This window comes from Streptomyces sp. NPDC024555 (assembly GCF_055559335.1).
This window is the reverse complement of sequence record NZ_JBVHKV010000006.1, coordinates 1-56,495: the sequence shown is the minus strand read 5'-3', so window position 1 is coordinate 56,495 and position 56,495 is coordinate 1. Positions and strand designations below refer to the sequence as shown.

The window sequence follows — 56,495 nt, the reverse complement described above, 5'->3', positions numbered from 1 at the left end:
GGTCAGCACCGCCTCCGCCCCCGCCCGGCACCCCGCCGCCGCGGCCTGAGCGGGTGTGGCGCCCGCGAGCCGGGCCGCGAGGAAGGCGCCGGTGAACGCGTCCCCGGCCCCCGTCGAGTCCACCGCCGCCACCGGATTCCCCGGGACGCGGCCGGTCACGGTCCCCGCCGTGGCCAGCAGCGCACCGCCCTCGCCCAGCGTGACGACGACGTCCCCGACGAGCAGGCTCAACACGGCTGCGGCGTCCGCGGGTTCCGGCAGCCCGGTCAGCATCCGGGCCTCGTCCGCGTTGGGCAGCAGCAGGCCCGTGCCCTCGATCAGCGACAGGAACCGGTCGACACCCAGGCGCGCCAGGAAGCCGGTGGACGCCGGGTCGACGCTCACCGGAACGTTCCGCCGCCGGGCCTCCCGCAGCGCCAGCAGCGCCGTGGCCCGGCTCGACGGTGCGAAGAAGAGATAGCCGGACAGATGGAGACGGGCGACGCCGTCGAGCAGCGACGGCGACCAGTCCTCGGGGGAGAGGCGGAGCGAGGCGCCGCTGTCGGTGAGGAAGGTGCGTTCGGCGGACGCGTCGACCAGGGCGATGACGGTGCCCGTCGGCGCCTCCTCGTCCACCGTCAGCAGCTCCCGCACCCCGGCCCGCGTGAGCAGCCCCCGGTGCCAGTCCGCCGAATCGGCCCCGGCGCGGGCCAGCAGCCGTACGTCCCGGCAGCCCGAACGCGCCGCCCAGCAGGCGACGTTCGCCCCCGCGCCGCCCGCCCGGGTCCGGATCCCGGCCGCCGTGTCCGTCCCCCGCGCCAGCGCGGAGCCGTGCCGCGCCACCACATCCGTCACCACGTCCCCGACGACGAGCAGACCGCCGGACCCGCTGGTCACCGGGCGGCCGCACGGGCCGCCGCGATCCGCGCGGCCAGCGCCGCATTGCCGCGCACCGCCGCGAGATTGGCCTCCAGCGAGGCCCCGCCCGTCGCCCGCACCAGATGGCCCAGCAGATAGGGGGTGACGGCCTGCCCCGTGATGCCGCGCTCCCGGCACGCCTCCAGCGCCTCGGCCAGCACCCGGTCGTGCAGGGCGGGATCCAGCTGCTCCGACTCCGGTACGGGGTGCGCGACGATCAGCGCCGCCGCCGGGCCGTCCAGCGCGTCCTGGGCCGCCATGACCTCGGCGACCTCCTCGGGGGAGCGGACCGTCCAGTCGACCGGTTCGCCGGAACTGCTCAGATGGAAGCCGGGGAACCGGTCCGTGCCGTAGCCGAGCACCCCGACCCCCAGCGTCTCCAGACGCTGGAGCGTGGCGGGCACGTCCAGGATCGACTTGACCCCCGCGCAGACCACCGTGATCCGGGTGCGCGCCAGCAGCCGCAGATCGGCGGACTCGTCCTGGGTCTGCGTCCAGCCCCGGTGCACCCCGCCGAGCCCGCCCGTGGCGAAGACGCGCAGCCCCGCACGCGCCGCGAGGAAGGCGGTCGCGGAGACGGTCGTCGCCCCGCTCGCCCCGGTGGCCAGCGCCGGGGCGAGATCCCGGTGGCCGAGTTTGCGCAGCCCCTCGTCCTCGGCGACGCGCTCCAACTGGGCCTTGTCCAGGCCGATCCTGGCCCGGCCGTCCAGCACGGCGATCGTCGCGGGAACGGCGCCGTGCGCGCGCACGACGGCCTCCAGTTCCTCGGCGACCCGCAGATTGCGGGGGCGGGGCAGACCGTGCGAGATGATCGTCGACTCCAACGCGACGACCGGCCGGTCCGTGGCGAGGGCGGCCCGCACCTCCGCGGAGAGGACCGGGGCGTACGGGGAGGCGTCGAAGGACTCGGTTTGTGACATGTCCACATCCCTGTCGCGTACGGGGTGCGCTCAAACGTCCACGGGCGCGCGACGGGTTCGCCGGGCGCTCCGTCCCCGCACCGGGGCGCGCCCCTCCGTCGGAAGGCGGACCCGGGGGTAAGCCCTTGGAATCGATCGCTAAAGTGACCGGCCATGACCACAAATGATCACGCCCCTGCGTCGTATTCCGTCCACATCCCCGACGCCGTGCTCGAACCGGAGCCCCTCGATCCGTCCCAGATCGTCGAGGGCACCCCCGAGGTCACCGGCAAGGTGCTGTGGGAGTCGGCCGACGGCAAGCAGTTGCGCGGGATCTGGCAGATCACGCCGGGCGTCGTCACGGACACCGAGGCCGACGAACTGTTCGTGGTCGTCAGCGGACGCGCCACCGTGGCGGTCGAGGGCGGCGCCACGCTGGAGATCGGACCCGGCGACGCCTGTGTGCTGCGCGAGGGCGACCGGACGACGTGGACCGTCCACGAGACGCTGCGCAAGGCGTACCACATCAGCCTCTGACGGAAGGGCGCTCGGGCCGCCCGTGCCGTCAGGCGGGCCTGAGCGTCCGGCGCAGGACCAGCGCCGCCATCGGCAGCAGCAGACAGGCGCCCGCCAGGTTGAGCCATCCGTAGCTCGCCCGGGAGACGATCACCCCGGCGACCGCCCCGCCGACGCCCGCCGCCGCGTTCATCGTGAGGTCCGACAGGCCCTGGACGGCGGCGCGGGCGGGCTGCGGCACGGAATCGGTGAGCAGCGCCGAACCCGCGACGAGCCCCGCGGACCAGCCGAGCCCCAGGACGAACAGCCCGGCCGCGGTCCGGCCGTGCGCGGCGCCCGCCGTCCCGGCCAGCAGCGCGGCCAGCGAGAGCAGCCCCACCGCGAGGCCGATCACGGCCAGTCGCCCGAAACGGTCCGACAGCCATCCCATCACCGGCGAGAACGCGTACATCCCGGCGATGTGGCCGCTGATCACCAGGCCGATCAGCTGGAGGTCCGCACCGTGGTGCCCGAGGTCGACCGGGGTCATCACCATGATCGACACCATCGCGGTGTGCGAGACGGCCACGGTCACCAGGGCGAGCCGGGCCATCGGCGAGGCCCGGACGGCCGCCATCCCGGCCCGCAGCGAACGGTCCTGGGCCGAGGCGCTCTCCCGCGGGGCCAGGGCACGGGCCGTGAGCAGCGGATCGGGGCGCAGCAGCACCGCGATCACCACCGCGGCCAGCAGGAAGGTCCCGGCCGCCCAGACGAACGGGCCGGCCGTCTCCGGGATCGCGCCGCCGCGGAAGACCCGGCCCGCCGGGGCCGCGATGTTCGGCCCGAGCACCGAGCCGATCGTCGTGGCCCAGACGACCGTCGAGATCGCCCGGCCGCGCCGCTCCGGCTCCGCCAGATCGGCCGCCGCGAACCGGGCCTGGAGGTTGGCCGAGGAACCCGCGCCGAACGCGGCCATGCCGGCGAGCAGCAGCGGGAAGTTCTCCACCACGGTCGCCAGCACCACGAGCCCCGCGCCGAGCGCACCGATCAGATACGCCAGAACGAGACCGGGGCGCCGGCCCCGCGCGGTCATCAGCGCGGCCAGGGGCAGCGACAGCAGCGCCGTCCCGGCCACCGACGCCGTGGGCGCCAGCCCCGACAGCGCCTCGGAACCGCTGACCTCCGTGGCGAGCACGGGGGCCAGGGCGATGCCGATGGGCACGCCGAGGCCGCCGAGTATCTGCCCGGCGATGAGCACGGCGGTCGTCCTGCGCCGCAGTCCGGGCAGGTCGGCCGCCGCGTCCGGAGGCACGGGGCGGGTCCCGTCGGAGTTGTCGAGGGTGTGGGTCACCGAGGCAGTGTGCCAGCTCGCACGCGCGTACGAGAACGCCCCCTGTCCGCCCCCGACCTGCGCGTCCGGGTCCCGGCGGCCGGTCCGGGGCTCAGAACAGCGGCTGCGGCAGCACGCCCTCCAGCGCCAGCAGCCGCCGCTTGGTCTCCAGCCCGCCGCCGAAGCCCCCGAGGCCCCCGTCGCTCTCCACCACCCGGTGGCACGGCACGACCACCGGCAGCGGGTTCGACCCCATGGCCGCGCCGACCGCCTGCGCGGCCCCGGGCTGCCCCACCCGCTCGGCGAGCTCCCCGTACCCCGCGACGGCGCCGTACGGCACGCCCGTCGCCAGCTCGCGCAGCACCTGGCGGTTGAAGCCGCCGGTGAGCGACCAGTCCAGGTCGAGCGAGAACTCCCGCAGCGTGCCCGCGAAGTACGCCGCGAGCTGGCGTATCGGCTCGGCCAGCCGGGCCGAGCCGGGCGCCTCCACGGGCTCGGCACCGAGCCGGGACCGCAGCCGCTCCAGCATCCGGTCCCGCACCGCGGGACGGGCGTGGAAGACCACGGCCACCAGCCCGGCCTCGGTCGCGGCCAGCATCAGCGGGCCGATGTCGCTGTCGACGACGGCCCACTCGACAACCCCGTTGCTGTTCATGGTCCCCACCGTACGGCCGCCCACTGACAACGCCCGGCGGCCGGGACCCCGGCCCGGGACTCAGCCGGTGGTCGTCGCCTCGCGCACCACGTCGGGGGCGTTGGTGATGATGCCGTCCACGCCGAACCCGCTCACCCGGAGCGCGGCACGCGCGTCGTTGACCGTCCACGCGTCGACCTGGAGCGGGGCGCCGTGCGGCCCCTTCAGCGCGTGCACCGCCGCCACGTACTCGGCGGTCAGCGAGGTGTGCGAGGGGTTGATCCGGTCCGTGAACCGCGCGTAGGCGGGCAGCTCGCCCCGGGCCGGGGCCCCCAGCACCCCGGTGACGACGTCGGGGCGCCGGGCGTGCACCGTACGGACGCTGTCCGCGTCGAAGCTCTGGACCACCAGCCGGTCACGGACGTGCGGACCGTCCAGCCAGCCCTCCTGCCCCAGGACCGCCAGGGTGGCCTCCTCGATGCCCGGGTAGCGCTCCGGGCTCTTGATCTCCAGCAGCAGGTTCTGCCCGTTCTCCGTGAGGCGCCGCAGGTACTGCCGCAGCGTGGGCACCCGGGCCCCGGCGAACCGCGCGCCGAACCAGCTCCCCGCGTCCAGCCGGGCGATCTCCGCCGCCGTGAAGTCCCCGACCGCCCAGGGGGAGCGGTCCGGGAAGACCTCCTCGGCGTCCGTGGTCCGCTTCAGACCGGTGTCGTGGACGACGACCGGCACGCCGTCCCGGGTGAGCTGGACGTCGTTCTCCACCCAGTCGAAGCCCAGGGCGTCGGCCCGGTCCACGGCCGCCAGGGTGTTCTCCGGGGCGTAGGCGGACGCGCCCCGGTGGGCGATGACGACCGGCGCCCCGTCCGGGCGCCGGGACGGGTCGCCCACCGTCCGGACCCCGGCGCCGGGGGCGGCGTGGGCGACGGGCACGGGGCGCCGGGCCCCGGCGGTGCCGGTGTCCGGCGCCTCGGTCAGCGCGGCGGACAGCAGCAGTGTTCCGGCGCCCAGCAGGGCGGCGACGGCGACGGAGGCGTTGGGGGTGCCTGCGTACACGTGGACTCCTTGCGTCAGAGGGTCGGACGGCCGTCGGAGCGACGACGGGCCGAGGGTCCCAGCCGCCGCCGAACGGGGGACCGGAGAAGCGTGGCCACGACATGAACGGGGCACGCGAACCGGGTCACGGGCCACCGCCCCGGCCGATAAAATGCAGCTCTTCTGTTTGTTTGCCGGGCCCTGCGCCTTAAGGTCGTCCGAACCCGGGCTACTGCGAAGGGCGTACGAACATGCAGGGCACTGTCGACGGTTTCGGCTACGGGGTGGTCACCCCCGTGGCCGCCTTTCTCATGGCCTGCCTCGGTGCGGCCCTGGGCCTGCGCTGCACCACCCGCTCCCTGCGCACCGAACGCTCCTTCAAGGCGGGGTGGCTCGCTCTCGGGGCGACCTCCATAGGGTCGGGCATCTGGACGATGCACTTCATCGCGATGGTGGGGTTCACCGTCGAGGAGACGCCGATCGGCTACGACAAACCGATCACCTTCGCCAGCCTCGCCGTCGCGATCGTCATGGTCGGTGTGGGGATCTTCCTGGTCGGCTACCGGGGCGCCACCCCGATGGCCCTGGTGACGGGAGGCACGATCACCGGACTCGGTGTGGCCTCCATGCACTACCTCGGCATGGCGGGCATGCGGCTTGATGGGCGGTTCGAGTACGACACGTTCACCGTGTCGCTCTCCGTGGTCGTCGCCGTGGTCGCCGCCACCGCCGCCCTCTGGGCCGCCGTCTCCATCCACGGCTTCCTGCCCAGCCTCGGCGCCAGCGTCGTGATGGGCGTCGCGGTCAGCGGCATGCACTACACCGGGATGGCGGCGCTCCGGGTCCACCTCCACCCGGCCGCGTCCCCCACCGCCTCCGTCACCGGCGACAGCGCCACCTCGGTCCTCGTGCCCCTGATGATCGGACCCGTCTGCTTCCTGCTGCTCGCCGCGGTCGTCGTGATGTTCGACCCGCTGGTCGTCATGGGCACGCCCGACTGGGACGACCCGGCGGCCGCGCGGGCCCCCGGCGTACCGGCCCGCAGCCAGCTGCCCCGGTTCGGCACCCACGCCGATCCGGCCTCGTTCCACACCCAGCGACGGGACTACGCGCCCCCTCGGGAATGGTGACGCGCCCCCGTTGTCAGTGGCGGGTCGTACGGTGGATCCATGCGGCCCGTTTCGAAGATCGAACGCACGGTGGCGCCTTTCGAGGTCGTCAGTCCCTACCAGCCCAGCGGCGACCAGCCGGCGGCCATCGCCGAGCTGGAGCGGCGTATCCGCGCGGGGGAGAAGGACGTCGTCCTCCTCGGCGCGACCGGCACCGGAAAATCGGCGACCACCGCCTGGATGATCGAGAAGCTGCAGCGCCCCACCCTGGTGATGGCGCCGAACAAGACCCTCGCCGCCCAGCTGGCCAACGAGTTCCGCGAGCTCCTGCCCAACAACGCCGTCGAGTACTTCGTCTCGTACTACGACTACTACCAGCCCGAGGCGTACGTCCCGCAGTCGGACACCTACATCGAGAAGGACTCCTCCATCAACGAGGAGGTCGAGCGGCTGCGCCACTCCGCGACGAATTCCCTGCTCACCCGGCGTGACGTCGTGGTGGTCGCCTCCGTCTCCTGCATCTACGGCCTCGGCACCCCGCAGGAGTACGTGGACCGGATGGTCCAGCTCACCGTGGGCGACGAGATCGACCGCGACCAGCTGCTGCGCCGCTTCGTCGAGATGCAGTACACCCGCAACGACCTGGCCTTCGCCCGGGGCACCTTCCGGGTGCGCGGCGACACCATCGAGATCTTCCCGGTCTACGAGGAGCTCGCCGTCCGCATCGAGATGTTCGGCGACGAGATCGAGGCGCTCTCCACCCTCCACCCGCTCACCGGCGAGGTCATCAGCGAGGACCGCACCCTGCACGTCTTCCCCGCCAGCCACTACGTGGCGGGACCCGAGCGCATGGAGAAGGCGGTCAACGGCATCGAGCGGGAGCTGGAGGAGCGCCTGGCCGAGCTGGAGAAGCAGGGCAAGATGCTGGAGGCCCAGCGGCTGCGCATGCGCACCACGTACGACATCGAGATGCTCCGCCAGATCGGCACCTGCTCCGGCGTCGAGAACTACTCGATGCACTTCGACGACCGCGCCCCCGGCACCGCGCCGCACACCCTCCTCGACTACTTCCCCGAGGACTTCCTCCTGGTCCTCGACGAATCGCACGTCACGGTCCCGCAGATCGGCGCGATGTACGAGGGCGACGCCTCCCGCAAGCGGACCCTCGTCGACCACGGCTTCCGGCTGCCCTCCGCCCTGGACAACCGCCCGCTGAAGTGGGAGGAGTTCCTCCAGCGGATCGACCAGACGGTCTACCTCTCCGCGACACCGGGGAACTACGAGCTGTCCCGGGGCGACGGCTTCGTGGAGCAGATCATCCGCCCCACCGGCCTCGTCGACCCCGAGGTCGTCGTGAAGCCCACCGAGGGCCAGATCGACGACCTGGTGCACGAGATCCGCAAGCGCACCGAACGCGACGAGCGCGTCCTGGTCACCACGCTCACCAAGAAGATGTCCGAGGACCTCACGGACTACCTCCTGGAGCTGGGGATCCAGGTCCGCTATCTGCACAGCGACGTCGACACCCTGCGCCGCATCGAGCTGCTGCGCGAGCTGCGCAGCGGCGAGTACGACGTCCTGGTCGGCATCAACCTCCTGCGCGAGGGACTCGACCTGCCCGAGGTCTCGCTCGTGGCCATCCTCGACGCGGACAAACAGGGTTTCCTGCGTTCGGGCACCTCGCTGATCCAGACCATCGGGCGCGCGGCGCGCAACGTCTCCGGACAGGTCCACATGTACGCGGACACGATCACCCCGGCCATGGCCCAGGCCATCGACGAGACCAACCGCCGCCGCGAGAAGCAGATCGCGTACAACACCGAGCGCGGGATCGACCCGCAGCCGCTGCGCAAGAAGATCAACGACATCGTCGCCACGATCGCCCGCGAGGAGGTCGACACCGAGCAGCTGCTCGGCACCGGCTACCGCCAGACCAAGGGCGCCAAGGCCCCCGTGCCCGCGCTGGGCGGCAAGGCGGCCGGAGCGACGGCCGGCAAGCGGAAGGGCGCCGGGGACGCGGCCGCCGTCACGGACCGCCCGGCCACCGAACTGGCCGCGATCATCGAGGAGATGACCGACCGGATGCGCGCGGCGGCGGCGGATCTGCAGTTCGAGGTGGCCGCCCGACTCCGCGACGAGGTGGGGGAGTTGAAGAAGGAGTTGCGCCAGATGCGTGAGGCGGGTCTGGCCTGAGCGCACGGGGCCCGGTGTGTTGCAGAACCGACACAAAACGGCCCGCGGCGTCAGCACGGGCCGTGCGACTGCGTAGGGTGCGGGGAAACCGCGCACGGATGGTTGCGGGGACAGCGGAGAGGGGACAGCGCGTGACGGTCAATATGACCAAGGGCCAGGCCATCAGCCTGCAGAAGGGCGACGGGGGAACCCTGACCGCGGTACGGATGGGGCTCGGCTGGCAGGCGGCCCCGCGCCGCGGTCTGTTCGGATCGCGCACCCGGGAGATCGACCTGGACGCCTCGGCGGTCCTGTTCGCCGACAAGCAGCCGGTGGACGTCGTGTTCTTCCGGCACCTGGTCAGTGACGACGGCTCGGTCAAGCACACCGGGGACAACCTGGTCGGCGGCGCCGGTTCGGGCGGCGACGACGAGGCGATCCTGGTCGACCTCCAGCGGGTGCCGGTCCACATCGACCAGATCGTCTTCACGGTGAACTCCTTCACCGGCCAGACGTTCCAGGAGGTGCAGAACGCCTTCTGCCGCATCGTCGACGAGACCAACGGCCAGGAGCTGGCCCGCTACACGCTGGACGGCGGCGGGCAGTACACCGCGCAGATCATGGCCAAGGTCCACCGCGCGGGCAACGGCTGGCAGATGACCGCCATCGGCACCCCGGCCAACGGCCGCACCTTCCAGGACCTCATGCCGGCGATCCTGCCGCACCTGTAGGGCCGGCCGACCCCGTCCAGGGGTCCCACACCGGTGGGCACAGCTCCCGGCGGCACCGGCCGCCGGGAGCTGTACCGCATCACGACCACATACGGCACCGCAGCGTGCGGCGGCAACTCGTCGAGGGGACAGGGCCATGACGGCCGAGCTGGTCCGGGGGCAGAACCACACCTTGCCCCAGACCCATCTGGAAGTCCGGATTTCGGCCGGCACACCCGTCGTGGCCGGCGCCACGCTCGGGGACGAGCACGGCACCGTGCGCGGCGCGGAGTGGATAGCCCATCCCGGGGCACCCCAGCTGCCCGGCCTGGAGGTGTCCCGGCAGGCCGCCGCGGAACACCGGCTGGCCGTGGACCTCGACGCCCTGCCCGGGACGGTCCACCGCGTGACGGTGCTGCTCGCCCTGCCGACGCAGTCGGGCGGGCCCGCCCGCTTCGGGACCGTCGCCTCGCCCTTCGTCGCCGTCACCGGACTCGACGGCACCGAGATCGCCACCTTCACCCTGACCGGCCTGGACACCGAGTCCGCGGTCGCCGCCCTGGAGCTCTATCGCCGGCAGGGCGCCTGGAAGGTCCGCGCGGTCGGCCAGGGGTACGCGGGCGGTCTCGCCGCGATGCTCGCCGACCAGGGGCTGGGCGCCGAGGCCGACGCGCTGGCCCGCTCCATCCAGGAGGCCGTGGCCGCCGGACTGGCCCGCTCGGTGGCCCCGCCCCCGCCGCGCACCCCGGAGGGCGACCGGGTCCGGCAGGCCGGCGGAGCCGCGGCGGCCCAGGGTGCCGGCCGCCCCCGCACCGCGCCCGAACCGCCCCGGCCGGAGCCCGCCCGGCCGGACGAGCCCGCCCCGTCGGCCGGTACGCCGGTGACCCCGGCGCCCACCCCCGGCCCGGCCGCGCCGGCCGGCGGCCCCATCGACTACGCCCACCCGCGCCGCCAGTCCACGGCGCCCCCGCCGCCCCCGCCCGCAGCGCCGCCCGCCGAGCCCGGCAGGCCCGCGACGCCGGTCGCCGGCGACGCGACCGGCTGGTCCATGGACGAACGGCTCTACAACCAGGTCTGGGGCATGTTCGAGGACCTGGCCCGCGCCACCGCCGCCTACCGCAGCGCGGTGGACTTCGCCGAGTCCCGGATGGACCAGGAGCTGGAGCGGACCCTGTCCGACCCGCGCAGCCGGATCGGCGGCGCGGGCGACCGCGCCAGGGAGGCGGCCCGTGCCAAGCGCGACGAGCTGACCTCCCGGGCCCGCGAGGCGCTGGACCGCGACCTCGCGCAGCTCGCCGCCGAGGCCGCCGTCGTGGAGCCCGCGCTGCCCGCCGCGTACGCGGGCTGGGACAACCCCGTCTGGCACGGCTACCGCGTCCCGATGGAGATCCCCATGGCGCTGCGGATCGGTGACCTCCATCTGCCGGAGGACACCGCCCTGCGCATTCCGCTGCTCGTCCGGCTGCCGCTGGAGCGCGGCATCTGGATCGACAGCGGACGCACCGCCTCCGAGGCCGCGGCGCTGACCGACTCCGACCAGCTGCGCCGGCTCGCCGTGGAGACCGCCGTCCTGCACGCGGCGCGGCTGCTGGCCGTCTACCCGCCGGGCGAGTTCTCGGTCCATGTCATCGACGCGGCCGGCTCCGCCGCCGCGGCGCTCGCCCCGCTGACCGGCTCCGGGGTGCTGGCGAGCCCGCCCGGCTCCGGACCCGGCGGGGTGTCGGAGGTCCTCGCCCGGCTCACCCGGCGCGTCGACCTGGTCCAGATGGCGATCAGGGCCGGGGCAGCGGACTCCCTGCCGCCGGACCTGGACCCGGCCGAGCAGCTGCTCATCGTCAACGACTTCCCGCACGGCTTCGACGACCGCGCCGTCACCCAGTTGCGCTACCTCGCCGACGAGGGGCCGTCCGTCGGGGTGCATCTGCTGATGGTCGCCGACCGGGAGGACGCGGCCGGATTCGGCCCGGTGCTCGATCCGCTCTGGCGCTCGCTGCTGCGCATCACTCCGGTCGCCGACGACCATCTGGCCGACCCCTGGGTCGGTCACGCCTGGACGTACGAGCCGCCCAGGACGCCGCCCGGCAGCCGTGTCCTGGACCAGGTGCTGGCCCAGGTCGCCTCCGCGCGCCGTACCGGGGGCCGCTGAGCCGTCCCTTCCACGCACCCGTCCCCACCAGGCATTTTGGAGATCTTTTAGCTTTCTCTTTACCTTCCCTTGGGAATCCCTGTACTGTTCATGGTGCGGAGGGGAGTACTCCCGTACGCGGCGTTCCCGTCAGTACGGACCGTGACCGGTCCCGGGGCGCCGGCCCAGGCGCGCAGCCCGTGCGCCCGGGTGGAAGAGACCTCCGGCAGCGACGACGCTGATCAGTAGCCGTAGCGAACTGCCGGAGGCGCAGTGGACGTTTCATGGACCCTCTGGGTGCTGACCATTCTCGGTCTGAGTGCCCTGATCGCCGTCGACTTCTTCATCGGGCGCAAGCCCCATGACGTGTCGACCAAGGAAGCCGGAATCTGGACCGTCGTCTGGATCGCCCTGGCCGTTCTCTTCGGGCTCGGCCTGCTCGTCTTCGGCGAGAGCCAGGCCTCGGGCGAGTTCTTCGCCGGCTTCATCACCGAGAAGTCGCTCAGCGTCGACAACCTCTTCGTCTTCGTGCTGATCATGGCGAAGTTCTCGGTGCCCTCCCACCTCCAGCAGCGGGTGCTCCTGATCGGTGTGCTCATCGCGCTGGTGCTCAGAGCGGTGTTCATCGCCGCGGGCGCGGCGGTCATCGCCAACTTCTCCTGGGTCTTCTACATCTTCGGCGCGTTCCTGATCTACACCGCCTGGAAGCTCATCCAGGAGGCGCGGGCCGACGAGGAGGACGAGGAGTTCGAGGAGAACCGGCTCCTCAAGAACATCGAGCGCCGCTTCGGCGTCGCCGACCGCTACCACGGCACGAAGCTCTTCATCCGGGTCAACGGCAAGCGCGTCCTGACGCCCCTCATGGTCGTCATGCTCGCCATCGGCACCACCGACGTGCTGTTCGCGCTGGACTCGATCCCCGCGATCTTCGGCCTGACCCAGGACCCGTACATCGTCTTCACCGCCAACGCCTTCGCGCTCATGGGGCTGCGGCAGCTGTACTTCCTGATCGGCGGACTGCTCAAGAAGCTGGTCCACCTCAGCTACGGGCTCTCGGTGATCCTCGGCTTCATCGGCGTCAAGCTGGTGCTGCACGCACTGCACGAATCCGGGGTGCACGTCCCCGAGATCTCGATCCCGGTCTCGCTCGGCGTCATCTGCGGCGTCCTGGTGATCACCACGATCACCAGCCTGATGGCCACGCGGAAGCAGACGGCGGCGGAGGCCGCGAAGGCCGCCGAGTCCGAGGACTCCCCGGACCGGGGCGCCGGTATCGACGCCTGAACGGCGTGAAGAAGGGGTGCGGGCGCGATGTGCGCCCGCACCCCTTCTCGCGTACGCCGTCACCAGCCCCGGGCGCGCCACTCCGGGAGATGCGGGCGCTCGGCGCCGAGCGTGGTGTCGTCGCCGTGTCCCGGGTAGACCCAGGTCTCGTCCGGCAGCGCGTCGAAGAGCTTGGTCTCCACGTCGTGCAGCAGGCTCGCGAAGGCCTCGGGGTCCCGGCGGGTGTTGCCGACCCCGCCGGGGAAGAGGCAGTCGCCGGTGAACAGGTGCGGGGCGCCGTGCGGGTCGTCGTAGACCAGCGCGATCGATCCGGGGGTGTGACCGGTCAGATGGCGGGCGGTCAGCGCGACCTCGCCCACGAGCACGGTGTCGCCGTCCTCGACCAGCACCTCCGTGGGGACCTCGATCCCCTCGGCGTCGAACCGCCCGGCGTACGTCCGCGCGCCCGTCGTCGCGACCACCTCGGCCAGCGCCTGCCAGTGGTCGCGGTGCCGGTGAGTGGTGACGACCGAGGCGATCGAGTCGTCACCGATCAGCCGCAGCAGCGTCCCGGCCTCGGCGGCCGCGTCGATCAGCAGCTGCTCGCCGGTGGCCCGGCAGCGCAGCAGATAGGCGTTGTTGTTCATCGGGCCGACCGCGACCTTGGAAATCATCAGATCCGTCAGCTCGTGCACATCCGCGCGTCCGCCGACCTTCACCGCTCCGCTGTACGTCACGCATATCACCCTATAGCGGAGGAAGTGCGGGCAGCGATCCACCGTCGACCGTGAGGGCCGAGCCGTCCCGCCGGCCGCTGAGCCAGCCCAGCAGCTCGGACGCCGTGCCGCGCACGCCCACGGGCCCGCCCTCCGCGCCGCCGCCGGTCGTCCAGGTGCGGCCCGCCGCGTCGACCAGACCGGTCGACGGAACCGACGGGTGCCCCGCGAACCGCTCGGCCAGGAAGTCGATCTCCCGCGCGGTGAACTCCTCGGGCAGGTCCTCCAGCTCGTAGCCGATCCCCAGGTCGACGTGGTGCAGATCGACCTCGCCCCAGCGGCGGAACGGGATCCGGGAGGCGGAGTCCGTCACGCCGTTGCGCAGCTCCACCGTGCGCGACCAGTCCGCCGCCGCGGCCGCGGCCGCCATGAAGCGCTCCGCGCTCGCGGCCAGGTCGGCCAGCTGCTCCGCGCGGGGGCGGAGGGCGTCGCGCTCGATGTCCCGGTCGCGGGTTTCGCTGTCTGCGTACATGGGCCGGCCCCGGAGAACATTTACCAGTGCGTCGGCGTTACGTGAGAGGTGGGCGACCACATGGTTCCTGCTCCAGCCCGGCAGACGTGACGGGCCGGCGAGGGCCGCGTCGTCCAGTTTCTCCGTGGCGCTGAGCAGCCGATCGGTCGCTTCCCGAAGTGCGGCCAGGTCGTGCGCGTGATCATTCATGGCCCCGAGCGTAGTGCCGCCACTCATTCGGGTGAAGGAGTCTTCAGCCGTCCGTAAATCGAATGCGCGTGCTATACGCTCGGAGTCGAAAGCTTCGTACACCGCTGTGGCGCCCCCCATACCCTGGGCAGGGGCTCAGTTCCCCCGCTTCCCTCTAGAAAGGTGCGGACCGGCGTGGCCGACCGTCTCATCGTCCGTGGCGCTCGCGAGCACAACCTCAAGAACGTCTCGCTCGACCTTCCCCGCGACTCCCTGATCGTCTTCACCGGGCTCTCCGGGTCGGGCAAGTCGTCGCTCGCGTTCGACACGATCTTCGCCGAGGGCCAGCGGCGCTACGTGGAGTCCCTCTCCTCGTACGCCCGCCAGTTCCTCGGCCAGATGGACAAGCCGGACGTCGACTTCATCGAGGGCCTCTCGCCCGCCGTCTCCATCGACCAGAAGTCGACCTCGCGCAACCCGCGCTCGACGGTCGGCACGATCACCGAGGTCTACGACTACCTCCGGCTGCTCTTCGCCCGGATCGGCAAGCCGCACTGCCCCGAGTGCCACCGGCCGATCTCCCGGCAGTCGCCGCAGGCGATCGTCGACAAGGTCCTCGGCCTGCCCGAGGGCAGCCGCTTCCAGGTGCTCTCGCCGCTGGTGCGCGAGCGCAAGGGCGAGTTCGTCGACCTCTTCTCCGATCTCCAGACCAAGGGCTACAGCCGGGCCAGGGTCGACGGCGCGACCGTCCAGCTCTCCGAGCCGCCCACGCTCAAGAAGCAGGAGAAGCACACCATCGAGGTGGTCGTCGACCGCCTCACCGTCAAGGACAGCGCCAAGCGCCGGCTGACCGACTCGGTCGAGACCGCGCTGGGCCTCTCCGGCGGCATGGTCGTGCTCGACTTCGTCGACCTCCCCGAGGACGTCCCCGAGCGCGAGCGGATGTACTCGGAGCACCTCTACTGCCCGTACGACGACCTCTCCTTCGAGGAGCTGGAGCCGCGCTCCTTCTCCTTCAACTCGCCGTTCGGCGCCTGCCCCGACTGCACGGGCATCGGCACCCGCATGGAGGTCGACCCCGAGCTGATCGTCCCGGACGAGGAGAAGTCCCTCGACGAGGGCGCCATCCACCCCTGGTCGCACGGCCACACCAAGGAGTACTTCGGCCGCCAGATCAGGGCCCTGGCCGACGCCCTCGGCTTCCGTACGGACATCCCCTGGGCCGGGCTGCCCCAGCGCGCCAAGAAGGCGCTGCTCTTCGGCCACAAGATCCAGACCGAGGTGCGCTACCGCAACCGCTACGGACGCGAGCGCGCCTATACGACGCCGTCCTTCGAGGGCGCCGTCCAGTTCGTCAAGCGGCGCCACGCGGACGCCGAGAGCGACTCCAGCCGGGAGCGCTTCGAGGGCTACATGCGCGAGGTGCCCTGCCCCACGTGCGAGGGGACTCGCCTCAAGCCGATCGTCCTGGCGGTCACGGTGATGGAGAAGTCCATCGCCGAGGTCTCCGCCATGTCGATCAGCGAGTGCGCCGAGTTCCTGGGCCGGATGAAGCTGAACGCCCGCGACAAGAAGATCGCCGAGCGGGTGCTCAAGGAGGTCAACGAGCGGCTGAGGTTCCTGGTCGACGTGGGCCTGGACTATCTCTCGCTCAACCGCGCGGCCGGCACCCTGTCCGGCGGCGAGGCCCAGCGCATCCGGCTCGCCACCCAGATCGGCTCCGGCCTGGTCGGTGTCCTCTATGTGCTGGACGAGCCCTCCATCGGACTCCACCAGCGGGACAACCACCGGCTGATCGAGACCCTGGTCCGCCTCCGCGACATGGGCAACACGCTCATCGTCGTCGAGCACGACGAGGACACCATCAAGATCGCCGACTGGGTCGTCGACATCGGCCCCGGCGCCGGCGAGCACGGCGGCAAGGTGGTCCACTCCGGATCGCTGAAGGAGCTGCTGGCCAACGACAAGTCGATCACCGGTCAGTACCTGAGCGGCAGGAAGGCGATCGACACCCCCGAGGTGCGGCGTCCGGTCGACCCCTCGCGGCTGCTCACGGTGCACGGCGCCCGGGAGAACAACCTCCGGGACATCGACGTCTCCTTCCCGCTCGGTGTCCTCACCGCCGTCACCGGCGTCTCCGGATCCGGTAAGTCGACGCTGGTCAACGACATCCTCTACACCCACCTGGCCCGTGAGCTGAACGGCGCCAAGTCGGTGCCCGGCCGGCACACCCGGGTCGACGGCGACGACCAGGTCGACAAGGTGGTGCACGTCGACCAGTCGCCCATCGGCCGTACGCCGCGCTCCAACCCGGCGACGTACACCGGCGTCTTCGACCACGTCCGCAAGCTGTTCGCGGAGACGATGGAGGCCAAGGTCCGCGGCTATCTGCCGGGCCGGTTCTCCTTCAACGTCAAGGGCGGCCGCTGCGAGAACTGCTCCGGCGACGGCACGATCAAGATCGAGATGAACTTCCTGCCGGACGTCTACGTCCCGTGCGAGGTCTGCCACGGGGCGCGCTACAACCGGGAGACCCTGGAGGTCCACTACAAGGGCAAGTCCATCGCCGAGGTGCTGGACATGCCGATCGAGGAGGGCCTGGAGTTCTTCGAGGCCGTCCCGACCATCGCCCGCCATCTGCGCACGCTCAACGAGGTCGGCCTGGGGTACGTGCGGCTCGGCCAGCCCGCGCCGACGCTCTCCGGCGGCGAGGCCCAGCGCGTGAAGCTGGCGAGCGAGCTGCAGAAGCGCTCCACCGGCCGGACGGTCTACGTCCTGGACGAGCCCACCACCGGTCTGCACTTCGAGGACATCTCCAAGCTGATCCAGGTGCTCTCCGGCCTGGTCGACAAGGGCAACTCGGTGATCGTCATCGAGCACAACCTCGATGTCATCAAGACCGCGGACTGGGTCATCGACATGGGACCCGAGGGAGGCAACGGCGGCGGTCTGGTCGTCGCCGAGGGCACCCCGGAGCATGTGGCGGGCGTCCCCGCCAGCCACACCGGGAAGTTCCTCCAGGACATCCTGGACGCCGACCGCGTGAGCGAGGCGGCGGCGCTCCCGGCGCCGAGGAAGGCCGCGCGGAAGACCGCCGCGAAGACGGCCGCCGCGAAGAAGACGGCGGCGAAGAAGACCGCCACCGGCACGGCAGCGGCCAAGAAGGCGACCCGGGCCCGCAAGGCCTGACGCCGGGAGCACCCGGCAGCGGACGGCGGCCCCCGGCCCGTGGACGTACACGGACCGGGGGCCGCCGCGCCGTCCGCCGCCGACGGCGTCCGCCACCCCGGCGCGGACGCCTCCGGCACCGCCGGTATCGTCGGTTGCGTCACCGATGCCGCCCTCGCCCGAGGTGCCCGGACATCGCCGACCCCCTGACCCGCAGCCCCGAGACCCGTGGAGACCGCATGTCCGGCCAGCCCGCCGCCCGCCGCACCGTGCTGAAGGGCGCCGCCCTCGCGGGCGTCGCCGGTCTCGGCGCGGCCGCCTGCTCGACCGACTCCAAGCTGGGCCACGCCGAGTCGCCGACCCCCACCGCACCGGTCGAGCTCGGCGCCCCGGACGAGGTCCCGGTCGGCCAGTCCAAGCTCTACCGCGAGCAGCGCGTCATCGTCAGCTGCCCGGCCAAGGGCGAGTTCAAGGCCTTCAGCGCCCAGTGCACCCACGCGGGCTGCCTGCTGGACCGGGTCGAGAAGAACGAGGGCCACTGCCCCTGCCACGGCAGCCTCTTCGACACCACCACCGGCAAGGCCCTGCACGGCCCCGCGACCGTCCCGCTGCCCTCCGTCCCGGTCCGGGTCGAGGGCGGCAGGCTGGTCGCCGGTCCCGACGCCTGAGACGTCCCGCGCACGGCGGTTCCGCGCCGGTCACTCCCAGTCCCAGTCGATCCCGACCAGCCCCGGACGCACCCCCTGCTCCACCAGGTGCACCGTCCGGTGCCGGCCGGTGAGCGTGAGATCGGAGCGCGCACCGCGCGGGGCCCCCGCCGAGACCTGGGCGAAGCGCCGGCACCGCACCGGTAGCGCCGCCTCGTCGAAGCCGACCTGGAGCACGTACTGCCCGCCGCCGAAGCTGAAACCGCGGACGTACTCGTCGCACGGCCCGCCCGTGCCGTCCTCGAAGCCGTAGCCGAAGAGATACGTCTCGCCGGCCCGCAGCCGGGTGTCGAAGAGCAACTCGGCGACCAGCACCCCGCACTCCGCGTCCCAGCGCACCCGTCCGGTCCGGCAGTTCTCCCGGGCGGTCACCACGACCCGGGCGGGATCGCAGCCCGGATCGCCCCGGTAGACGGCGAGATAGCGGTCGACCCCGTCGCGATGCGCGCGTACGACGTGCTGCGAGGTCCGGCGCTGCATCCGGCGGCCGGGCCCGATCCGCACCCGCTCCTGGTGCCCGACCGTGTGCAGCCCGCCGTCCGCCGGTGACTCCATGGCGGCCAGCAGCCGCTCCACCGCCCCGGACCCCTCCACCAGCGAGCGGTACGAGCGGGCCGGCGGGCGCTCGGACTCGGCACGGGACTCCCCGGTGTCCAGCAGCCCGAGCAGTGAGTTCTCCGGCAGCCGCAACACCTCCTCCAGCGCTTTCACGGCCCGCAGGGACTCCGGACGCTGCGGGCGACGGGCGCCCTGCTGCCAGTAGCTGAGACTGGTCACCCCGACCCTGACCCCGCGGTGCGCGAGATGGTGCTGCACCCGCTGGAGCGGCAGCCCGCGCACCGAGAGCGCGGTGCGCAGCGCCAGATGGAACGGGCCGGTGTGCAGCACCTGCGCCAGTTCGGCCTCGGTGTGCTGCATGGGTCCTCCAGGTGAACGTTCACGACGGGCGGGCGAGCGGCCGCGCCGTGGGACTGCGGGTCCGCAGGTGGGCGGGGCAGGGCGTTCACGCACCCGCCGCCGCCGTTCACACCGCGGTGTTCCCCCGCATTGAAGCGCGTTGACCCGTTCCCGACAACGGTTGATGCTCCTCGACAGCGTCCGGACGCGCTCCTGAAACCCCCACCCCGTCCCACCACGGGAGGATCACCATGCGCAACCGAAGAGCACGAGGACCGCGGCGGTCGGTGACCGTCGTACTCGCCGCCCTGCTGCTCACCGCCCCCGCGGTCACCGCGACCGCCACCGCCGCCGACCGCACCGCCGCCGACCGCACCACGGCCGCCGCGCCGGCCGCCCTCGCCGCTGCCCAGCGCCTGAACATCACCATGCAGGCCCAGCAGAAGAGCAACTGGTGCTGGGCCGCCTCCGGCAACACCATCGCCACCTGGTTCGGCCGCTCCTACTCGCAGAACCAGTTCTGCAACGCCGCCTTCGGCCGTGCCCAGGGCTACGAGTGCCCCAACTCGCAGGCCGCCCTCGACAACGTCCAGAACGGTCTGTACTGGGCCGGCATCAACCCCGGCTCGTACGTCAACGGCTGGCTGCGCTACCCGACCGTGCAGGCCGAGATCGCCGCGGGCCGCCCGGTGGAGACCCGTATCCAGTGGTCCTCCGGCGGCGGCCACATGCACGTCCTGTACGGCTACGACGACTCCGGGAGCTGGGTCTACTGGGGGGATCCCTGGCCCTCCAGCAACCGCTACAACTGGGCCTCACACGCCTGGTACGTGAACAACAGCGAGTTCTCCTGGACCCACTCCCTCTACCGGATCGGGGCGTGACGGCATGACCTCCCTCCGCAGCGCACGCGGTGCGCGCCCCGTCGCCGCCGCCGTCCTCGCGGGCGGCCTGCTGGCCGGGGCCGCCCTGCTCACCGCCGCCCCGCAGGCGGCGGCCGTCGACGGCACCTCGTCCCGGGGCCCCTCGGCCACCCCGGCGGCCCTGGCGGCCGCCCACGAGGCCGCCACCGACAGCGCCACCCTCGACACCCTGTCCCGGTTCTTCGCCCGGGAGGGCGCCGTCAGCAGGGCGGCGGCCGCACCCCGCGTCGAGGGCGCGACCGTGCCCGTGCGCAGCCTGAACGCGGCCTTCGTCGCGGGCGAGCCGGGGGCGCCCGTCGCCGCCCTCGACTACCTGGCCAGCACCGCCGTCTCCTCGGACGGGCAGAAGGCGTCGCTCTGGACGCTGCCCGCACCCGACGGGAACGGGGACTGGCAGGTGGTGAACATCGCCTCGGGCGACGACGAGACCCGCTACGCGGCGGCCGGGGCCCGCGCCCTGCCCGGCGGCACCGTCTTCCGGGAACCGCAGATCGACGCCTGGTACGTCCAGAAGGGCGGCCGGGTGCTCCCGCTCGACGAGGACGCCGTGAAGGCCGTCGGCGCGCACGGCACCACGCTCGCCGCCTACCGCACCCGGGTCCGCGCCGCCTACGCCGACAAGCTCCCCGGCTCCCGCTACGCCCGCTCCGGCAAGGCGGGCGGCTACGGCCCGCCCGCCGCGTCCCCGGGCGCCCGTTCCGGCCCGGCCGTCGCGGCCTCCGCGCCCGGCTCCGGCACCCCGGACGACGGTGTCCCCGCCACCGCGACGGCCGCCGGAGCGGCCGGACTGCTCGCCCTGGGCGGCGCGGCGGCCCTGCGCCTGAGCCGCCGGCGCCGCACCGGATGACCTCCGGTCCACGACGTCACGGCCGGTGAACCGCCGGTCCGTGACGCCCGGGACCGTACCGCCGTCCCCGCGACGGCGGCGCGGTCCGCGCCTCCCCGGTGCACCGCGCCCCGGGCACGCGACCCCACCGCGTGCCCCGGGCGCGGCTCCCTTCCGGGGCACCCGCGCTGTCACTGCCCGCAAGTAGGGTGGGGACCATGGCAGACCCCTCCAGCTACCGCCCCAAGCCGGGACAGATCCCCGACTCCCCGGGGGTCTACAAATTCCGCGACGAGCACCGCCGGGTGATCTACGTCGGGAAGGCGAAGAGCCTGCGCCAGCGCCTGGCCAACTACTTCCAGGACCTCTCCGGCCTCCACCCGCGCACCCGCACGATGGTGACCACGGCCGCGTCCGTGGAGTGGACCGTCGTCGCCACCGAGGTCGAGGCGCTCCAGCTGGAGTATTCCTGGATCAAGGAGTTCGACCCCCGTTTCAACGTCAAGTACCGGGACGACAAGAGCTATCCCTACCTCGCGGTCACGCTCAACGAGGAGTTCCCGCGCGTCCAGGTCATGCGCGGCGCCAAGAAGAAGGGCGTGCGCTACTTCGGTCCGTACGGGCACGCCTGGGCGATCCGCGAGACGGTCGACCTGATGCTCCGGGTCTTCCCCGTACGCACCTGCTCCGCCGGTGTGTTCAAGAACGCCGCGCGCACCGGCCGCCCCTGCCTCCTCGGCTACATCGGGAAGTGCTCGGCCCCCTGCGTCGGCCGCGTCACCCCCGAGGAGCACCGCGAACTGGCGGACGACTTCTGCGACTTCATGGCCGGCCGCACCGGCACCTACATCCGCCGTCTGGAGAAGGACATGATGGCGGCGGCCGAGGAGATGGAGTACGAGCGCGCGGCGCGGCTGCGCGACGACGTCGAGGCGCTGCGGCGCGCCATGGAGAAGAGCGCCGTCGTCCTCGCCGACGCCACCGACGCCGATCTGATCGCCGTCGCGGAGGACGAGCTGGAGGCCGCCGTCCAGATCTTCCACGTGCGCGGCGGCCGGGTGCGCGGCCAGCGTGGCTGGGTGACGGACAAGGTGGAGAACGTCGACACCTCCGGCCTCGTCGAGCACGCGCTCCAGCAGCTGTACGGGGAGGAGAGCGGCGACTCCGTCCCCAAGGAGGTCCTGGTCCCGGCCCTGCCCGAGGACCCGGACGCGGTCGCGCAGTGGCTGGCCGGCCGCCGGGGCTCCCAGGTCAGCCTGCGCGTCCCGCAGCGCGGCGACAAGAAGGACCTGATGGTCACGGTCCAGCGCAACGCGCAGCAGGCCCTGGCCCTGCACAAGACCAAGCGCGCCTCCGACCTGACCACCCGCTCCCGGGCCCTGGAGGAGATCGCCGAGGCGCTCGGCCTGGACTCCGCCCCGCTGCGGATCGAGTGCTTCGACATCTCGCACCTCCAGGGCGACGACGTCGTGGCCTCGATGGTCGTCTTCGAGGACGGTCTGGCCCGCAAGGGGGAGTACCGCCGCTTCCAGATCAAGGGCTTCGAGGGCCAGGACGACGTCCGCTCGATGCACGAGGTGATCAGCCGCCGCTTCCGCCGCTACCTCCAGGAGAAGGAGCGGCTGGGGGAGTGGGAGGAGAACCCGCAGACCACGGAGGTGCCCGCCACCGGCCCCGCCCCGACCGGCCCCGTGCCCGCCGGGGAGCCCGACGACGGGGACACCGGCTCCGGCGAGCCCCGCGAGGACGACGGCCGGCCCAAGCGCTTCGCCTACCCGCCCCAGCTCCTGGTGGTCGACGGCGGACAGCCCCAGGTCGCGGCGGCCAAGCGGGCCCTGGACGAGCTGGGCATCGACGACATCGCCGTCTGCGGCCTGGCCAAGCGCCTGGAGGAGGTCTGGCTGCCCGACGACGACGATCCGGTCGTCCTGCCCCGCTCCAGCGAGGGCCTCTACCTCCTCCAGCGCGTCCGCGACGAGGCGCACCGCTTCGCCATCACCTACCAGCGCGCCAAACGGGCCAAGCGCATCCGGTCCAGCCCCCTGGACGCGGTCGCCGGTCTCGGCGACACCCGGAAACAGGCTCTGATCAAGCATTTCGGCTCCGTCAAGAAGCTGAGGCAGGCGACAATCGACGAGATCTGCCAGGTTCCGGGGATAGGCCGCCGGACGGCGGAGTCCGTGGCGGCCGCCCTCGCCTCGGCCGCCCCGGCCGCGCCCGCCGTGAACACGGCGACAGGAGAGATCATGGAAGAGGACGACGGGGGCAGCACGACATGACCGAGCACGACCATGAACACGCGCACGACCGCACAGACCGAGCAGACGGAGCAGCACACGTGAGTACGGGCACCCCGACCGAGACGGGCGACAGCACGGTGGCCATCCCCGAGCTGGTGATCATCTCCGGCATGTCGGGCGCCGGACGCAGCACGGCCGCCAAGTGTCTGGAGGACCTCGGCTGGTTCGTCGTGGACAACCTGCCGCCCGCGCTGATCCCCACCATGGTGGAGCTCGGCGCCCGCTCGCAGGGCAATGTGGCCCGGATCGCCGTCGTCGTCGACGTCCGCGGCCGGCGCTTCTTCGACAACCTGCGGGAATCCCTGGCCGACCTGGAGTCCAAGGGCGTCACCCGGCGCATCGTCTTCCTGGAGTCCTCCGACGACGCCCTGGTCCGCCGCTTCGAGTCGGTCCGCCGCCCGCACCCCCTCCAGGGCGACGGCCGCATCGTCGACGGCATCGCCGCCGAGCGCGACCTGCTGCGCGAGCTGCGCGGCGACGCCGACCTGGTGATCGACACCTCCGGCCTCAACGTCCACGAGCTGCGCGCCAAGATGGACGCCCAGTTCGCCGGCGACGAGGAGCCGGAGCTGCGCGCCACGGTGATGTCCTTCGGCTTCAAGTACGGGCTGCCCGTCGACGCCGACCTGGTGGTGGACTGCCGCTTCCTGCCCAACCCGCACTGGGTCCCGGAGCTGCGCCCCTTCACCGGACTCAACGAGGAGGTGTCCTCGTACGTCTTCGACCAGCCGGGCGCCAAGGAATTCCTCAACCAGTACACGGAACTGCTCCAGCTCGTCGCCGCCGGCTATCGCCGCGAGGGCAAGCGCTATGTGACGATCGCGGTCGGCTGCACCGGGGGCAAGCACCGGTCCGTGGCCATGTCGGAGAAGCTGGCGGCCCGGCTCGCCACGGAGGGGATCGAGACCGTGCTCGTACACCGGGACATGGGGCGCGAGTGACCAGTCGCAACATGCGTCTGCGCCGGCTGCGCAGGGGAGTCCCCTCGCCGCTGGGCCGCAAGCGCGGCGCACAGCCCAAGGTCGTCGCCCTCGGCGGCGGCATGGGCCTGTCCGCCTCCCTCACCGCGCTGCGCCGGATCACCGGGGACCTGACCGCCGTGGTCACCGTCGCCGACGACGGCGGCTCCAGCGGCCGGCTCCGCGAGGAGCTGGGCGTCCTGCCGCCCGGCGACCTGCGCAAGGCGCTCGCCGCCCTGTGCGGGGACGACGAATGGGGCCAGACCTGGGCCCAGGTCATCCAGCACCGCTTCCAGTCCAAGGGCGACCTCCACGAGCACGCGGTCGGCAATCTGCTGATCGTCGCCCTCTGGGAGCAGCTGGGCGACCACGTCCAGGCCCTCGACCTGGTCGGCAAGCTGCTCGGCGCGCACGGCCGGGTGCTGCCGATGTCCGCCGTGCCGCTGGAGCTCCAGGCGCTCGTGAAGGGGCACGACCCCGAGCGCCCGGACGACGTGGACACGGTGCGCGGCCAGGCCACGGTGGCGCTCACCCCCGGCGAGGTCCAGTCGGTGCACGTGGTCCCCGCCGACCCGCCGGCCGTCCCCGAGGCGGTCGCCGCGGTGCTGGACGCGGACTGGGTGGTGCTCGGCCCCGGCTCCTGGTTCTCCTCGGTCATTCCGCATCTGCTCGTCCCCGAACTGCTGGACGCGCTCGTCGAGACCAAGGCCCGCAAGGTCCTCTCGCTGAACCTCGCACCGCAACCCGGTGAAACAGATGGCTTCTCTCCGCAGCGTCATTTGGAGGTTTTGGGACGACACGCCCCTAAACTCGCCCTGGACGTGGTGCTGGCCGACGAGGCCGCCGTGCCCGACCGCGAGTCCCTCGCCGATGCCGCCAAACGGCTCGGCGCCGCGGTCGAGCTGGCGCCCGTGGCCTCACCCGACGGCGTTCCGATTCATGATCCGGAGCTGTTGGCCGCCGCGTACGACCGTATTTTTCGGATGCATGGAAGGATCGGCCCATGGCGATGACGCCAGCGGTGAAGGACGAAATCTCCCGGCTTCCCGTGACCCGTACCTGCTGCCGCAAGGCGGAGGTCTCGGCGATCCTCCGGTTCGCGGGCGGGCTGCACCTGGTGAGCGGCCGGATCGTGATCGAGGCGGAGCTGGACACCGCGATGGCGGCGCGCCGGCTCAAGCGGGACATCCTGGAGATCTTCGGGCACAGCTCGGAGCTGATCGTGATGGCCCCCGGCGGGCTGCGCCGGGGCTCGCGCTATGTCGTACGGGTGGTGGCGGGCGGCGACCAGCTGGCCCGCCAGACCGGCCTGGTGGACGGCCGCGGCCGCCCCATCCGCGGCCTTCCCCCGCAGGTGGTCTCGGGGGCCACCTGCGACGCGGAGGCCGCCTGGCGCGGCGCGTTCCTGGCCCACGGCTCGCTCACCGAGCCGGGCCGCTCCTCCTCCCTGGAGGTGACCTGCCCCGGTCCGGAGGCCGCGCTCGCCCTGGTCGGAGCCGCCCGCCGGCTCTCCATCGCGGCGAAGGCCCGCGAGGTGCGCGGGGTGGACCGGGTCGTCGTCCGCGACGGCGACGCCATCGGCGCCCTGCTCACCCGGCTCGGCGCCCATGAGTCGGTGCTGGCCTGGGAGGAGCGGCGGATGCGCCGCGAGGTCCGCGCCACCGCCAACCGGCTCGCCAACTTCGACGACGCGAACCTGCGCCGGTCCGCCCGCGCAGCCGTCGCCGCCGGGGCCCGGGTGGGACGCGCCCTGGAGATCCTGGGCGAGGAGGTCCCCGAGCACCTCGCGGCGGCCGGCCGGCTGCGCATGGAGCACAAGCAGGCCTCGCTGGAGGAGCTGGGCGCCCTGGCCGACCCGCCGCTCACCAAGGACGCCGTCGCCGGACGCATCCGCCGGCTGCTCGCCATGGCCGACAAGCGCGCCCAGGACCTCGGCATCCCGGGAACGGAATCCACTCTCAGCGAAGAGATGGCCGACGGTCTGGTCGGCTGAGTGCGGCCCTCTCCGGCCGGTCCGGAGGGGAACGCGCCGCGCACCGGCCGACGTTGACGCTGTGTGACCGCACCGGCCGCCGGGAGCGGAACGCCGCGGGCCCGTACCCCTACTGGGGAGTACGGGCCCGCGGTGTTCTTACGGCCCCGCTCGATGTCACCCCGGAGGCCTCGGAAGGGTAGGGTCGTAGGCGGTCGGGGACATCCCATACAACTCGCCGGCGTCGAAAACCGGCGTACCTAACGAGGAGATCGGTTCGTGACGATCCGCGTAGGCATCAACGGCTTTGGCCGCATCGGTCGTAACTACTTCCGCGCGCTGCTGGAGCAGGGTGCGGACATCGAGATCGTGGCTGTCAACGACCTGGGTGACACCGCGACCACGGCCCACCTGCTGAAGTACGACACCATCCTGGGTCGTCTGAAGGCAGAGGTCAGCCACACCGCCGACACCATCACCGTCGACGGCCACACCATCAAGGTGCTCTCCGAGCGCAACCCGGCCGACATCCCCTGGGGTGAGCTGGGTGTCGACATCGTCATCGAGTCGACCGGCATCTTCACCAAGAAGGCCGACGCCGAGAAGCACATCGCGGGCGGCGCCAAGAAGGTCCTCATCTCGGCTCCGGCCAAGGACGAGGACATCACCATCGTGATGGGCGTCAACCAGGACAAGTACGACGCGGCCAACCACCACGTCATCTCCAACGCCTCCTGCACGACCAACTGTGTCGCGCCGATGGCCAAGGTGCTCGACGAGAACTTCGGCATCGTCAAGGGCCTGATGACGACGGTCCACGCGTACACGAACGACCAGCGCATCCTGGACTTCCCGCACTCGGACCTGCGCCGCGCCCGCGCCGCCGCCGAGAACATCATCCCGACCACCACGGGTGCCGCCAAGGCCACCGCCCTGGTCCTCCCGCAGCTCAAGGGCAAGCTCGACGGCATCGCGATGCGCGTCCCGGTCCCCACCGGTTCCGCCACCGACCTGGTCGTCACCCTGCAGCGCGAGGTCACCAAGGACGAGGTCAACGCCGCGTTCAAGAAGGCCGCCGACGACGGCGACCTGAAGGGCATCCTGTACTACACCGAGGACCCGATCGTGTCCTCGGACATCGTCAGCGACCCGGCGTCCTGCACCTTCGACTCCTCCCTGACCATGGTCCAGGAGGGCAACACGGTGAAGATCCTCGGCTGGTACGACAACGAGTGGGGCTACTCCAACCGCCTCGTCGACCTGACGGTGTTCGTCGGCGGCCAGCTCTGACCGTCGGTCCGGCAGGCACCTCGATGTGAGCACGGGGCTCGAACGGCGCAACGGCGCGCCGTTCGAGCCCCGTCGCATGCCTCCCTCGCGCTCCAAGGAGTCCAGACAGATGAAGACGATCGACGAACTTCTCGCCGAAGGGGTCGCCGGCAAGCGGGTATTCGTCCGCGCCGACCTCAATGTGCCGCTCAGCGGCACCACCATCACCGACGACGGCCGGATCCGCGCCGTCGAGCCGACCGTGCGGAAGCTGGCCGCGGCCGGCGCCCGGGTCGTCGTCGCCTCGCACCTGGGCCGCCCCAAGGGCGCCCCGGACCCGGCGTTCTCGCTGGCCCCCGCCGCGACCCGGCTCGGCGAGCTGCTGGGCACCGAGGTGGCCTTCGCGACCGACACCGTCGGCGAGTCCGCCCGCGCCACCGTCGCCGCGCTCACCGACGGCGAGGTCGCCGTCATCGAGAACCTGCGCTTCAACCCCGGCGAGACGTCCAAGGACGACGCCGAGCGCGGCGCGTTCGCCGACCAGCTGGACGAGCTGGCCGATCTGTACGTGGGCGACGGCTTCGGCGCCGTGCACCGCAAGCACGCCTCCGTCTTCGACCTCCCGGCCCGTCTCCCGCACGCGGCCGGCGATCTGATCGCCACCGAGGTCGGCGTACTGAAGAAGCTCACCGAGGACGTGCAGCGCCCGTACGCGGTGGTGCTCGGCGGCGCCAAGGTCTCCGACAAGCTCGGCGTCATCGACCACCTGCTGGAGCGCGCCGACCGCATCCTCATCGGCGGCGGCATGGCGTACACCTTCCTCAAGGCCCAGGGCCACGAGGTCGGCAGCTCGCTGCTCCAGGAGGACCAGATCCCGGCCGTGCGGGAGTACCTGCGGCGCGCCGAGGAGAAGGGCGTGGAGTTCGTGCTCCCCGTCGACGTCGTGGTCGCGCCCGCCTTCCCCGACCTCAAGGCCAAGGCCCCGGCCCACCCCGACACCGTCCCCGCCGACGCCATGCCGGCCGGCCAGATGGGTCTGGACAACGGTCCGGAGACCAACAAGCTCTACGCATCGAAGCTCGCCGACGCGGCCACCGTCTTCTGGAACGGCCCGATGGGCGTCTTCGAGCACCCCGACTTCGCCGAGGGAACCCGGGCCGTCGCCCAGGCCCTCGTCGACTCCTCGGGCTTCAGCGTGGTCGGCGGTGGCGACTCGGCCGCCGCGGTCCGCATCCTGGGCTTCGACGAGAACGCGTTCGGACACATCTCGACCGGTGGCGGTGCCAGCCTCGAATACCTCGAGGGCAAGACGCTTCCCGGCCTCGCCGCTCTGGAGGACTGACCTTTCATGACTGCTACTGCCCACGGCCGGACCCCGCTGATGGCGGGCAACTGGAAGATGAACCTCAACCACCTGGAGGCCATCGCCCACGTCCAGAAGCTCGCCTTCGCCCTGGCCGACAAGGACTACGACGCCGTCGAGGTCGCCGTCCTGCCGCCCTTCACCGACCTGCGCTCCGTGCAGACGCTGGTCGACGGCGACAAGCTGAAGATCAAGTACGGCGCCCAGGACATCTCGGCGCACGACTCCGGCGCGTACACCGGTGAGATCTCCGGCGCCATGCTCGCCAAGCTGAAGTGCACCTTCGTCGCCGTCGGCCACAGCGAGCGCCGCCAGTACCACGGCGAGACCGACGAGGTCTGCAACGCCAAGGTGAAGGCCGCGTACCAGCACGGCCTGACCCCGATCCTGTGCGTCGGCGAGGGCCTGGACGTCCGCAAGGCCGGCGAGCAGGTCGCGTACACCCTCGCGCAGCTCGACGGCGCCCTGAAGGACATCCCGGCCGAGCAGGCCGAGTCCATCGTGGTCGCCTACGAGCCGGTCTGGGCCATCGGCACCGGCGAGGTCGCCACCCCCGAGGACGCGCAGGAGGTCTGCGGTGCGATCCGCGTCCGCCTCGCCGAGCTGTACTCGCAGGAGCTGGCCGACGCGGTCCGCATCCAGTACGGCGGCTCGGTGAAGTCCGGCAACGTGGCCGCGATCATGGCGCAGCCCGATGTGGACGGCGCCCTGATCGGCGGTGCCGCCCTGGACGCCGACGAGTTCGTCAAGATCGTCCGCTTCCGCGACCAGTGAGTATGCGGTAGCGCGGATCCGTCGTACCCTTGCGGGGGCCAGGAGGGCACCACCTCCCGGCCCCCGTTGTTCGCATAAGCAGTCCAGGATTTCCGGAAAGTAGGGACCAGCCGTGGTTTTGGCGTTCGAGATCGCCCTGATCGTCTTCAGCCTGCTGCTGATGCTGCTGGTGCTGATGCACAAGGGAAAGGGCGGCGGTCTCTCCGACATGTTCGGTGGCGGCATGCAGTCGTCCGTCGGCGGCTCCTCCGTCGCCGAGCGGAACCTCGACCGGATCACCGTGGTGGTCGGTCTGGCCTGGTTCGCGTGCATCGTCGTGCTTGGTCTCCTCATCAAGCTGGACAACTGACCCCGCGCGTGCGATTCGCCGGTGGAGGTGTAACTCCTTTCACTGGACGCGCGTTGGGCCTTACGTAGACTGGGGCATCTTCGAGCACCATCACGCAGGGAGTTACGACCGTGGCAAGTGGCAACGCGATCCGGGGAAGCCGGGTCGGAGCGGGGCCGATGGGGGAGGCCGAGCGCGGCGAGTCCGCGCCACGTCTCCGCATCTCCTTCTGGTGCTCGAACGGGCACGAGACGCAGCCGAGCTTCGCCCATGACGCGCAGGTACCGGAGACCTGGGACTGCCCGCGCTGCGGCTTCCCGGCCGGCCAGGACCAGGACAGCCCGCCGGACCCGCCGCGCACCGAGCCGTACAAGACGCATCTCGCGTACGTGCGCGAGCGGCGCAGCGACGCGGACGGCGAGGCGATCCTCGCCGAGGCGCTCGCCAAACTCCGCGGCGAGATCTGAGACATGCCCGCATAGAAGTTCACCGGCCGGACACCCCCAGGGTGCCCGGCCGGCCCGCTTCCGACGGGCCGCAGCCCGCCGTTGCGCCCTCCGCCGCCACGATCAATTAGGTTGGTGGGGCAGCGGGGAAACTGCGGTTACGAGAAGAAGTGGGCTGATGTCCGGGATGAACGCACAAAGCCGTACCAGGCTCGACCAGACGCCGGAATGGGCGGCGCTGGGCAAGCACCGCGAGCAGCTCGGCTCGACGCATCTGCGCGGGCTGTTCGCGGACGATCCGGAACGCGGCACCGGATACACCCTGCGGGTCGGTGACCTCTACATCGACTACTCCAAGCACCTGGTGACCGACGAGACGCTGACGCTGCTGCGCCGCCTCGCCGAGGCCACCGACGTCGCCGGACTGCGGGACGCGATGTTCCGCGGCGACAGGATCAACACCACCGAGGACCGCGCCGTCCTGCACACCGCGCTGCGCGCCCCGCGCGGCGCCGTGATCGAGGTCGACGGCGAGAACGTGGTGCCCGCCGTGCACGCGGTGCTCGACAGGATGGCCGCGTTCTCCGAGCGCGTCCGCTCCGGGGAGTGGACCGGCCACACCGGCAAGCCGATCAAGAACATCGTCAACGTCGGCATCGGCGGCTCCGACCTCGGCCCCGCCATGGCCTACGAGGTGCTGCGCTCCTTCACGGACCGCTCCCTCACCGTCCGCTTCGTCTCCAACGTCGACGGCGCCGACCTCCACGAGGCCGTGCACGACCTCGACCCGGCCGAGACGCTGTTCGTCATCGCGTCCAAGACCTTCACGACGATCGAGACCATCACCAACGCCACCTCCGCCAGGAACTGGCTGCTGACCGGACTGAGGGCCGGTCAGGAAGCCGTGGCCAAGCACTTCGTGGCGCTCTCCACGAACGCGGAGAAGGTCGCGGACTTCGGCATCGACACGGCCAACATGTTCGAGTTCTGGGACTGGGTCGGCGGCCGCTACTCGTACGACTCCGCCATCGGCCTCTCGCTGATGATCGCCATCGGCCCCGAGCGGTTCCGCGAGATGCTCGACGGCTTCCACCTCGTCGACGAGCACTTCCGCACCGCCCCCGCCGAGGAGAACGCCCCGCTGCTGCTGGGCCTGCTCGGCGTCTGGTACGGAGCCTTCTTCGACGCCCAGTCGCACGCGGTGCTGCCCTACAGCCACTACCTGTCCAAGTTCACCGCGTACCTCCAGCAGCTCGACATGGAGTCCAACGGCAAGTCCGTGGACCGCGACGGCAACCCCGTCGACTGGCAGACCGGACCGGTGGTCTGGGGCACCCCCGGCACCAACGGCCAGCACGCCTACTACCAGCTGATCCACCAGGGCACCAAGGTCATCCCGGCCGACTTCATCGGCTTCGCCGAGCCCGTCGAGGCCCTGCTGCCCGGACTGGTCGCCCAGCACGACCTGCTGATGGCCAACTTCTTCGCCCAGACGCAGGCGCTCGCCTTCGGCAAGACCCCCGACGAGGTCCGCGCCGAGGGCGTCCCCGAGGAGCTGGTGCCGCACAAGACCTTCCGCGGCAACCACCCGACGACGACGATCCTCGCCGACCGGCTCACCCCCTCGGTGCTCGGCCAGCTCATCGCGCTCTACGAGCACAAGGTCTTCGTCCAGGGCGCCGTCTGGAACATCGACTCCTTCGACCAGTGGGGCGTCGAACTCGGCAAGGTCCTCGCCAAGAAGATCGAACCGGTCCTGACCGGGGGCGAGGGCACCGGCGGGCTCGACAGCTCGACGGCCGCGCTGGTCTCCGCCTACCGCGCACGCCGGGGGCGCTGAGTCCATGACGGAGGGGGAGGGGAGGGTACGGCTGCGGGCCCCGGCCCACACACCGGACCCGCGGGCCGTCCGCTGGTGGCGGACCCGCTGGCTGCTGGGCACGGCCGCGCCGGTGGCCGTCCTGGCCGTGCTGGGGGCCCTGGTGACCCCCGCCCGGTTCTGGCTGCTGCTCGCCGCCGGGGTGCTCGCGGTCCTCGGCACCGGCTGCGCCCTCCTCGTCCCCCTCTGGCGGTTCCGCACCCACCGCTGGGAGGTCACCGGGGAGGCCGTGTACGTGCGCACGGGGGTGCTGCGGCAGGAGTGGCGGATCGCGCCGATGTCCCGGATCCAGACCGTGGACACCGTGCGCGGCCCCCTCGAACAGCTCCACCGTCTCTCCACCGTCACGGTCACCACCGCCTCCGCCCACGGCGAGCTGCGCATCGCGGGCCTCGACCACGAACGCGCGGCGGACCTGGCCGACCGGCTGACCAGGATCACCCAGGACACCCCCGGCGACGCCACATGAGCACCCCCGCGCCGCCCGGCGACTGGCGCCCGCTCGACCGCCGCACCGTCTGGCTCACCGCCCTGGTCACCGCCGGGGTGGCGGCCGGCGCCGCCGTACCGACCACGCTCGGCCTCGCCGGCCGCCTCGGCCTCGGCCCCGCGATCGCCTGGGTGCTGGCCGGTGCGGCGGTCCTGATCACCGTCAGCGCGGGCGCCGACCTGGTGCGCTGGCGCCGCACCCGCTACCGCGTCACCACCGACCGGGTCGACCTCCACACCGGCCTCCTGCTCGTCAAGAAGCGCTCCCTGGCCCGGGACCGCATCCGCAGCGTCGACCTCACCGCCCACCCCGTCCAGCGCGTCCTCGGCCTGGTCACCGTCCGTATCGGCACCGGCGAGCAGAGCGGCGGCGACTCCACCCTCGAACTCGACCCGGTCGCCCGGTCCGAGGGCGAACGGCTGCGCCGGACCCTCCTGGAACGCGCCGTCGGCCGCACCGCCGGCCACCACCGCGAGGGCGAACTCGTCACGCTCGACCCGCGCTGGATCCGCTATGCGCCGGTCTCCTTCGTCGCCCCCGCGCTCGGCGGCGCCGCCCTCGGCGCGGTGCTCCAGGTCAGCGACTGGTTCGGCGCCCAGGGCCGGGTCATCGCCTGGGCGGGGGAGCGGTTCCGGGAGTTCTCACCGGTCACCGTCGTCGTGATCGTCGCGTCGGCCGCCCTGGTCGCCGGAATCGTCGGTGCGCTGGGCCTCTGGGTCGAGATGTGGTGGAACTACCGGCTGGAGCGCGAACCGGGCGGCACCCTGCACCTGCGCCGCGGACTGTTCACCTCCCGGTCCGTCTCCGTCGAGGAGCGCCGACTGCGCGGCATCGACCTCGTCGAACCGCTCGGCGTACGGCTGCTGGGCGCCGCCCGCCTCGACGCCATCACCACCGGCCTGGCCAAGGACGACGAGGACCAGCGCGGCGGCGACCGCAACACCCTGCTGCCCCCGGCGCCCCGGCCGCTCGCCGACGAGGTCGCCGCGGCCGTCCTGCGCGAGGACACCTCCCCGACCACGACCCCGCTCACCGCGCACCCGCCCGCCGCGCGCGGACGCCGGCTGCGCCGGGCCCTGGCGGCCGTCCTGCTGCCCGTGCTCGTCCTCGCGGTCCTCGGCGCCCTGCTGACCCCCGTCCTGCTCTGGACCGCGCTCGGCTGCGCCGTCGCCGGGCTGCCCGCGGCCTGGCTGCTGGCGCGCGAGGCCTACCGCGGCCTCGGTCACGGAATCGGCGGCCGCTACCTGATCACCCGCTCCGGCGCGCTGCGCCGCTCCACCGCCGCGCTGGAACGCGCCGGGGTGATCGGCTGGACGGTCGGCCAGAGCTGGTTCCAGCGGCGCGCCGGGGTGCTGCACGTCACCGCGACGACGGCCGCCGGAGCGGGCTCCTACACCGTGTACGACGCCGAGGCGTCCGAAGGGCTCGTCTTCGCCTCCGAGGCCGTGCCGGGGCTGCTGGAGCCCTTCCTGGAGACCGTTCCGGCGGGGGAGTGAGGCCGGTCAGCGGCCGTGCGTCGTGTCGATGACGCAGAACCTGTTGCCCTCGGTGTCCGCCAGGACCACGAAGTCCGGGTCCTCCGGATAGAGCCGCCAGTCCGTCTCCGCCGCCCCGAGCGCGAGCAGCCGCGCCACCTCGGCGTCCTGCTCCTCGGTGTACAGATCCAGATGGACCCGGGGGACCTCCTGGACCGGGGAGCCGCTCAGCCCCAGCGAGAGCCCCGGACCCGGCCTCCCGTCGGCGGGCACCAGTACCACCCAGTCCTCCGTCGCCGGCTCGCGCTCGACATAGCCGAGCGCCGCCTTCCAGAAGGCCGCCGCACGGCGTACGTCCGACGCGCCCATCACCACCGATCCGATGTGCGTCATGGCCCGACCCTCTCACGCGGACGGGCCCGGCCCGCCCCGTCACGGGGGCGGACCGGGCCCGGGAGCCTCGGTGCTGACGTGCGGTCAGGCGGACGCCGGCGGGTACAGGGCGCGCGGCAGCCGGGAGGCCGCCGCCGCGTCCAGCAGCCACAGGGTACGGCCGCGGCCGTACGCGCCGGCCGCCGGGGCCTGGATCTCCCCGGCCCCCGACAGCGCGATCTCCGCCGCCTCCGCCTTGTCCTCGCCCGCCGCCAGCAGCCACACCTCGCGCGCCGCCCGGATGGCGGGCAGCGTCATCGAGACCCGGACCGGCGGGGGCTTGGGCGCGCCGTGCACCCCGACGACGGTGCGCTCGGTCTCCCGTACCGCGGGCAGCTCGGGGAAGAGCGAGGCGACGTGCGTATCGGGGCCGACGCCCAGCATCAGCACGTCGAAGACCGGCACCGGGCCGTGGTCCACCGGACCGGCCGCGGCGGCCAGTTCGGCGGCGTACGCGGCCGCGGCCGCGTCGACGTCCGGGCCGTGCGGACCGTCCGAGGCGGGCATCGCGTGCACCCGCGCCGGATCCAGCGGCACCGAGTCCAGCAGGGCCGCGCGGGCCTGCGTGACATTGCGCTCCGGATCGCCCTCCGGCAGGAACCGCTCGTCGCCCCACCACAGGTCGAGCCGCGACCAGTCGATCGCGTCCCGGGCCGGCGCGGCGGCGAGGGCGGCCAGCAGGCCGTTGCCGTTGCGCCCGCCGGTGAGCACCACCGAGGCCTCGCCGCGCGCGGACTGGGCGTCCACGATCTTCGTGATCAGCCGGGCCGCGGCGGCCTGGGCCATCAGCTCCTTGTCGCGGTGCACGACGAGCTGCGGGACGACGGTCACTTCGCTGCCGCCTTCTTCGCGGGCGCGGCCTTCTTGGCGGCCGGTGCCGCCGCCGGCTTCGGCTTCGCCGTCTCGCCGAGCCGCTCCACGCCGAACTTCACCGTGGACTCGTAGGTGTTGTCCGGGTCGAGCCGACGCAGCTCCTCGGCCAGCAGCTCCGCCGTCTCCCGGCGCTTGAGCGCCACCGCGCGGTCCGGCTGCCCCACCATGGAGAGCGTGGCCAGCGAACCGTCGGCCCGGTCGAGCACGATCGTGCCCGACTCGGTCTCCATCTTCACGGCCGTCAGCCCCGGGCCGCCGGACATCGTCCGCTCCACCGGGACCTGGAGCCGGTCGGCCAGCCACATGGCCAGCAGCTCGCAGCTCGGGTTCTCCGACTCGCCCTCGACCGTCGCCGAGACGACCCGGACCGACTGCTGGTCCAGGGCGGCCGCCAGCATGGAGCGCCAGGGGGTGATCCGGGTCCAGGCGAGATCGGTGTCGCCGGGGGTGTACGACTGCGCGCGCACCGCCAGTTCGTCGCCCGGGTGCTCGGCCGAGTAGGCGTCGGTGATCCGGCGCTGGGCCAGCGCGCCCAGCGGGTCCTTCGCCGGATCGGCCGGGGCGCCCTCGGGCCACCAGACGACGACCGGGGCGTCCGGCAGCAGCAGCGGGAGGACCACCGACTGGGCGTGGTTCGCCAGTTCGCCGTGGAGGCGGAGCACCACGGTCTCGCCGGTGCCCGCGTCCGAGCCGACCCGGACCTCGGCGTCCAGCCGGGCGTCGCGCCGGTTGCGCGGCGAACGGCTGAGCCGCTTGATCACCGCGATGATCCGCGAGGGGTGCTCGCGCGAGGCGTCGCCGGCCGACTTGAGCGCGTCGTAGGCGTTCTCCTCGTCGGTGACGATGACCAGCGTGAGGACCATGCCGATCGCCGGGGTGCCGATCGCCCGGCGGGCCGAGACCAGCGCCTGGTTGATCTTGCTGGACGTGGTTTCCGTGAGGTCGATCTTCATGGCCGGCGCCAGCTCCGTCCGTCTCGTGCGAGCATCTCGTCCGCCTCGGCCGGGCCCCAGGTGCCCGCCGGGTACTGCGCGGGCCTGCCGTGCTTGTCCCAGTACTGCTCGATCGGGTCGAGGATGTTCCAGGAGAGTTCGACCTCCTGGTGGCGGGGGAAGAGGTTGGCGTCGCCGAGCAGCACATCGAGGATGAGCCGCTCGTAGGCCTCCGGGCTGGACTCGGTGAAGGACTCGCCGTAGGCGAAGTCCATCGTCACGTCCCGGACCTCCATCGAGGTGCCCGGCACCTTGGAGCCGAAGCGCACGGTCACGCCCTCGTCCGGCTGGACCCGGATGACCAGCGCGTTGCCGCCCAGCTCCTCCGTGGCCCCGGACTCGAACGGGAGGTACGGGGCGCGCTTGAAGACGACCGCGATCTCCGTGACCCGGCGGCCGAGCCGCTTCCCGGTGCGCAGATAGAACGGCACACCCGCCCAGCGGCGGTTGTTGACCGTCAGCTTGATCGCGGCGAAGGTGTCGGTCTTCGACTTGGGGTCGATCCCGTCCTCCTCCAGATAGCCGAGGACCTCCTCGCCGCCCTGCCACGCGTGCGCGTACTGGCCGCGCACGGTGTGCTTGCCCAGATCCTCCGGCAGCTCCACGGCCGTGAGGACCTTGAGCTTCTCGGCGACCAGCGCCTTCGGGTGGAAGGAGCCCGGCTCCTCCATCGCGGTCAGCGCCAGCAGCTGGAGCAGGTGGTTCTGGATGACGTCGCGCGCGGCGCCGATGCCGTCGTAGTAGCCGGCCCGGCCGCCGATGCCGATGTCCTCGGCCATCGTGATCTGCACGTGGTCGACGTAGCTCCGGTTCCAGATCGGCTCGAACATCGTGTTGGCGAACCGCAGCGCCAGGATGTTCTGGACCGTCTCCTTGCCGAGGTAGTGGTCGATCCGGAAGACCTCGTTGGGCGGGAAGACGTCGTGAACGAGCTGGTTCAGCTCCTGCGCGCTCTTCAGGTCGTGGCCGAAGGGCTTCTCGATGACGGCGCGCCGCCAGGAGCCCTCCTTCTGGTCCGCCAGCCCGTGCTTCTTGAGCTGCTGGACGACCTTGGGGAAGAACTTCGGCGGCACGGAGAGGTAGAAGGCGAAGTTGCCGCCCGTCCCCTGCGCCTGGTCCAGCTCCTGGATGGTCGCCTTCAGGGTCTCGAACGCCGCGTCGTCGTCGAAGTTGCCCTGGACGAAGCGCATCCCCTGGATGAGCTGCTGCCAGACCTCCTCGCGGAACTCCGTACGGGCGTGCTGCTTGACGGCGTCGTGGACCTCCTGGGCGAAGTCCTCGTCCTGCCACTCGCGGCGCGCGAAACCGATGAGCGAGAAGCCCGGCGGCAGCAGACCGCGGTTGGCCAGGTCATAGACGGCGGGCATCAGCTTTTTACGGGACAAATCGCCCGTGACGCCAAAGATGACCAGGCCCGACGGCCCCGCGATGCGCGGGAGCCGTCGGTCCTGGGCGTCACGGAGCGGGTTGGCTCCGGGAACACCAGACAAAGTGGTCAGCCCTCCGAAGGGGCGAGGCGCTTGAGCTCCGCCTCGGTCGAGTTGAGCAGGTCGATCCAGGCCGCCTCGAACTTCTCGACGCCCTCGTCCTCCAGCAGCTGGACGACGTCGTCGTACGAGATGCCCAGCTTGCCGACGGCGTCGAGCTCGGCACGGGCCTGCTCGTAGGTGCCGGCGATCGTGTTGCCCGTGATCTGCCCGTGGTCCGCGGTGGCGTCCAGGGTGGCCTCGGGCATCGTGTTCACCGTGCCCGGGGCGACCAGGTCGTCCACGTACAGGGTGTCCTTGTAGGCCGGGTCCTTCACGCCCGTGGAGGCCCAGAGCGGACGCTGCTTGTTGGCGTGCGCCTTGTCCAGTGCGGCCCAGCGGTCCGAGGCGAAGACCTCCTCGTACGCCTGGTACGCCAGCCGGGCGTTGGCGAGCGCCGCCTTGCCCTTGAGCGCCTTGGCCTCGTCGGTGCCGATGCCGTCCAGCCGCTTGTCGATCTCGGTGTCCACCCGGGACACGAAGAACGAGGCCACCGAGTGGATCTTGGAGAGGTCCAGGCCCGCGGCCTTCGCCTTCTCCAGGCCCGCCAGGTAGGCGTCCATGACCGCGCGGTAGCGCTCCAGCGAGAAGATCAGCGTGACGTTGACGCTGATGCCCTTGCCGATGACCTCGGTGATCGCCGGCAGACCGGCCTTCGTCGCCGGGATCTTGATGAGCGTGTTCGGCCGGTCCACCAGCCAGGCCAGCTGCTTGGCCTCGGCCACCGTGGCCTCCGTGCGGTGCGCCAGACGCGGGTCGACCTCGATGGAGACCCGGCCGTCCTGGCCGTCCGTGGAGTCGAAGACCGGGCGCAGGATGTCGGCGGCGTCCCGGACGTCCGCCGTCGTGATCATCCGGATGGCCTCGTCCACGGTGACCTTGCGGGTCGCGAGGTCGGTGAGCTGCTGCTCGTAACCGTCGCCGTGCGAGATCGCCTTCTGGAAGATCGACGGGTTGGTCGTGACACCCACGACGTGGCTCTGGTCGATCAGCTCGGCCAGGTTGCCCGAGGTGATCCGCTTGCGCGAGAGGTCGTCGAGCCAGATCGCCACGCCCTCGTCGGAGAGGCGCTTGAGTGCGTCTGTCATGAGAATTGCATCTCCTACTAGTCGTATGTACGCGTCAGCGCGTGGCGGCGGCGAGGGATTCCCGGGCGGCGGCCGCGACGGCCTCGCCGGTGAAACCGAACTCGCGGAACAGCACGCCCGCGTCCGCCGAGGCACCGAAGTGCTCCAGCGAGACGATCCGGCCGGCGTCCCCGACGTACCGGTACCAGGTCAGGCCGATGCCCGCCTCGACGGCGACCCGGGCCTTCACGGACGGCGGAAGCACGCTGTCCTTGTACGCCTGGTCCTGCTCCTCGAACCACTCGACCGACGGCATCGACACCACCCGGGTCGGCACGCCCGCGGCCTGCAGCTCCTCGCGCGCCTCGACGGCGAGGTGCACCTCGGAGCCCGTACCGATCAGCAGGACCTGGGGAGCCGTGCTCCGCCCGTCGGGCCCCTCGGCGTCGAGGAGCACGTAGCCGCCCTTGGCCGCGTCCTCGTTCAGCGGGTAGGTCGGCACGCCCTGGCGGGTCAGCGCCAGACCGTGCGGGGCGCCCTTGCCGAACACCTTGGTGTAGCGGCGCAGGATCTCGCGCCAGGCGACGGAGGTCTCGTTGGCGTCGGCCGGACGGACCACGTTCAGACCCGGGATGGCACGCAGCGAGGCCAGGTGCTCCACCGGCTGGTGGGTCGGGCCGTCCTCGCCCAGACCGATCGAGTCGTGCGTCCACACGTACGTCACCGGCAGGTGCATCAGCGCGGAGAGCCGCACCGCGTTGCGCATGTAGTCGGAGAACACCAGGAAGGTGCCGCCGTAGATGCGGGTGTTGCCGTGCAGCGCGATGCCGTTCATGGCCGCGGCCATGGCGTGCTCGCGGATGCCGAAGTGGATCGTGCGGCCGTACGGGTCGGCCTCCGGCAGCGGGTTGCCCGCCGGGAGGAACGACGAGGTCTTGTCGATCGTGGTGTTGTTCGAGCCGGCCAGGTCGGCGGAGCCGCCCCACAGCTCGGGCACGATCTCGCCGAGGGCCTGGAGGACCTTGCCGGAGGCGGCGCGGGTGGCGACGCCCTTGCCCGGCTCGAAGACGGGGAGCCTGTCCTCCCAGCCCTCGGGCAGCTCGCCCGCGGAGATCCGGTCGAACTCGGCGGCGCGCTCCGGCTGGGCGGTGCGCCACGCGGCGAAGGTCTTCTCCCACTCGGCCCTGGCCTCGCGGCCCCGGTCCAGCGCCTCACGGGTGTGCGCGATGACCTCGTCGGCCACCTCGAAGCTCTTCTCCGGGTCGAAGCCCAGCACCCGCTTGGTCGCGGCGACCTCGTCGGCGCCGAGCGCGGAGCCGTGGGCGGCCTCGGTGTTCTGGGCGTTCGGCGCGGGCCAGGCGATGATCGAGCGGGCCGCGATGAACGACGGGCGCTCCGTCTCGGCCTTGGCGGCCAGCAGCGCCCGGTACAGACCCGCGGGGTCCAGGTCGCCGCTGGGCAGCTGGTCGACGCGCTGGACGTGCCAGCCGTACGCCTCGTAGCGCTTCAGGGTGTCCTCGGAGACCGCGGTCTCCGTGTCGCCCTCGATCGAGATGTGGTTGTCGTCCCAGAGCAGGACCAGGTTGCCCAGCTTCTGGTGCCCGGCCAGCGAGGACGCCTCCGCGGAGATGCCCTCCTGGAGGCAGCCGTCACCCGCGACGGCCCACACCATGTGGTCGAACGGCGAGGTGCCGGGGGCCGCGTCGGGGTCGAACAGGCCGCGCTCGTAGCGGGAGGCCATGGCCATGCCCACGGCGTTGGCGACACCCTGGCCCAGCGGGCCGGTCGTCGTCTCCACGCCGGTGGTGTGGCCGTACTCCGGGTGCCCCGGGGTCTTCGAGCCCCAGGTGCGGAACGCCTTGAGGTCGTCGAGCTCCAGGCCGTAGCCGGCCAGGTAGAGCTGGATGTAGAGGGTCAGGCTGCTGTGGCCCGCCGAGAGCACGAACCGGTCGCGGCCGGTCCACTCCGCGTCGGCGGGGTCGTGCCGCATCACCTTCTGGAAGATGGTGTACGCGGCGGGAGCCAGGCTCATCGCCGTACCCGGGTGGCCGTTTCCGACCTTCTGTACGGCGTCCGCGGCGAGTACGCGGACGGTGTCCACGGCCCGCTGGTCCAATTCGGTCCACTGGAGGTCTGTGGTGGTCGGCTTGGTGCTCACCCTGAGTCAGGGCTCCTCTCCACTGTTGTAAACCGGTGGCTGTGACCGCACCGGGCGTAGTCGAGCCTACCCCCGTCGGGACCCGCGATTTCCGGGTACTTCCAGGGTGCGGGCGGCCCGCCGGATCCGCCTCCCGTATGAGCGGAGAGGCTCACCGATGGGCCCTCTCCGATGAGCGCGGAAGCCCACTCCTGAGGCCTCCGACGAGCGTTCCCGCGCACACCTGCGCCCCGGTGGCGGGCGCGTCGCGGGCGGTCCGCGCGGGCCGCTCCGCACGGGTGTGCGGGCGCCCCTTCCGCAGGGGTGTGCGAACGCGCGCGCACCCGCCGCGACGCGGTACCGCGCGCCACATCAACACGACCCCACCCCCGCGAAGGACGGCGTGTCCCCAACGTCTACAGTGGTCGGGTTCGCGCAAGTCTTTACCGGGCCCTCACACCCGGAGCTTGCTGGGATTTCTCTGTCAGGGGTGTGCGTGACGGCCGTCGAGTCCCGACCCGCAGGGGTCGCCTTGACTCCGAGCCCAGGGGGCCATCGCCCGTTCGGGGCCCGTGTCAAGGCCTTCGTGGCACTGACCAAGCCTCGGATCATCGAGCTGTTGCTGATCACCACTGTTCCGGTGATGTTCCTGGCCGCTCAGGGTGTACCCGACCTGTGGCTCGTGCTCACAACCACGATCGGCGGCTATCTGTCCGCCGGTGGTGCCAATGCGCTGAACATGTACATCGACCGCGACATCGACGCGCTGATGGACCGTACGTCCCAGCGCCCGCTGGTCACCGGCATGGTGTCGCCGCGCGAGTGCCTGGCCTTCGGCATCACCCTCGCGGTGGTCTCGACGGTCTGGTTCGGCCTGCTGGTCAACTGGCTGTCGGCGGCACTGTCGCTCGGCGCCCTGCTCTTCTACGTCGTCGTCTACACGATGCTGCTGAAGCGCCGCACCGCGCAGAACATCGTCTGGGGCGGCATCGCCGGCTGCATGCCCGTCCTCATCGGCTGGTCGGCCGTGACGAACTCGATGTCCTGGGCCGCGGTGATCCTCTTCGCCGTCATCTTCTTCTGGACGCCGCCGCACTACTGGCCGCTCTCCATGAAGGTCAAGGACGACTACGCCCGCGTCGGCGTCCCGATGCTCCCGGTCCTCGCCTCCAACCGGGTGGTGGCCCGCCAGATCGTCGTCTACAGCTGGGTGATGGTCGCCGTCTCGCTGCTGCTGACCCCGCTGGGCTACACCGGCTGGTTCTACACCGCGGTGGCCCTGCTGACCGGCGGCTTCTGGCTCTGGGAGGCACACGCCCTGCTCAGCCGGGCCAAGGCCGGGGTGACGGGTGCGAAGCTCAAGGAGATGCGGCTGTTCCACTGGTCGATCACCTATGTCTCGCTGCTGTTCGTCGCCGTGGCGGTGGACCCCTTCCTGCGGTAGCCGCAGCGCTCGACCCCGCCGACGGGCGGGGAGCGTGGCCCACGCCACGCTCCCCGCCCGTCGCACGTTGATCTACCGGTCGGTAGCATCCTGTGCATGGCAGAGACGGCTGAGACCCAGCAGGTGGACGGCAGGCAGGCGGCGCGCGCGGAGCGCAGGGCGGCCCGGCTGGCCAAGCAGATCGGCGCCTTCGCGAAGGCGCACGGCGGCGCCGAGGGGCAGCTCGCCTACATCGGCGAGATGGGCACCCGCATCGTCCTGGTGGGCGAGGACGGCGGCTGGGGCGACCTGGTGGCCCCCTCGTACGCCGTCGCCGAGAGCGCCGCGCAGAAGTCCGGGATCACGATGCACGAGTCCTTCGACGGCGAGTTCGCCGCGAAGGTCCGCACGGGCCCGTACGAGTGGAGCCGGATGGCCGGCATCCAGGTCGGCGGCCCCTCCAACGAGGCCTGAGACACCCCCATACGCGTGCGGGGCTCCGGTACGGGCGGCTCAGCCGCCGTACCGAAGCCCCGCACGCGTATGCAGGCGTTTCGGTCAGCCCGTCGTCGCGGGCTCGGGCCGCTCGGCCGCCGGGCCGGGCAGCGGCGCCCCGGCCACCGGACGCTCGCGCAGCGACAGCACGACCCGCACGACCCCGATCCACACCAGGCACGAGCCGAGCATGTGCAGACCGACCAGGATCTCGGGCGTGTCGGTGAAGTACTGGACATACCCGATGACGCCCTGCGACAGCAGCACGAGGAACAGGTCCCGGGTGCGGTGCAGCGGGCCCACCGGCGCGTCCACGGCCTTCAGGACGAACCAGAGCGCGACGGTCAGCGCCACCACGACCCAGGCCAGGTCGGCGTGCAGCTGGGCGATCATCTTCCAGTCGATCGGGATGCGGTGCACATCGCTGGAGTCGCCCGCGTGCCGCCCGGCGCCCGTGACCACCGTGCCGACCGCCACCAGCAGACCGGCGGCGACCGTCAGCAGCCAGGTGAGCTGCGCGACCGCCTTGCCGACCAGCGGACGCGGTGCCTCGTCGCCCTCCCGGATGCGCTGCCACATCACCACAGCGAGGGTCAGCAGCGCCGTGGAGAGCAGGAAGTGGGCCGCGACGGTGTACGGGTTCAGGCCGACCAGGACCACGATGCCGCCGAGCACGGCATTGCCCATGACCACCCAGAACTGCGCCCAGCCCAGCCGGGTCACGCTCCGCCGCCACGGCTTCGCGGCGCGGGCGGCGATGATCGCCCAGCCCACCGCCGCGCACAGCACGTAGGTCAGCATCCGGTTGCCGAACTCGATCGCCCCGTGGAAGCCCATCGCGCTGGTCGCCGTCAGGCTCTCGTCGGTGCACTTGGGCCAGGTCGGGCAGCCGAGGCCGGAGCCCGTGAGCCGGACGGCCCCGCCCGTGACGACGATGACGACCGCCATGACGACGGCCGTCATCGCGGCGCGACGGACCGTACGCGGCGTCGGCGTCCAGCGTTCGGCGATGAAGAGCAGCGGATTCCGCGCGGCTTGAGCGACTTCGGCTCGGGTCAGCTTGGGCACGCGCACCATCGTAGGCGGCGGCTTGTGCAAGCTTTCACGAGGGGGACGAGTTACCCCAATCGCCTACGGAGCGCTGCCGCGGGCTCACTCCCAGCGGAAGAACCGGGCCGCCGCGCCGAGCCCCAGCACGGCCCACACGGCCAGGATCCCGGCCTCGCCCCAGGGCAGCGCCGCCCCGTGCTGGAGTACGTCCCGCAGACCGTCGGACAGCGCCGAGATCGGCAGCAGCTCCAGCACCGAACGCACCGGCCCGGGGAACTTGTCCAGCGGCACGACGACGCCCCCGCCGACCAGCAGCAGCAGGAAGACCAGATTGGCGGCGGCCAGCGTCGCCTCCGCCTTCAGTGTGCCGGCCATCAGCAGCCCCAGACCGGAGAACGCGGCCGTCCCCAGCACCAGGAGCAGCAGCACGGCGAACGGGTTGCCGTGCGGCGACCAGCCGAGCGCCAGGGCGACCGCGGTGAGCAGCACCACCTGGAGGACCTCGGTCACCAGCACCGCGAGGGTCTTCGAGGTCATCAGCGCCCAGCGGGGGAGCGGCGAGGCCGCGAGCCGCTTGAGCACCCCGTACCGCCGCTCGAAGCCGGTGGCGATGGCCTGGCCGGTGAACGCGGTGGACATCACCGCGAGCGCGAGGATGCCGGGGGCCAGGAAGTCCACCGGATCGCCCGCCCCGGTGTCCACCACGTCGACGGCGCTGAACAGCACCAGCAGCAGCGTCGGGATGATCACCGTCAGCAGCAGCTGCTCGCCGTTGCGCAGCAGCATCCGGGTCTCCAGCGCGGTCTGCGCGGCGATCATGCGGGTCAGCGGGGCGGCGCCCGGCCGGGGGGCGTACGTACCGGCGCTCATGCGCGCAGCTCCTTGCCGGTCAGTTCGAGGAAGACGTCCTCCAGGGTGTGGCGCTCCACGGAGATGCCGGAGGGCATCACACCGTGCTGGGCGCACCAGGAGGTGACGGTGGCCAGCAGCTGGGGGTCGACGTCGCCGGTGATGCGGTACGCGCCGGTGGCGAGCTCCGCGGCCTCCGTGCCGTCGGGCAGCGCCTTGAGCAGGGAGCCGAGGTCGAGCCCGGGGCGCCCGGTGAAGCGGAGGGTGTTCTCGGCGCCGCCGCGGCACAGGGCCTCGGGGCTGCCCTGGGCGACGATCCGCCCGGCGTCGATGATGGCGACGTCGTCGGCCAGCTCCTCGGCCTCGTCCATGAAGTGCGTGGTGAGGATCACGGAGACCCCGTCGGCGCGCAGCTCCCGGACCAGCTCCCAGGTGGAGCGGCGGGCCTGCGGGTCGAGACCGGCGGTCGGCTCGTCGAGGAAGACCAGTTCGGGGCGGCCGACGACCGCCATGGCCAGGGCGAGCCGCTGCTGCTGGCCGCCGGAGAGCCGGCGGTAGGTGGTGCGGCCGCAGCCGCCGAGGCCGAGCCGTTCGATCAGGGTGTCCACGTCGAGCGGGTGGGCGTGCAGTCTCGCCATGTGGCGGAGCATCTCGTCGGCGCGGGCGCCGGAGTAGACGCCGCCGGACTGGAGCATCACGCCGATCCGGGGGCGCAGCCGGGCGGCGTCGGCGACCGGGTCGAGGCCGAGGACCCGGACCGTGCCGGCGTCGGGGCGGCGGTAGCCCTCGCAGGTCTCGACGGTGGTGGTCTTCCCGGCGCCGTTGGGGCCGAGGACCGCGGTGACCGCGCCGGCCGCGACGTCCAGGTCCAGGCCGGCCACGGCGGTCCTGGTGCCGTACCGCTTCACCAGGCCGCGGATCTGGACGACCGGGCCGGACGGGGGTGAAACGGGCTCGCTCCTCATGGGCCGCAATTCTAGGCAGCGGCCGGAGGAGGCCCTGCCCGGGGGCCTGATTAGGTAACCCTAAGTGATGGATTCCACCTTTGATCGTTCCGGACCGTGGTTGTCAGGGCCGGATGAATTACGCAACAATGGCGTTGTGAAATACACGGGCGAGGCTCCGCAGGAGGAACTCGCGACCGGTGAGCGCTCGACGCGCAACCGGGTCGCGCGGTCCATCCTGGACCACGGCCCGTCGACCGTCGCCGAGCTGGCGATGCGCCTGGGGCTGACCCAGGCGGCCGTCCGCCGCCATCTCGACGCCCTCGTCTCCGACGATGTCGTCGAACCGCGCGAGCAGCGGATCTACGGGGCGCGGACCCGCGGCCGCCCGGCCAAGGTGTTCGCCCTGACCGACTGCGGCCGGGACGCCTTCGACCAGTCGTACGACGCCCTCGCCGCGGACGCCCTGCGCTGGATCGCCGAGACGGCGGGCGACGCGGCGGTCATGGCGTTCGCCCGTGCCCGGGTCGCCGACCAGTCGGCCGCCTACCGGGCGGCGATCGAGGCCGCCGACCCCGAGGCGCGCACGGAGGCGTTGGCCAAGGCCTTGTCCGCCGACGGGTACGCTGCTACGGCGCGCAGCGCGCCGGCCCCGCAGCAGGGCGAGCAGCTGTGCCAGCACCACTGCCCGGTCGCACATGTCGCCGAGCAGTACCCGCAGCTGTGCGAGGCGGAGACGGAGATCTTCTCCAGCCTCCTGGGGACCCATGTGCAGCGTCTTGCCACCATCGCCCATGGCGACGGGGTGTGTACGACGTACATTCCGCGCAGCGGACACCCCACCCCACAGACCACCGATTCAGCATCTGCAAGCACAGCCGGGAGGAACCCCGCATGACGCTCCCCACGGAGACTGCCCACCCTGAGCTCGAAGGCCTGGGCACGTACGAATTCGGCTGGGCCGACTCCGACGAGGCAGGCGCGGCGGCCAAGCGCGGTCTCTCCGAGGCCGTCGTCCGCGACATCTCGGAGAAGAAGAACGAGCCCGACTGGATGCTGAAGCTGCGTCTCAAGGGCCTCAAGCTCTTCGACAAGAAGCCCATGCCCAGCTGGGGCTCCGACCTCACCGGCATCGACTTCGACAACATCAAGTACTTCGTCCGTTCGACGGAGAAGCAGGCGGAGTCCTGGGAGGACCTGCCCGAGGACATCAAGAACACGTACGACAAGCTCGGCATCCCCGAGGCGGAGAAGCAGCGCCTGGTCGCCGGCGTCGCCGCGCAGTACGAGTCCGAGGTCGTCTACCACCAGATCCGCGAGGACCTGGAGGAGCAGGGCGTCATCTTCCTCGACACCGACACCGCGCTGAAGGAGCACCCCGAGCTCTTCAAGGAGTACTTCGGCACCGTCATCCCCGTCGGTGACAACAAGTTCGCCTCGCTGAACTCGGCCGTGTGGTCCGGCGGCTCGTTCATCTACGTGCCCAAGGGCGTCCACGTCGACATCCCGCTCCAGGCCTACTTCCGTATCAACACGGAGAACATGGGCCAGTTCGAGCGGACGCTGATCATCGTCGACGAGGACGCCTACGTCCACTACGTCGAGGGCTGCACCGCGCCGATCTACTCCTCGGACTCGCTGCACTCCGCGGTCGTCGAGATCATCGTGAAGAAGGGCGGCCGCTGCCGCTACACGACGATCCAGAACTGGTCGAACAACGTCTACAACCTGGTCACCAAGCGCGCCGTGGCCTACGAGGGCGCGACCATGGAGTGGGTCGACGGCAACATCGGCTCCAAGGTCACCATGAAGTACCCGGCCGTCTACCTGATGGGCGAGCACGCCAAGGGCGAGACCCTGTCCATCGCCTTCGCGGGCGAGGGCCAGCACCAGGACGCCGGAGCCAAGATGGTCCACATGGCGCCCAACACCTCCTCCAACATCGTCTCCAAGTCGGTGGCCCGGGGCGGCGGCCGCACCTCCTACCGCGGTCTGATCGAGATCGGCGAGGGCGCGCCGGGCGCGAAGTCCAACGTGCTCTGCGACGCGCTGCTCGTCGACACCGTCTCGCGCTCCGACACCTACCCGTACGTCGACGTCCGCGAGGACGACGTGTCGATGGGCCACGAGGCGACCGTCTCCAAGGTCTCCGAGGACCAGCTCTTCTACCTGATGAGCCGCGGCATGACCGAGTTCGAGGCCATGGCGATGATCGTGCGCGGCTTCGTCGAGCCGATCGCCAAGGAGCTGCCGATGGAGTACGCCCTGGAGCTGAACCGGCTGATCGAGCTGCAGATGGAGGGTTCGGTCGGCTAGGAGGCGTCTCCCGTACGCAGCCCGACCGCATCCCCCGACACCTGTCCGACCGAGAAAGCGAGCACTACGACAGCCATGGCTGAGGCTCAGAACATTCCTGCGGGGTCCACGACCGCCGGTTCCATCGCGGTGGCCGCCGAGTCGACCGTCGCCACGCGCATGAGCGCGCCGCCGTCCTTCGACGTCGCGGACTTCCCGGTCCCGCACGGCCGCGAGGAGGAGTGGCGGTTCACCCCGCTGGAGCGGCTGCGCGGACTGCACGACGGCACGGCCGTCGCCAACGGCGGCGGGGTGAAGGTCGCCGTCGAGGCCCCCGCCGGTGTCACGGTCGAGACCGTCGGCCGCGACGACGCCCGCCTCGGCAGGGCCGGCACGCCGGTGGACCGGGTCGCCGCCCAGGCGTACTCGTCCTTCGAGCAGGCCACCGTCGTCACGGTCCCCAAGGAGGCCGTGCTCACCGAGCCGATCCGCATCGCGGTGCACGGCGAGGGCGGCGTCGCCTTCGGCCACCAGGTCATCGAGCTGGGCGCCTTCGCCGAGGCCCTCGTCGTCATCGACCACACCGGTGACGCCGTGCTCGCCGCCAACGTCGACTACGTCCTGGGCGACGGGGCCAAGCTCACCGTCGTCTCCGTCCAGGACTGGGACGAGCAGGCGGTCCACGTCGGCCAGCACAACGCGCTGGTCGGCCGCGACGCCACCTTCAAGTCCGTCGTCGTCACCTTCGGCGGGGACGTCGTCCGGCTCCACCCGCGGATCGCCTACGCGGGCACCGGCGGCTCGGCCGAGCTGTTCGGCCTCTACTTCACCGACCGGGGCCAGCACCAGGAGCACCGCCTCCTGGTCGACCACAACACCCCGCACTGCACCTCCAACGTGGCCTACAAGGGCGCGCTGCAGGGCGACGGCGCCCACGCCGTATGGATCGGCGACGTCCTCATCCAGGCCGCCGCCGAGGGCACCGACACCTACGAGATGAACCGCAACCTGGTCCTCACCGACGGTGCCCGGGTCGACTCCGTGCCCAACCTGGAGATCGAGACCGGCGAGATCGTCGGCGCCGGCCACGCCTCCGCGACCGGCCGCTTCGACGACGAGCAGCTGTTCTACCTCCAGTCCCGCGGTATCCCCGCCGAGGAGGCCCGCCGCCTCGTCGTGCGCGGATTCTTCGCGGAACTGGTCCAGCAGATCGGACTGCCCGACGTCGAGGCCCGTCTCCTCGACAAGATCGAGGCCGAGCTGAAGGCGTCCGTCTGATGGCCTTCGTCAAGGCGTGCACGCTGAGCGAGCTGGAGGAGGACACCCCCAAGCGGGTGGAACTCGACGGCACGCCGGTCTCCGTCGTCCGCACCGAGGGCGAGGTGTTCGCGATCAACGACATCTGCTCGCACGCGAACGTCTCGCTCTCCGAGGGCGAGGTCGAGGACTGCATGATCGAGTGCTGGCTGCACGGATCGAGCTTCGACCTGCGCACCGGCAAGCCGTCCGGCCTTCCCGCGACGCGCCCCGTCCCCGTATACCCCGTCAAGATCGAAGGGGACGATGTGCTCGTCTCCGTCACCCAGGAGTCCTGAGTCACCCATGGCAACGCTTGAAATCCGCGACCTGCATGTCACCGTCGAGGCCGACAACGCCACGAAGGAGATCCTCAAGGGCGTCGACCTGACCGTGAAGCAGGGCGAGACCCACGCCATCATGGGCCCCAACGGGTCCGGCAAGTCCACCCTCGCGTACTCGCTGGCGGGACACCCCAAGTACACCGTCACCAGCGGCACCGTCACGCTGGACGGCGAGGACGTCCTCGCGATGTCCGTCGACGAGCGCGCCCGCGCCGGCCTGTTCCTCGCCATGCAGTACCCGGTCGAGATCCCCGGCGTCTCGGTCTCCAACTTCCTGCGCACCTCCGCCACCGCCGTCCGCGGCGAGGCCCCCAAGCTGCGCACCTGGGTGAAGGAGGTCAAGGAGACCATGTCCGGCCTCCAGATGGACCCGTCCTTCGCCGAGCGCAACGTCAACGAGGGCTTCTCCGGCGGTGAGAAGAAGCGCCACGAGATCCTTCAGCTGGAGCTCCTCAAGCCGAAGGTCGCGATCCTCGACGAGACCGACTCCGGCCTCGACGTCGACGCCCTGCGCATCGTCTCCGAGGGCGTCAACCGGGTCCGCTCGACCGGCGAGGTCGGCACCCTGCTGATCACGCACTACACCCGGATCCTCCGGTACATCAAGCCCGACTTCGTGCACGTCTTCGCCAACGGCCGCATCGCCGAGTCCGGCGGCGCCGAGCTGGCCGACAAGCTGGAGAACGAGGGCTACGAGGCATATGTGAAGGGTGGCGCTTCCGCGTGACTGACGCCCGCCAGGGGCTCACCGGCCTCCTCGACACCGAGGCGATCCGCAAGGACTTCCCCCTGCTGGACCGCACGGTCCACGACGGGAAGAAGATCGTTTATCTGGACAGCGCGGCGACCTCGCAGAAGCCGCGCCAGGTGCTCGACGCCCTCAACGAGTACTACGAGCGGCACAACGCCAATGTGCACCGCGGCGTGTACACGATCGCGGAGGAGGCCACGGCGCTCTACGAGGGCGCCCGTGACAAGGTCGCCGCGTTCATCAACGCGCCCAGCCGCAACGAGGTGATCTTCACCAAGAACGCCTCCGAGTCGCTCAACCTCGTGGCCAACATGCTCGGCTGGGCCGACGAGCCCTACCGGGTCGACCACGAGACCGAGATCGTCACCACCGAGATGGAGCACCACTCCAACATCGTGCCGTGGCAGCTGCTCTCGCAGCGCACCGGCGCCAAGCTGAAGTGGTTCGGCATCACGGACGACGGCCGGCTCGACCTGTCGAACATCGACGAGATCATCACCGAGAAGACGAAGATCGTCTCCTTCACGCTGGTCTCGAACATCATGGGCACGATCAACCCGGTCGAGAAGATCGTCCGGCGCGCCCAGGAGGTCGGTGCCCTCGTCTGCGTCGACGCCTCGCAGGCCGCCCCGCACATGGTGCTGGACGTGCAGGCGCTGCAGGCCGACTTCGTGGCCTTCACCGGCCACAAGATGGTCGGCCCGACCGGCATCGGCGTCCTCTGGGGACGGCAGGAGCTCCTGGAGGACCTGCCCCCGTTCCTCGGCGGCGGCGAGATGATCGAGACCGTGTCGATGCACTCGTCGACGTACGCCCCGGCGCCGCACAAGTTCGAGGCCGGTACGCCCCCGATCGCCCAGGCCGTCGGCCTCGGCGCGGCGGTGGACTACCTCACGGCCGTCGGCATGGAGAACATCCACCGCCATGAGCAGGCCATCGCCGGATACGCGGTGAAGCGCCTGCTGGAGGTCCCGGACCTCCGGATCATCGGTCCGGCCACCGCGGAGGACCGCGGCGCCACGATCTCCTTCACGCTCGGTGACATCCACCCGCACGACGTGGGCCAGGTCCTCGACGAGCAGGGCATCGCGGTCCGGGTCGGACACCACTGCGCACGGCCCGTCTGCCTGAGGTACGGAATTCCTGCGACGACGCGAGCGTCGTTCTATCTGTACTCCACGCCCGCCGAGGTCGACGCCCTGGTGGACGGTCTGGAACACGTCCGGAACTTTTTCGGTTAGACAGCGGCTGAGGGTTGACTGGTGAAGCTTGACTCGATGTACCAGGACGTGATCCTGGACCACTACAAGCACCCCCACGGGCGCGGCCTGCGGGACGGCGACGCCGAGGTGCACCACGTCAATCCGACGTGCGGCGACGAGATCACGCTGCGGGTGCGCTACGACGGCGACACCCTCGCGGACGTCAGCTACGAGGGGCAGGGCTGCTCCATCAGCCAGGCCAGCGCCTCCGTGCTGAACGAGCTGCTGGTCGGCAAGGAGCTGGCCGAGGCGCAGAAGATCCAGGAGGTGTTCCTGGAGCTGATGCAGTCCAAGGGCCAGCTGGAGCCGGACGACGCGATGGAGGAGGTGCTGGAGGACGCGGTCGCGTTCGCCGGCGTCTCCAAGTACCCGGCCCGGGTGAAGTGCGCGCTGCTGAGCTGGATGGCGTGGAAGGACGCGACGGCCAAGGCGCTGTCCGAAGGGAAGACGGCATGAGCGAGAACGAGACTCTTACCACCAAGCCGGCCTCCGAGGAGGAGGTCCGCGAGGCGTTGTACGACGTCGTCGACCCCGAGCTGGGCATCGACGTCGTCAATCTGGGGCTGATCTACGGCATCCACATCGACGACGCCAACATCGCCACCCTCGACATGACCCTGACGTCCGCGGCCTGTCCGCTGACCGACGTCATCGAGGACCAGGCCCGGTCCGCCACCGACGGCATCGTCAGCGAACTCCGGATCAACTGGGTCTGGATGCCGCCGTGGGGCCCGGACAAGATCACGGACGACGGCCGCGAGCAGCTGCGCGCGCTGGGCTTCAACGTCTGAGCCCTCCCGTACGCGTCGAGAACGGCCCCCGGCATCCGCCGGGGGCCGTTCCGCGCTCACGGTCACTCCTCCTCGTACTGCCGGGGCTCCGCAGCGGCCTCGGCCAGGACCGGGCCGAGGTTCTCCGTACGGATGCGGCGGTCCACGTACAGCAGCCCCGTCACCAGCGGCGGGAACGTGGACACGACCAGCTGGCTGACCATCTGGCCGAGCAGCAGCGAGCCCGCGTAGCCGCTCAGCGCGACCAGCACGGACGCCGTGTTCGGGTCGTCGCCCAGGCTCATCGAGCCGAGCATCCCGGAGAACATCCCGATGAACGTGAACGGCATCTGGATCACATAGCTCGCCACCATGGCCATCACCCCGGCCAGCAGCGTGATGCCGAGGATCCGCCACCAGTCGCCGCGCACCAGTTGGAACGACCGGCGCATCGCCGCCACCGGCCCCTGGGTCTCGAACACGGCGACCGACGGCGCCAGACTGAACTTGACCCAGAGCCAGAGCGCCAGCGGCGCCGTCGCCACGAAGCCCAGGAAGCCGACCACGACCAGGGCGACCGCCCCGCCGCCCCCGTCCATGCTGAACGCGCCGACGATCAGGGCCACGAACGCCATCCAGCCGAGCAGCATCGGGACCATGGCGATCAGCCCGGTCAGCACGACCGTGCCGATCACGGAGGCCATCCGCGACCAGGCCCGCCGCCATATCGCCGAGAACGTCGTCGTACGGCCCAGGACCGCCTCCTGGAGGACCGCCGGCACCGCCGTGTAGGTCAGCGCCGTGGCGAGCACGCCGGTGATGAGCGCCACCAGCGCGACCGCGCCGAACGCGACGACGACCGGCACCCAGTCCGCCCGGTCGGCCGGGTCCCCCTCGTCCAGCGCCAGCAGCCGGTCCACATGGTCCGCGACCGCCGAGTACGCGATCAGCGCGGCGGCCGTCATCACGGCCAGCGCCCCGCCGAACGCGGCCGCCCCGACACCGAACAGCTGCTTGCCGTACCGGCCCAGGGTCGCGAACGCGCCACCGAGCACATCACCGATCCGCAGCGGCCCCAGGGGTATCACCCCTGGTTTCGGCACCGCCCAGCCGCCGCCCCAGCCACCCCGTCCGGGCGGCCCTCCCGGCCCTCCGTACGGCGAACCCCCGTACGCGCCACCGCCCCACCCCGCGTCCTGCGCCACTGCTGCTCCGTCGGTCCGTCGATCATGAACTGGCCTGTACTGGACGGACCACGGTAGCGCCCCCCGTTCCCGTCCCGCCCCGGGCCTCCGCCCCCCGGCCGCGAGACCCTGGGGAGAGCCGCCCGCCGGACCGCCCCGGCGGCCCGCGTGAACCCGGAACGCCGTTGCGGGCAACAGCAGTCGACAGTCCTCGCGCCCACACGCCGAAGAAGAGCGGAGACACCGTTGACCGGACCACCGAGAGACGACGACGCGGCCGTGATCGTCCAGTCCCTGGAGCAGCCCGAAGCCTTCGCCCTCCTCTACGACCGCTATGCCGCCGACATCCACCGCTACGCCGCCCGGCGCCTCGGGGAGGGGGCGGCCGACGACCTCACCGCCGACACCTTCCTCACCGCCTTCCGCTCCCGGGCCCGCTTCGACACCGGCCGGGAGAGCGCCCGGCCCTGGCTCTACGGGATCGCGGCCCATCTGATCGGCCGGCACCGCCGCACCGAGATCCGGGCACTGCGGGCCCTGGCCCGCACCGGCATCGACCCGGTCGCCGAATCCTGGACCGACGGCGCCGACCACCGGGTCACCGCGCAGGCCGCCCACGGCCGGCTCGCGGGCGCGCTCGCCACGCTCTCCGCGGGCGACCGGCACGTCCTGCTGCTGATCGCGTGGGCGGACCTCAGCTACCAGGAGGTGGCCGACGCGCTCTCGCTGCCCATCGGCACGGTCCGCTCGCGCCTCAACCGGGCCCGCCGCACGGTGCGCCGGGCCATGGGCGGCGATCCCACGGTCGTCACCGAGAGCCTGGAGGTGGCTCATGGACAGGGATGAGATGACACTGGTGCGCGAACTGCGCGCCGACGCGCCCGTACCGGACCGGGCCGCACTGGCCGCCGGACGGCAGCGCCTCACCGAGGCCGCCGGACGCCGCCGGGTGCGCGCCGACTGGCGGCTCGCCGTCGTCGCCACGGTCGCCGCCGTCGCCCTGGGCGGGGCCGTCACCGCCGGTATCGCCGGCGGCGGCCGGGGCGCGGATCCCGCCGCGGCGCCCGTCGTCACCGAACGGATCGACGCCGGCGGGGCGCTCCGCGACGCGGCCGCCCGGGTCGCCGACGACCCCGTCCCCACGCCCCGGGACGGTCAGTGGGTCTACACCGAGGTCCTGGAGGTCCGGGCCGGGGAGGACGGGCCGGGGGAGGAGGCGGGCGGGCCGCGCAGGAGCGAGAGCTGGCACCGCTACGCGGACCCGGCCTTCGAGAACGGCAGGTCGGGCGATGACCACTCCCCGCGCGAGCGCTTCCGGTTCCTGGCCGGGCTGCCCTCCGCCCCGGCCGAGGTGAGGAAACGGGCCCGCGCCTTCTACCCCGGCGACGGGGAGCCGGTCGCCCGGCACGACTTCCGGGCGCTGTCGCTGCTGGCCGCGTCCTCGCCCGCCGACCCGGAGGGGCTCGCCGCCGTCTACCGGGCGATGGCCACCGTGCCCGGCCTGGAGGCGGTGCGGACCGAGGACGCGCTCCACCGGCCGGTGATCGGGATCGGCTTCGCCGGGGACCGCGAACTGCTGCTCCTGGACGCGGACACCCTGCGGTACGCCGGCTGGGGCTCGCTGGACTCGCCGACCGCCGACGGCGTCCGCACGGTGGTCAGGACCGCGCTGGTCGACGCCGACGGGGAACGCCCCTGACCGGCGGGGCCGCGGGCCGGCGCCCGGCAGCCGTACGGGGGACACGGGGGTGTTCCCGTACGGCGCCGGGCGCGACGCCCGGACGCTGAGACCGGTTGGCCCGAGCGGGCCCCGGCCGGTTAGGTTTCGGGCATGACCGACACGACTTCCACCCGCACCACCGGCGCCGTCGCCGCCGGCCTCGCCACCGTCGCCGGCGACGGCTCCGTCCTCGACACCTGGTTCCCCGCCCCCGAGCTCACCGCCGAGCCCGGCCCCGCCGGAACCGAGCGGCTCGACCCCGAGCAGGCCGTCAACCTGCTGGGCGAGGGCGCCGCGAAGGCCATCGGCGTCGACGCCCGCCGCGGGGTCGAGGTCGTCGCCGTCCGCACGGTCATCGGCTCGCTCGACGACAAGCCGCTCGACGCCCACGACGTCTACCTGCGTCTGCACCTGCTCTCGCACCGCCTGGTGCGGCCGCACGGACAGAACCTGGACGGCATCTTCGGCCACCTGGCCAACGTCGCCTGGACCTCGCTCGGCCCGGTGGCCGTGGACGATCTGGAGAAGGTGCGGCTCAACGCCCGCGCCGAGGGCCTGCACCTCCAGGTCACCTCGGTCGACAAGTTCCCGCGCATGACGGACTACGTCGCGCCGAAGGGCGTCCGGATCGCCGACGCCGACCGGGTCCGCCTCGGCGCCCACCTGGCCTCCGGCACCACCGTGATGCACGAGGGCTTCGTCAACTTCAACGCCGGGACGCTCGGCACCTCCATGGTCGAGGGCCGGATCTCCGCGGGCGTCGTCGTCGGGGACGGCTCGGACATCGGCGGCGGCGCCTCCACCATGGGCACGCTCTCCGGCGGCGGCAAGGAGCGCATCGTGATCGGCGAGCGCTGCCTGGTCGGCGCCGAGGCCGGCGTCGGCATCGCGCTCGGCGACGAATGCGTCGTCGAGGCCGGGCTGTACGTCACCGCGGGCACCCGGGTCACCCTGCCGGACGGCCAGGTCGTCAAGGCGCGCGAGCTCTCCGGCGCCTCGCACATCCTCTTCCGCCGCAACTCGGTGACCGGCGCCGTCGAGGCCCGCCCGAACAACGCGGTCTGGGACGGGCTCAACGACGTCCTGCACAGCAACGACTAGGGCCTGTCGTCACACTGCCGTCGTCGCCCGAAGGGCGGCCCTGCGGGGTCAGGTGCGTGCTCTCGGTGTGCCGGGTGCGGGTCCTCGTACTGGACGTACTCGGGCCTGTGCCCGGTGCGGCGAGAG

The 56,495-nt window shown here is 71.8% G+C and carries 53 protein-coding genes (1 of these 53 running past the window's edge); 35 read left to right on the top strand and 18 right to left on the bottom strand.

Features of this window, described 5'->3' with window-relative positions:
- Together ACZ4FH_RS11805 and ACZ4FH_RS11800 are read right to left on the bottom strand one after the other, a co-directional pair.
- Positions 1 to 876 carry the 5' portion of a carbohydrate kinase family protein gene (locus tag ACZ4FH_RS11805; protein WP_467304096.1) on the bottom strand. It extends 33 nt beyond the left edge of the window, so 876 of the gene's 909 nt are visible here — the first part of the coding sequence; it begins with the start codon at positions 874 to 876; its stop codon lies beyond the left edge, outside the window.
- Positions 873 to 1,817: a pseudouridine-5'-phosphate glycosidase gene (locus ACZ4FH_RS11800; protein ID WP_467304095.1), complete on the bottom strand. Its 945-nt coding sequence runs from the start codon at positions 1,815 to 1,817 to the stop codon at positions 873 to 875. The genes ACZ4FH_RS11805 and ACZ4FH_RS11800 overlap by 4 nt, the downstream gene beginning before the upstream one ends.
- 153 nt (positions 1,818 to 1,970) lie before the next feature.
- On the opposite strand from ACZ4FH_RS11800, the gene ACZ4FH_RS11795 reads away from it, so the two are divergent.
- Positions 1,971 to 2,333, top strand: coding sequence for a cupin domain-containing protein (locus ACZ4FH_RS11795; RefSeq protein ID WP_383643856.1), 363 nt, complete (start codon positions 1,971 to 1,973; stop codon positions 2,331 to 2,333).
- 28 nt (positions 2,334 to 2,361) lie between these two features.
- Here the strand turns inward: ACZ4FH_RS11795 and ACZ4FH_RS11790 are convergent, their stop codons facing one another.
- From ACZ4FH_RS11790 to ACZ4FH_RS11780, 3 genes are all read right to left on the bottom strand, one after another.
- On the bottom strand, positions 2,362 to 3,642 hold the full coding sequence (locus ACZ4FH_RS11790) for an MFS transporter (RefSeq protein WP_467304093.1): 1,281 nt from the start codon (positions 3,640 to 3,642) through the stop codon (positions 2,362 to 2,364).
- Between the two features lie 91 nt (positions 3,643 to 3,733).
- Entirely contained in the window at positions 3,734 to 4,276 is a 543-nt protein-coding gene (locus tag ACZ4FH_RS11785) for a methylated-DNA--[protein]-cysteine S-methyltransferase (protein ID WP_467304091.1), read from the bottom strand.
- 60 nt (positions 4,277 to 4,336) lie between these two features.
- A complete protein-coding gene (locus tag ACZ4FH_RS11780) occupies positions 4,337 to 5,308 on the bottom strand; it encodes a glycerophosphodiester phosphodiesterase (RefSeq protein WP_467304089.1) in 972 nt (323 codons plus the stop codon).
- A 230-nt stretch (positions 5,309 to 5,538) separates the two neighbouring features.
- Between ACZ4FH_RS11780 and ACZ4FH_RS11775 the strand changes: the two genes are divergently transcribed.
- The 5 genes from ACZ4FH_RS11775 to ACZ4FH_RS11755 all read left to right on the top strand — a co-directional run bounded on the left by ACZ4FH_RS11775 (position 5,539) and on the right by ACZ4FH_RS11755 (position 12,687).
- A complete protein-coding gene (locus ACZ4FH_RS11775) occupies positions 5,539 to 6,417 on the top strand; it encodes an MHYT domain-containing protein (protein ID WP_467304088.1) in 879 nt (292 codons plus the stop codon).
- Between the two features lie 39 nt (positions 6,418 to 6,456).
- Positions 6,457 to 8,589: an excinuclease ABC subunit UvrB gene (uvrB, locus tag ACZ4FH_RS11770; protein ID WP_383643872.1), complete on the top strand. Its 2,133-nt coding sequence runs from the start codon at positions 6,457 to 6,459 to the stop codon at positions 8,587 to 8,589.
- Between the two features lie 131 nt (positions 8,590 to 8,720).
- Positions 8,721 to 9,299, top strand: a complete 579-nt coding sequence (locus tag ACZ4FH_RS11765) for a TerD family protein (protein ID WP_383643875.1) — start codon at positions 8,721 to 8,723, stop codon at positions 9,297 to 9,299.
- 136 nt (positions 9,300 to 9,435) lie between these two features.
- Positions 9,436 to 11,424 carry a TerD family protein gene (locus ACZ4FH_RS11760; protein ID WP_467304086.1) on the top strand — a complete coding sequence of 663 codons (1,989 nt, stop codon included), beginning with the start codon at positions 9,436 to 9,438 and terminating at the stop codon, positions 11,422 to 11,424.
- A 252-nt stretch (positions 11,425 to 11,676) separates the two neighbouring features.
- Positions 11,677 to 12,687, top strand: coding sequence for a TerC family protein (locus ACZ4FH_RS11755; protein ID WP_467304085.1), 1,011 nt, complete (start codon positions 11,677 to 11,679; stop codon positions 12,685 to 12,687).
- A 59-nt stretch (positions 12,688 to 12,746) separates the two neighbouring features.
- Here the strand turns inward: ACZ4FH_RS11755 and ACZ4FH_RS11750 are convergent, their stop codons facing one another.
- Positions 12,747 to 13,403, bottom strand: a complete 657-nt coding sequence (locus ACZ4FH_RS11750) for an MBL fold metallo-hydrolase (RefSeq protein ID WP_467304084.1) — start codon at positions 13,401 to 13,403, stop codon at positions 12,747 to 12,749.
- Between the two features lie 10 nt (positions 13,404 to 13,413).
- Entirely contained in the window at positions 13,414 to 14,103 is a 690-nt protein-coding gene (locus tag ACZ4FH_RS11745) for a maleylpyruvate isomerase family mycothiol-dependent enzyme (RefSeq protein WP_467304082.1), read from the bottom strand.
- Positions 14,104 to 14,277: 174 nt separating this feature from the next.
- Between ACZ4FH_RS11745 and uvrA the strand changes: the two genes are divergently transcribed.
- On the top strand, positions 14,278 to 17,271 hold the full coding sequence (gene uvrA, locus ACZ4FH_RS11740; RefSeq protein ID WP_467304080.1) for an excinuclease ABC subunit UvrA: 2,994 nt from the start codon (positions 14,278 to 14,280) through the stop codon (positions 17,269 to 17,271).
- A 218-nt stretch (positions 17,272 to 17,489) separates the two neighbouring features.
- A complete protein-coding gene (locus ACZ4FH_RS11735; RefSeq protein ID WP_467304079.1) occupies positions 17,490 to 17,918 on the top strand; it encodes a Rieske (2Fe-2S) protein in 429 nt (142 codons plus the stop codon).
- 30 nt (positions 17,919 to 17,948) lie between these two features.
- Here the strand turns inward: ACZ4FH_RS11735 and ACZ4FH_RS11730 are convergent, their stop codons facing one another.
- Positions 17,949 to 18,875, bottom strand: coding sequence for a hypothetical protein (locus ACZ4FH_RS11730; protein ID WP_467304078.1), 927 nt, complete (start codon positions 18,873 to 18,875; stop codon positions 17,949 to 17,951).
- A 230-nt stretch (positions 18,876 to 19,105) separates the two neighbouring features.
- On the opposite strand from ACZ4FH_RS11730, the gene ACZ4FH_RS11725 reads away from it, so the two are divergent.
- The 14 genes from ACZ4FH_RS11725 to ACZ4FH_RS11660 all read left to right on the top strand — a co-directional run bounded on the left by ACZ4FH_RS11725 (position 19,106) and on the right by ACZ4FH_RS11660 (position 33,879).
- The gene (locus ACZ4FH_RS11725) at positions 19,106 to 19,738 is read left to right on the top strand and encodes a papain-like cysteine protease family protein (protein WP_467304076.1); all 633 of its coding nucleotides are present in this window, start codon (positions 19,106 to 19,108) and stop codon (positions 19,736 to 19,738) included.
- A gap of 4 nt (positions 19,739 to 19,742) precedes the next feature.
- A complete protein-coding gene (locus ACZ4FH_RS11720; protein ID WP_467304074.1) occupies positions 19,743 to 20,624 on the top strand; it encodes a hypothetical protein in 882 nt (293 codons plus the stop codon).
- Between the two features lie 197 nt (positions 20,625 to 20,821).
- Positions 20,822 to 22,882, top strand: a complete 2,061-nt coding sequence (gene uvrC, locus ACZ4FH_RS11715) for an excinuclease ABC subunit UvrC (RefSeq protein ID WP_467304073.1) — start codon at positions 20,822 to 20,824, stop codon at positions 22,880 to 22,882.
- Positions 22,879 to 23,844 (top strand): RNase adapter RapZ, encoded by a 966-nt coding sequence (rapZ, locus tag ACZ4FH_RS11710; protein WP_467304071.1) that lies wholly within the window; start codon positions 22,879 to 22,881, stop codon positions 23,842 to 23,844. The genes uvrC and rapZ overlap by 4 nt, the downstream gene beginning before the upstream one ends.
- Complete coding sequence (locus ACZ4FH_RS11705) at positions 23,841 to 24,875, top strand: gluconeogenesis factor YvcK family protein (RefSeq protein WP_383643909.1); 1,035 nt, start codon at positions 23,841 to 23,843, stop codon at positions 24,873 to 24,875. Before rapZ ends, ACZ4FH_RS11705 begins: the two co-directional genes overlap by 4 nt.
- A complete protein-coding gene (whiA, locus tag ACZ4FH_RS11700; protein ID WP_014045276.1) occupies positions 24,866 to 25,855 on the top strand; it encodes a DNA-binding protein WhiA in 990 nt (329 codons plus the stop codon). Before ACZ4FH_RS11705 ends, whiA begins: the two co-directional genes overlap by 10 nt.
- 258 nt (positions 25,856 to 26,113) lie before the next feature.
- Positions 26,114 to 27,124, top strand: coding sequence for a type I glyceraldehyde-3-phosphate dehydrogenase (gap, locus tag ACZ4FH_RS11695; protein ID WP_073968324.1), 1,011 nt, complete (start codon positions 26,114 to 26,116; stop codon positions 27,122 to 27,124).
- Positions 27,125 to 27,233: 109 nt separating this feature from the next.
- Positions 27,234 to 28,445: a phosphoglycerate kinase gene (locus ACZ4FH_RS11690; RefSeq protein WP_467304069.1), complete on the top strand. Its 1,212-nt coding sequence runs from the start codon at positions 27,234 to 27,236 to the stop codon at positions 28,443 to 28,445.
- Positions 28,446 to 28,451: 6 nt separating this feature from the next.
- Positions 28,452 to 29,240, top strand: coding sequence for a triose-phosphate isomerase (gene tpiA, locus ACZ4FH_RS11685; RefSeq protein ID WP_467304067.1), 789 nt, complete (start codon positions 28,452 to 28,454; stop codon positions 29,238 to 29,240).
- A gap of 112 nt (positions 29,241 to 29,352) precedes the next feature.
- Positions 29,353 to 29,589, top strand: coding sequence for a preprotein translocase subunit SecG (gene secG / locus ACZ4FH_RS11680; protein WP_383643920.1), 237 nt, complete (start codon positions 29,353 to 29,355; stop codon positions 29,587 to 29,589).
- Positions 29,590 to 29,699: 110 nt separating this feature from the next.
- On the top strand, positions 29,700 to 30,035 hold the full coding sequence (locus ACZ4FH_RS11675) for an RNA polymerase-binding protein RbpA (protein WP_383643923.1): 336 nt from the start codon (positions 29,700 to 29,702) through the stop codon (positions 30,033 to 30,035).
- A gap of 166 nt (positions 30,036 to 30,201) precedes the next feature.
- Complete coding sequence (gene pgi / locus ACZ4FH_RS11670; protein WP_467304442.1) at positions 30,202 to 31,854, top strand: glucose-6-phosphate isomerase; 1,653 nt, start codon at positions 30,202 to 30,204, stop codon at positions 31,852 to 31,854.
- Between the two features lie 4 nt (positions 31,855 to 31,858).
- On the top strand, positions 31,859 to 32,362 hold the full coding sequence (locus ACZ4FH_RS11665) for a PH domain-containing protein (RefSeq protein ID WP_467304064.1): 504 nt from the start codon (positions 31,859 to 31,861) through the stop codon (positions 32,360 to 32,362).
- The gene (locus ACZ4FH_RS11660; RefSeq protein WP_467304062.1) at positions 32,359 to 33,879 is read left to right on the top strand and encodes a PH domain-containing protein; all 1,521 of its coding nucleotides are present in this window, start codon (positions 32,359 to 32,361) and stop codon (positions 33,877 to 33,879) included. Before ACZ4FH_RS11665 ends, ACZ4FH_RS11660 begins: the two co-directional genes overlap by 4 nt.
- A 6-nt stretch (positions 33,880 to 33,885) precedes the next feature.
- Here ACZ4FH_RS11660 and ACZ4FH_RS11655 read toward each other — a convergent pair whose 3' ends face one another.
- The 6 genes from ACZ4FH_RS11655 to tkt all read right to left on the bottom strand — a co-directional run bounded on the left by ACZ4FH_RS11655 (position 33,886) and on the right by tkt (position 40,906).
- A complete protein-coding gene (locus ACZ4FH_RS11655; protein ID WP_467304061.1) occupies positions 33,886 to 34,251 on the bottom strand; it encodes a VOC family protein in 366 nt (121 codons plus the stop codon).
- An 84-nt stretch (positions 34,252 to 34,335) separates the two neighbouring features.
- Positions 34,336 to 35,121, bottom strand: a complete 786-nt coding sequence (gene pgl / locus ACZ4FH_RS11650) for a 6-phosphogluconolactonase (protein ID WP_467304059.1) — start codon at positions 35,119 to 35,121, stop codon at positions 34,336 to 34,338.
- The gene (gene opcA, locus ACZ4FH_RS11645; RefSeq protein WP_467304058.1) at positions 35,118 to 36,116 is read right to left on the bottom strand and encodes a glucose-6-phosphate dehydrogenase assembly protein OpcA; all 999 of its coding nucleotides are present in this window, start codon (positions 36,114 to 36,116) and stop codon (positions 35,118 to 35,120) included. The genes pgl and opcA overlap by 4 nt, the downstream gene beginning before the upstream one ends.
- On the bottom strand, positions 36,113 to 37,645 hold the full coding sequence (gene zwf, locus ACZ4FH_RS11640) for a glucose-6-phosphate dehydrogenase (protein WP_467304056.1): 1,533 nt from the start codon (positions 37,643 to 37,645) through the stop codon (positions 36,113 to 36,115). The genes opcA and zwf overlap by 4 nt, the downstream gene beginning before the upstream one ends.
- A gap of 5 nt (positions 37,646 to 37,650) precedes the next feature.
- Entirely contained in the window at positions 37,651 to 38,769 is a 1,119-nt protein-coding gene (gene tal, locus ACZ4FH_RS11635; protein WP_383643944.1) for a transaldolase, read from the bottom strand.
- Positions 38,770 to 38,803: 34 nt separating this feature from the next.
- Entirely contained in the window at positions 38,804 to 40,906 is a 2,103-nt protein-coding gene (gene tkt / locus ACZ4FH_RS11630; RefSeq protein ID WP_467304055.1) for a transketolase, read from the bottom strand.
- Positions 40,907 to 41,375: 469 nt separating this feature from the next.
- Between tkt and ACZ4FH_RS11625 the strand changes: the two genes are divergently transcribed.
- Together ACZ4FH_RS11625 and ACZ4FH_RS11620 are read left to right on the top strand one after the other, a co-directional pair.
- Positions 41,376 to 42,329 (top strand): heme o synthase, encoded by a 954-nt coding sequence (locus ACZ4FH_RS11625; RefSeq protein ID WP_467304054.1) that lies wholly within the window; start codon positions 41,376 to 41,378, stop codon positions 42,327 to 42,329.
- 96 nt (positions 42,330 to 42,425) lie between these two features.
- Positions 42,426 to 42,782, top strand: coding sequence for a hypothetical protein (locus ACZ4FH_RS11620; RefSeq protein WP_467304053.1), 357 nt, complete (start codon positions 42,426 to 42,428; stop codon positions 42,780 to 42,782).
- An 84-nt stretch (positions 42,783 to 42,866) separates the two neighbouring features.
- Here ACZ4FH_RS11620 and ACZ4FH_RS11615 read toward each other — a convergent pair whose 3' ends face one another.
- The 3 genes from ACZ4FH_RS11615 to ACZ4FH_RS11605 form a co-directional block, all read right to left on the bottom strand.
- Complete coding sequence (locus ACZ4FH_RS11615; RefSeq protein ID WP_467304051.1) at positions 42,867 to 43,880, bottom strand: COX15/CtaA family protein; 1,014 nt, start codon at positions 43,878 to 43,880, stop codon at positions 42,867 to 42,869.
- Between the two features lie 75 nt (positions 43,881 to 43,955).
- Positions 43,956 to 44,723, bottom strand: coding sequence for an ABC transporter permease (locus ACZ4FH_RS11610; protein ID WP_467304049.1), 768 nt, complete (start codon positions 44,721 to 44,723; stop codon positions 43,956 to 43,958).
- Complete coding sequence (locus tag ACZ4FH_RS11605; protein ID WP_467304046.1) at positions 44,720 to 45,667, bottom strand: ABC transporter ATP-binding protein; 948 nt, start codon at positions 45,665 to 45,667, stop codon at positions 44,720 to 44,722. Before ACZ4FH_RS11605 ends, ACZ4FH_RS11610 begins: the two co-directional genes overlap by 4 nt.
- A gap of 136 nt (positions 45,668 to 45,803) precedes the next feature.
- Here ACZ4FH_RS11605 and ACZ4FH_RS11600 point away from each other — a divergent pair, with 136 nt between their 5' ends.
- From ACZ4FH_RS11600 to ACZ4FH_RS11565, 8 genes are all read left to right on the top strand, one after another.
- Positions 45,804 to 46,544: a helix-turn-helix transcriptional regulator gene (locus ACZ4FH_RS11600; RefSeq protein ID WP_383649676.1), complete on the top strand. Its 741-nt coding sequence runs from the start codon at positions 45,804 to 45,806 to the stop codon at positions 46,542 to 46,544.
- Positions 46,541 to 47,962 carry a Fe-S cluster assembly protein SufB gene (gene sufB / locus ACZ4FH_RS11595; protein WP_383649673.1) on the top strand — a complete coding sequence of 474 codons (1,422 nt, stop codon included), beginning with the start codon at positions 46,541 to 46,543 and terminating at the stop codon, positions 47,960 to 47,962. The genes ACZ4FH_RS11600 and sufB overlap by 4 nt, the downstream gene beginning before the upstream one ends.
- Before the next feature lie 75 nt (positions 47,963 to 48,037).
- On the top strand, positions 48,038 to 49,219 hold the full coding sequence (gene sufD / locus ACZ4FH_RS11590; protein WP_467304044.1) for a Fe-S cluster assembly protein SufD: 1,182 nt from the start codon (positions 48,038 to 48,040) through the stop codon (positions 49,217 to 49,219).
- The gene (locus ACZ4FH_RS11585) at positions 49,219 to 49,536 is read left to right on the top strand and encodes a bifunctional 3-phenylpropionate/cinnamic acid dioxygenase ferredoxin subunit (RefSeq protein WP_383649665.1); all 318 of its coding nucleotides are present in this window, start codon (positions 49,219 to 49,221) and stop codon (positions 49,534 to 49,536) included. Before sufD ends, ACZ4FH_RS11585 begins: the two co-directional genes overlap by 1 nt.
- 7 nt (positions 49,537 to 49,543) lie before the next feature.
- On the top strand, positions 49,544 to 50,308 hold the full coding sequence (sufC, locus tag ACZ4FH_RS11580) for a Fe-S cluster assembly ATPase SufC (RefSeq protein WP_383649661.1): 765 nt from the start codon (positions 49,544 to 49,546) through the stop codon (positions 50,306 to 50,308).
- The gene (locus ACZ4FH_RS11575; protein ID WP_383649656.1) at positions 50,305 to 51,573 is read left to right on the top strand and encodes a cysteine desulfurase; all 1,269 of its coding nucleotides are present in this window, start codon (positions 50,305 to 50,307) and stop codon (positions 51,571 to 51,573) included. Before sufC ends, ACZ4FH_RS11575 begins: the two co-directional genes overlap by 4 nt.
- 21 nt (positions 51,574 to 51,594) lie before the next feature.
- Positions 51,595 to 52,050, top strand: a complete 456-nt coding sequence (gene sufU / locus ACZ4FH_RS11570) for a Fe-S cluster assembly sulfur transfer protein SufU (RefSeq protein WP_467304041.1) — start codon at positions 51,595 to 51,597, stop codon at positions 52,048 to 52,050.
- The gene (locus ACZ4FH_RS11565; protein WP_383649650.1) at positions 52,047 to 52,385 is read left to right on the top strand and encodes a metal-sulfur cluster assembly factor; all 339 of its coding nucleotides are present in this window, start codon (positions 52,047 to 52,049) and stop codon (positions 52,383 to 52,385) included. The genes sufU and ACZ4FH_RS11565 overlap by 4 nt, the downstream gene beginning before the upstream one ends.
- 62 nt (positions 52,386 to 52,447) lie before the next feature.
- On the opposite strand, the gene ACZ4FH_RS11560 is transcribed toward ACZ4FH_RS11565, so the two are convergent.
- The gene (locus ACZ4FH_RS11560) at positions 52,448 to 53,452 is read right to left on the bottom strand and encodes a DUF7847 domain-containing protein (RefSeq protein ID WP_467304040.1); all 1,005 of its coding nucleotides are present in this window, start codon (positions 53,450 to 53,452) and stop codon (positions 52,448 to 52,450) included.
- A 342-nt stretch (positions 53,453 to 53,794) separates the two neighbouring features.
- Here ACZ4FH_RS11560 and ACZ4FH_RS11555 point away from each other — a divergent pair, with 342 nt between their 5' ends.
- The 3 genes from ACZ4FH_RS11555 to dapD all read left to right on the top strand — a co-directional run bounded on the left by ACZ4FH_RS11555 (position 53,795) and on the right by dapD (position 56,369).
- A complete protein-coding gene (locus tag ACZ4FH_RS11555) occupies positions 53,795 to 54,394 on the top strand; it encodes an RNA polymerase sigma factor (protein WP_467304038.1) in 600 nt (199 codons plus the stop codon).
- Positions 54,381 to 55,247, top strand: a complete 867-nt coding sequence (locus ACZ4FH_RS11550) for a CU044_5270 family protein (RefSeq protein ID WP_467304036.1) — start codon at positions 54,381 to 54,383, stop codon at positions 55,245 to 55,247. The genes ACZ4FH_RS11555 and ACZ4FH_RS11550 overlap by 14 nt, the downstream gene beginning before the upstream one ends.
- Positions 55,248 to 55,379: 132 nt before the next feature.
- Positions 55,380 to 56,369: a 2,3,4,5-tetrahydropyridine-2,6-dicarboxylate N-succinyltransferase gene (gene dapD / locus ACZ4FH_RS11545; protein ID WP_383649637.1), complete on the top strand. Its 990-nt coding sequence runs from the start codon at positions 55,380 to 55,382 to the stop codon at positions 56,367 to 56,369.
- Positions 56,370 to 56,495: the final 126 nt, after the last annotated feature.

Bases quoted from the DNA above. Each gene is read 5' to 3' on its own strand.
- ACZ4FH_RS11800 (WP_467304095.1), bottom strand. From the start codon at position 1,817: ATGTCACAAACCGAGTCCTTCGACGCCTCCCCGTACGCCCCGGTCCTC.
- ACZ4FH_RS11795 (WP_383643856.1), top strand. From the start codon at position 1,971: ATGACCACAAATGATCACGCCCCTGCGTCGTATTCCGTCCACATCCCC.
- ACZ4FH_RS11785 (WP_467304091.1), bottom strand. From the start codon at position 4,276: ATGAACAGCAACGGGGTTGTCGAGTGGGCCGTCGTCGACAGCGACATC.
- ACZ4FH_RS11775 (WP_467304088.1), top strand. From the start codon at position 5,539: ATGCAGGGCACTGTCGACGGTTTCGGCTACGGGGTGGTCACCCCCGTG.
- uvrB (WP_383643872.1), top strand. From the start codon at position 6,457: ATGCGGCCCGTTTCGAAGATCGAACGCACGGTGGCGCCTTTCGAGGTC.
- ACZ4FH_RS11760 (WP_467304086.1), top strand. From the start codon at position 9,436: ATGACGGCCGAGCTGGTCCGGGGGCAGAACCACACCTTGCCCCAGACC.
- ACZ4FH_RS11745 (WP_467304082.1), bottom strand. From the start codon at position 14,103: ATGAATGATCACGCGCACGACCTGGCCGCACTTCGGGAAGCGACCGAT.
- ACZ4FH_RS11735 (WP_467304079.1), top strand. From the start codon at position 17,490: ATGTCCGGCCAGCCCGCCGCCCGCCGCACCGTGCTGAAGGGCGCCGCC.
- ACZ4FH_RS11730 (WP_467304078.1), bottom strand. From the start codon at position 18,875: ATGCAGCACACCGAGGCCGAACTGGCGCAGGTGCTGCACACCGGCCCG.
- ACZ4FH_RS11725 (WP_467304076.1), top strand. From the start codon at position 19,106: ATGCGCAACCGAAGAGCACGAGGACCGCGGCGGTCGGTGACCGTCGTA.
- ACZ4FH_RS11720 (WP_467304074.1), top strand. From the start codon at position 19,743: ATGACCTCCCTCCGCAGCGCACGCGGTGCGCGCCCCGTCGCCGCCGCC.
- uvrC (WP_467304073.1), top strand. From the start codon at position 20,822: ATGGCAGACCCCTCCAGCTACCGCCCCAAGCCGGGACAGATCCCCGAC.
- rapZ (WP_467304071.1), top strand. From the start codon at position 22,879: ATGACCGAGCACGACCATGAACACGCGCACGACCGCACAGACCGAGCA.
- whiA (WP_014045276.1), top strand. From the start codon at position 24,866: ATGGCGATGACGCCAGCGGTGAAGGACGAAATCTCCCGGCTTCCCGTG.
- ACZ4FH_RS11690 (WP_467304069.1), top strand. From the start codon at position 27,234: ATGAAGACGATCGACGAACTTCTCGCCGAAGGGGTCGCCGGCAAGCGG.
- tpiA (WP_467304067.1), top strand. From the start codon at position 28,452: ATGACTGCTACTGCCCACGGCCGGACCCCGCTGATGGCGGGCAACTGG.
- pgi (WP_467304442.1), top strand. From the start codon at position 30,202: ATGAACGCACAAAGCCGTACCAGGCTCGACCAGACGCCGGAATGGGCG.
- ACZ4FH_RS11665 (WP_467304064.1), top strand. From the start codon at position 31,859: ATGACGGAGGGGGAGGGGAGGGTACGGCTGCGGGCCCCGGCCCACACA.
- ACZ4FH_RS11660 (WP_467304062.1), top strand. From the start codon at position 32,359: ATGAGCACCCCCGCGCCGCCCGGCGACTGGCGCCCGCTCGACCGCCGC.
- ACZ4FH_RS11655 (WP_467304061.1), bottom strand. From the start codon at position 34,251: ATGACGCACATCGGATCGGTGGTGATGGGCGCGTCGGACGTACGCCGT.
- opcA (WP_467304058.1), bottom strand. From the start codon at position 36,116: ATGAAGATCGACCTCACGGAAACCACGTCCAGCAAGATCAACCAGGCG.
- tal (WP_383643944.1), bottom strand. From the start codon at position 38,769: ATGACAGACGCACTCAAGCGCCTCTCCGACGAGGGCGTGGCGATCTGG.
- ACZ4FH_RS11620 (WP_467304053.1), top strand. From the start codon at position 42,426: ATGGCAGAGACGGCTGAGACCCAGCAGGTGGACGGCAGGCAGGCGGCG.
- ACZ4FH_RS11615 (WP_467304051.1), bottom strand. From the start codon at position 43,880: ATGGTGCGCGTGCCCAAGCTGACCCGAGCCGAAGTCGCTCAAGCCGCG.
- ACZ4FH_RS11610 (WP_467304049.1), bottom strand. From the start codon at position 44,723: ATGAGCGCCGGTACGTACGCCCCCCGGCCGGGCGCCGCCCCGCTGACC.
- ACZ4FH_RS11605 (WP_467304046.1), bottom strand. From the start codon at position 45,667: ATGAGGAGCGAGCCCGTTTCACCCCCGTCCGGCCCGGTCGTCCAGATC.
- sufB (WP_383649673.1), top strand. From the start codon at position 46,541: ATGACGCTCCCCACGGAGACTGCCCACCCTGAGCTCGAAGGCCTGGGC.
- sufD (WP_467304044.1), top strand. From the start codon at position 48,038: ATGGCTGAGGCTCAGAACATTCCTGCGGGGTCCACGACCGCCGGTTCC.
- ACZ4FH_RS11585 (WP_383649665.1), top strand. From the start codon at position 49,219: ATGGCCTTCGTCAAGGCGTGCACGCTGAGCGAGCTGGAGGAGGACACC.
- sufC (WP_383649661.1), top strand. From the start codon at position 49,544: ATGGCAACGCTTGAAATCCGCGACCTGCATGTCACCGTCGAGGCCGAC.
- ACZ4FH_RS11565 (WP_383649650.1), top strand. From the start codon at position 52,047: ATGAGCGAGAACGAGACTCTTACCACCAAGCCGGCCTCCGAGGAGGAG.
- ACZ4FH_RS11550 (WP_467304036.1), top strand. From the start codon at position 54,381: ATGGACAGGGATGAGATGACACTGGTGCGCGAACTGCGCGCCGACGCG.
- dapD (WP_383649637.1), top strand. From the start codon at position 55,380: ATGACCGACACGACTTCCACCCGCACCACCGGCGCCGTCGCCGCCGGC.